52 protein-coding genes and 1 pseudogene (1 of these 53 cut by a window edge) are annotated in these 57671 nt (G+C 58.7%); 21 read left to right on the top strand and 32 right to left on the bottom strand.

Annotation, left to right across the window (positions count from 1 at the left end; all coding sequences use genetic code 11):
• The first annotated feature begins 95 nt into the window (after positions 1-95).
• Positions 96-1577 carry a M20 family metallopeptidase gene (locus AMM33_RS06970; protein ID WP_090139857.1) on the top strand — a complete coding sequence of 494 codons (1482 nt, stop codon included), beginning with the start codon at positions 96-98 and terminating at the stop codon, positions 1575-1577.
• Positions 1574-2431, top strand: a complete 858-nt coding sequence (locus tag AMM33_RS06965) for an alpha/beta hydrolase (protein WP_090139855.1) — start codon at positions 1574-1576, stop codon at positions 2429-2431. Before AMM33_RS06970 ends, AMM33_RS06965 begins: the two co-directional genes overlap by 4 nt.
• Here AMM33_RS06965 and AMM33_RS06960 read toward each other — a convergent pair.
• From AMM33_RS06960 to AMM33_RS06950, 3 genes are all read right to left on the bottom strand, one after another.
• Positions 2397-3575, bottom strand: coding sequence for an MFS transporter (locus tag AMM33_RS06960; RefSeq protein WP_090139904.1), 1179 nt, complete (start codon positions 3573-3575; stop codon positions 2397-2399). The genes AMM33_RS06965 and AMM33_RS06960 overlap by 35 nt on opposite strands.
• Before the next feature lie 228 nt (positions 3576-3803).
• Positions 3804-4505 carry a 16S rRNA (uracil(1498)-N(3))-methyltransferase gene (locus AMM33_RS06955; protein ID WP_090139854.1) on the bottom strand — a complete coding sequence of 234 codons (702 nt, stop codon included), beginning with the start codon at positions 4503-4505 and terminating at the stop codon, positions 3804-3806.
• A gap of 2 nt (positions 4506-4507) precedes the next feature.
• Positions 4508-5602, bottom strand: a complete 1095-nt coding sequence (locus AMM33_RS06950; protein WP_090139852.1) for an aminoglycoside phosphotransferase family protein — start codon at positions 5600-5602, stop codon at positions 4508-4510.
• A 100-nt stretch (positions 5603-5702) separates the two neighbouring features.
• Here AMM33_RS06950 and AMM33_RS06945 point away from each other — a divergent pair, with 100 nt between their 5' ends.
• Genes AMM33_RS06945 through rsmA form a run of 3 tightly spaced genes read left to right on the top strand, consistent with a single transcriptional unit; the run spans position 5703 to position 10211 of the window.
• Positions 5703-8102: an LPS-assembly protein LptD gene (locus tag AMM33_RS06945; RefSeq protein WP_228767990.1), complete on the top strand. Its 2400-nt coding sequence runs from the start codon at positions 5703-5705 to the stop codon at positions 8100-8102.
• Positions 8095-9441: a peptidylprolyl isomerase gene (locus AMM33_RS06940; RefSeq protein ID WP_090139847.1), complete on the top strand. Its 1347-nt coding sequence runs from the start codon at positions 8095-8097 to the stop codon at positions 9439-9441. Before AMM33_RS06945 ends, AMM33_RS06940 begins: the two co-directional genes overlap by 8 nt.
• A complete protein-coding gene (gene rsmA / locus AMM33_RS06935) occupies positions 9438-10211 on the top strand; it encodes a 16S rRNA (adenine(1518)-N(6)/adenine(1519)-N(6))-dimethyltransferase RsmA (protein WP_090139845.1) in 774 nt (257 codons plus the stop codon). The genes AMM33_RS06940 and rsmA overlap by 4 nt, the downstream gene beginning before the upstream one ends.
• Before the next feature lie 57 nt (positions 10212-10268).
• Here the strand turns inward: rsmA and AMM33_RS06930 are convergent, their stop codons facing one another.
• Entirely contained in the window at positions 10269-10826 is a 558-nt protein-coding gene (locus tag AMM33_RS06930) for a TMEM165/GDT1 family protein (protein ID WP_090139843.1), read from the bottom strand.
• 179 nt (positions 10827-11005) lie between these two features.
• Between AMM33_RS06930 and AMM33_RS06925 the strand changes: the two genes are divergently transcribed.
• Both AMM33_RS06925 and AMM33_RS06920 read left to right on the top strand, forming a co-directional pair.
• A complete protein-coding gene (locus tag AMM33_RS06925; protein ID WP_090139842.1) occupies positions 11006-12208 on the top strand; it encodes an ammonium transporter in 1203 nt (400 codons plus the stop codon).
• 228 nt (positions 12209-12436) lie between these two features.
• Complete coding sequence (locus AMM33_RS06920) at positions 12437-12940, top strand: RNA recognition motif domain-containing protein (RefSeq protein WP_090139840.1); 504 nt, start codon at positions 12437-12439, stop codon at positions 12938-12940.
• A gap of 205 nt (positions 12941-13145) precedes the next feature.
• On the opposite strand, the gene lptC is transcribed toward AMM33_RS06920, so the two are convergent.
• The 3 genes from lptC to AMM33_RS06905 are packed head-to-tail and all read right to left on the bottom strand — an operon-like array spanning position 13146 to position 15302.
• Positions 13146-13748, bottom strand: coding sequence for an LPS export ABC transporter periplasmic protein LptC (gene lptC / locus AMM33_RS06915; protein WP_090139838.1), 603 nt, complete (start codon positions 13746-13748; stop codon positions 13146-13148).
• Entirely contained in the window at positions 13745-14323 is a 579-nt protein-coding gene (locus AMM33_RS06910; protein WP_090139836.1) for a KdsC family phosphatase, read from the bottom strand. Before AMM33_RS06910 ends, lptC begins: the two co-directional genes overlap by 4 nt.
• 1 nt (position 14324) lies before the next feature.
• On the bottom strand, positions 14325-15302 hold the full coding sequence (locus tag AMM33_RS06905; protein ID WP_090139835.1) for a KpsF/GutQ family sugar-phosphate isomerase: 978 nt from the start codon (positions 15300-15302) through the stop codon (positions 14325-14327).
• A 120-nt stretch (positions 15303-15422) separates the two neighbouring features.
• On the opposite strand from AMM33_RS06905, the gene AMM33_RS06900 reads away from it, so the two are divergent.
• A complete protein-coding gene (locus tag AMM33_RS06900) occupies positions 15423-17408 on the top strand; it encodes a monovalent cation:proton antiporter family protein (RefSeq protein WP_090139833.1) in 1986 nt (661 codons plus the stop codon).
• Positions 17409-17775: 367 nt separating this feature from the next.
• Complete coding sequence (locus tag AMM33_RS06895; RefSeq protein ID WP_090139831.1) at positions 17776-18297, top strand: 2,4'-dihydroxyacetophenone dioxygenase family protein; 522 nt, start codon at positions 17776-17778, stop codon at positions 18295-18297.
• Positions 18298-18375: 78 nt separating this feature from the next.
• Here AMM33_RS06895 and AMM33_RS06890 read toward each other — a convergent pair whose 3' ends face one another.
• From AMM33_RS06890 to AMM33_RS06850, 9 genes are all read right to left on the bottom strand, one after another.
• Entirely contained in the window at positions 18376-19335 is a 960-nt protein-coding gene (locus tag AMM33_RS06890) for a branched-chain amino acid ABC transporter permease (protein ID WP_090139830.1), read from the bottom strand.
• A gap of 4 nt (positions 19336-19339) precedes the next feature.
• On the bottom strand, positions 19340-20224 hold the full coding sequence (locus AMM33_RS06885; RefSeq protein ID WP_090139828.1) for a branched-chain amino acid ABC transporter permease: 885 nt from the start codon (positions 20222-20224) through the stop codon (positions 19340-19342).
• Between the two features lie 36 nt (positions 20225-20260).
• Positions 20261-21475 (bottom strand): ABC transporter substrate-binding protein, encoded by a 1215-nt coding sequence (locus AMM33_RS06880; RefSeq protein WP_090139826.1) that lies wholly within the window; start codon positions 21473-21475, stop codon positions 20261-20263.
• Positions 21476-21500: 25 nt separating this feature from the next.
• The gene (locus tag AMM33_RS06875; RefSeq protein ID WP_090139825.1) at positions 21501-22211 is read right to left on the bottom strand and encodes an ABC transporter ATP-binding protein; all 711 of its coding nucleotides are present in this window, start codon (positions 22209-22211) and stop codon (positions 21501-21503) included.
• Complete coding sequence (locus AMM33_RS06870) at positions 22204-22980, bottom strand: ABC transporter ATP-binding protein (RefSeq protein WP_062406585.1); 777 nt, start codon at positions 22978-22980, stop codon at positions 22204-22206. The genes AMM33_RS06875 and AMM33_RS06870 overlap by 8 nt, the downstream gene beginning before the upstream one ends.
• A gap of 325 nt (positions 22981-23305) precedes the next feature.
• Positions 23306-25504, bottom strand: a complete 2199-nt coding sequence (locus tag AMM33_RS06865; protein ID WP_090139823.1) for a 3-hydroxybutyrate oligomer hydrolase family protein — start codon at positions 25502-25504, stop codon at positions 23306-23308.
• Positions 25505-25566: 62 nt separating this feature from the next.
• Positions 25567-26349: a 3-hydroxybutyrate dehydrogenase gene (locus tag AMM33_RS06860; protein ID WP_090139821.1), complete on the bottom strand. Its 783-nt coding sequence runs from the start codon at positions 26347-26349 to the stop codon at positions 25567-25569.
• The gene (locus AMM33_RS06855; RefSeq protein ID WP_090139819.1) at positions 26349-27878 is read right to left on the bottom strand and encodes an AMP-binding protein; all 1530 of its coding nucleotides are present in this window, start codon (positions 27876-27878) and stop codon (positions 26349-26351) included. The genes AMM33_RS06860 and AMM33_RS06855 overlap by 1 nt, the downstream gene beginning before the upstream one ends.
• Entirely contained in the window at positions 27875-29041 is a 1167-nt protein-coding gene (locus AMM33_RS06850; protein ID WP_090139818.1) for a thiolase domain-containing protein, read from the bottom strand. The genes AMM33_RS06855 and AMM33_RS06850 overlap by 4 nt, the downstream gene beginning before the upstream one ends.
• Before the next feature lie 152 nt (positions 29042-29193).
• On the opposite strand from AMM33_RS06850, the gene AMM33_RS06845 reads away from it, so the two are divergent.
• Entirely contained in the window at positions 29194-29739 is a 546-nt protein-coding gene (locus AMM33_RS06845) for a helix-turn-helix domain-containing protein (RefSeq protein WP_194945285.1), read from the top strand.
• A 44-nt stretch (positions 29740-29783) separates the two neighbouring features.
• On the opposite strand, the gene AMM33_RS06840 is transcribed toward AMM33_RS06845, so the two are convergent.
• The 6 genes from AMM33_RS06840 to rpmH form a co-directional block, all read right to left on the bottom strand.
• Entirely contained in the window at positions 29784-30746 is a 963-nt protein-coding gene (locus AMM33_RS06840; RefSeq protein ID WP_090139903.1) for a fatty acid desaturase family protein, read from the bottom strand.
• Between the two features lie 263 nt (positions 30747-31009).
• Entirely contained in the window at positions 31010-32422 is a 1413-nt protein-coding gene (gene mnmE / locus AMM33_RS06835) for a tRNA uridine-5-carboxymethylaminomethyl(34) synthesis GTPase MnmE (RefSeq protein WP_090139813.1), read from the bottom strand.
• An 88-nt stretch (positions 32423-32510) separates the two neighbouring features.
• Entirely contained in the window at positions 32511-34199 is a 1689-nt protein-coding gene (gene yidC, locus AMM33_RS06830) for a membrane protein insertase YidC (protein ID WP_090139811.1), read from the bottom strand.
• Complete coding sequence (gene yidD, locus AMM33_RS06825; protein WP_194945291.1) at positions 34196-34468, bottom strand: membrane protein insertion efficiency factor YidD; 273 nt, start codon at positions 34466-34468, stop codon at positions 34196-34198. Before yidD ends, yidC begins: the two co-directional genes overlap by 4 nt.
• On the bottom strand, positions 34468-34914 hold the full coding sequence (locus AMM33_RS06820) for a ribonuclease P protein component (RefSeq protein ID WP_090139806.1): 447 nt from the start codon (positions 34912-34914) through the stop codon (positions 34468-34470). The genes yidD and AMM33_RS06820 overlap by 1 nt, the downstream gene beginning before the upstream one ends.
• Positions 34915-34981: 67 nt before the next feature.
• Positions 34982-35116 carry a 50S ribosomal protein L34 gene (gene rpmH, locus AMM33_RS06815; RefSeq protein ID WP_005798102.1) on the bottom strand — a complete coding sequence of 45 codons (135 nt, stop codon included), beginning with the start codon at positions 35114-35116 and terminating at the stop codon, positions 34982-34984.
• 238 nt (positions 35117-35354) lie between these two features.
• Between rpmH and dnaA the strand changes: the two genes are divergently transcribed.
• The 3 genes from dnaA (at position 35355) to gyrB (AMM33_RS06800) (ending at position 40719) form a co-directional block, all read left to right on the top strand.
• The gene (dnaA, locus tag AMM33_RS06810) at positions 35355-36755 is read left to right on the top strand and encodes a chromosomal replication initiator protein DnaA (protein ID WP_090139804.1); all 1401 of its coding nucleotides are present in this window, start codon (positions 35355-35357) and stop codon (positions 36753-36755) included.
• A gap of 167 nt (positions 36756-36922) precedes the next feature.
• Positions 36923-38032, top strand: a complete 1110-nt coding sequence (gene dnaN, locus AMM33_RS06805) for a DNA polymerase III subunit beta (RefSeq protein ID WP_090139803.1) — start codon at positions 36923-36925, stop codon at positions 38030-38032.
• An 83-nt stretch (positions 38033-38115) separates the two neighbouring features.
• The gene (gene gyrB / locus AMM33_RS06800) at positions 38116-40719 is read left to right on the top strand and encodes a DNA topoisomerase (ATP-hydrolyzing) subunit B (RefSeq protein WP_090139800.1); all 2604 of its coding nucleotides are present in this window, start codon (positions 38116-38118) and stop codon (positions 40717-40719) included.
• 180 nt (positions 40720-40899) lie between these two features.
• Here gyrB (AMM33_RS06800) and AMM33_RS06795 read toward each other — a convergent pair whose 3' ends face one another.
• Positions 40900-42090 carry an acyl-CoA thioesterase/bile acid-CoA:amino acid N-acyltransferase family protein gene (locus tag AMM33_RS06795; RefSeq protein WP_194945284.1) on the bottom strand — a complete coding sequence of 397 codons (1191 nt, stop codon included), beginning with the start codon at positions 42088-42090 and terminating at the stop codon, positions 40900-40902.
• A gap of 46 nt (positions 42091-42136) precedes the next feature.
• On the bottom strand, positions 42137-42532 hold the full coding sequence (locus AMM33_RS06790) for a helix-turn-helix domain-containing protein (protein WP_090139797.1): 396 nt from the start codon (positions 42530-42532) through the stop codon (positions 42137-42139).
• An 82-nt stretch (positions 42533-42614) separates the two neighbouring features.
• Between AMM33_RS06790 and gyrB (AMM33_RS06785) the strand changes: the two are divergent.
• The 4 genes and pseudogenes from gyrB (AMM33_RS06785) to AMM33_RS06770 form a co-directional block, all read left to right on the top strand.
• Positions 42615-43148 (top strand): annotated as a pseudogene (gene gyrB, locus AMM33_RS06785) (DNA gyrase subunit B); the annotation flags it as partial.
• Between the two features lie 406 nt (positions 43149-43554).
• Positions 43555-44676, top strand: coding sequence for an S-(hydroxymethyl)glutathione dehydrogenase/class III alcohol dehydrogenase (locus AMM33_RS06780; RefSeq protein WP_090139795.1), 1122 nt, complete (start codon positions 43555-43557; stop codon positions 44674-44676).
• Positions 44673-45500, top strand: coding sequence for an S-formylglutathione hydrolase (fghA, locus tag AMM33_RS06775; protein WP_090139792.1), 828 nt, complete (start codon positions 44673-44675; stop codon positions 45498-45500). Before AMM33_RS06780 ends, fghA begins: the two co-directional genes overlap by 4 nt.
• Positions 45501-45735: 235 nt before the next feature.
• Positions 45736-46149 carry a helix-turn-helix domain-containing protein gene (locus AMM33_RS06770; RefSeq protein ID WP_228767988.1) on the top strand — a complete coding sequence of 138 codons (414 nt, stop codon included), beginning with the start codon at positions 45736-45738 and terminating at the stop codon, positions 46147-46149.
• Positions 46150-46478: 329 nt separating this feature from the next.
• Here the strand turns inward: AMM33_RS06770 and AMM33_RS06765 are convergent, their stop codons facing one another.
• The 4 genes from AMM33_RS06765 to AMM33_RS06750 all read right to left on the bottom strand — a co-directional run bounded on the left by AMM33_RS06765 (position 46479) and on the right by AMM33_RS06750 (position 48616).
• Positions 46479-47099: a Fic/DOC family protein gene (locus AMM33_RS06765; protein WP_090139790.1), complete on the bottom strand. Its 621-nt coding sequence runs from the start codon at positions 47097-47099 to the stop codon at positions 46479-46481.
• A gap of 5 nt (positions 47100-47104) precedes the next feature.
• Complete coding sequence (locus tag AMM33_RS06760; protein ID WP_090139789.1) at positions 47105-47317, bottom strand: antitoxin VbhA family protein; 213 nt, start codon at positions 47315-47317, stop codon at positions 47105-47107.
• A gap of 516 nt (positions 47318-47833) precedes the next feature.
• Entirely contained in the window at positions 47834-48091 is a 258-nt protein-coding gene (locus tag AMM33_RS06755) for a putative DNA binding domain-containing protein (protein WP_228767987.1), read from the bottom strand.
• A gap of 231 nt (positions 48092-48322) precedes the next feature.
• Positions 48323-48616, bottom strand: a complete 294-nt coding sequence (locus AMM33_RS06750; RefSeq protein ID WP_255350677.1) for a DUF3427 domain-containing protein — start codon at positions 48614-48616, stop codon at positions 48323-48325.
• Positions 48617-48669: 53 nt separating this feature from the next.
• Between AMM33_RS06750 and AMM33_RS06745 the strand changes: the two genes are divergently transcribed.
• Positions 48670-49011 (top strand): helix-turn-helix domain-containing protein, encoded by a 342-nt coding sequence (locus AMM33_RS06745; RefSeq protein ID WP_090139787.1) that lies wholly within the window; start codon positions 48670-48672, stop codon positions 49009-49011.
• Between the two features lie 12 nt (positions 49012-49023).
• Positions 49024-50370, top strand: a complete 1347-nt coding sequence (locus tag AMM33_RS06740; RefSeq protein ID WP_090139785.1) for a type II toxin-antitoxin system HipA family toxin — start codon at positions 49024-49026, stop codon at positions 50368-50370.
• Positions 50371-50448: 78 nt separating this feature from the next.
• On the opposite strand, the gene AMM33_RS06735 is transcribed toward AMM33_RS06740, so the two are convergent.
• Positions 50449-51255 (bottom strand): DUF3427 domain-containing protein, encoded by an 807-nt coding sequence (locus AMM33_RS06735; protein WP_255350678.1) that lies wholly within the window; start codon positions 51253-51255, stop codon positions 50449-50451.
• A gap of 277 nt (positions 51256-51532) precedes the next feature.
• Here AMM33_RS06735 and AMM33_RS06730 point away from each other — a divergent pair, with 277 nt between their 5' ends.
• Together AMM33_RS06730 and AMM33_RS21825 are read left to right on the top strand one after the other, a co-directional pair.
• Complete coding sequence (locus AMM33_RS06730; RefSeq protein ID WP_090139781.1) at positions 51533-52114, top strand: hypothetical protein; 582 nt, start codon at positions 51533-51535, stop codon at positions 52112-52114.
• Between the two features lie 76 nt (positions 52115-52190).
• A complete protein-coding gene (locus AMM33_RS21825) occupies positions 52191-52796 on the top strand; it encodes a hypothetical protein (RefSeq protein ID WP_194945283.1) in 606 nt (201 codons plus the stop codon).
• An 82-nt stretch (positions 52797-52878) separates the two neighbouring features.
• Here the strand turns inward: AMM33_RS21825 and AMM33_RS06725 are convergent, their stop codons facing one another.
• The 3 genes in view from AMM33_RS06725 to AMM33_RS06715 are tightly spaced (at most 17 nt apart) and all read right to left on the bottom strand, a layout consistent with a single transcriptional unit that may run on beyond the window.
• Positions 52879-55239, bottom strand: a complete 2361-nt coding sequence (locus AMM33_RS06725) for a DUF2357 domain-containing protein (RefSeq protein ID WP_090139779.1) — start codon at positions 55237-55239, stop codon at positions 52879-52881.
• Between the two features lie 17 nt (positions 55240-55256).
• Complete coding sequence (locus tag AMM33_RS21820; RefSeq protein WP_194945282.1) at positions 55257-57023, bottom strand: McrB family protein; 1767 nt, start codon at positions 57021-57023, stop codon at positions 55257-55259.
• On the bottom strand, positions 57016-57671 hold the 3' portion of the coding sequence (locus tag AMM33_RS06715; protein WP_090139774.1) for a DNA cytosine methyltransferase. The gene runs 481 nt beyond the window's last position; only the last 656 of its 1137 coding nucleotides appear in the window; its start codon lies off the right edge, out of view; it ends in the stop codon at positions 57016-57018. The genes AMM33_RS21820 and AMM33_RS06715 overlap by 8 nt, the downstream gene beginning before the upstream one ends.

The raw sequence follows: 57671 nt of genomic DNA, 5'->3' as shown, positions 1-57671 counted from the left end.
CCATGGCTGTCTCTGGTGTGCATGCCCACCGTGGTCAGCCGATCCCAAACACGCTACAGTGTTTTTCTTTTGTGCCGCCCCGAGGAGCCCCCACCATGAACGCCCCCCTGCACCGCGAAATGCCCGGCAACCTGATCGACAGCGCCCGCGCCCTGAACGACGTCACCCAAGCCTGGGACGGCACCATCTTGCCCGAGCTGAAAAATTACATCGAGATCCCCGCCAAGTCGCCCGCTTTTGACGCTGACTGGGCCGCGCATGGCCACATCGAAACCGTGCTGCGCAATGCCGCGCAGTGGGTCGAGGCGCAAAAGGTGGAGGGCCTGACACTGGAGGTCATTCGCCTGCCGGGCCGCACACCGGTCATGTTTTTTGAAGTAGCCGCCACCCGCGCCGCCAGCGAGGGCTCGGGCCAGACCGTGCTGATGTACGGCCACCTAGACAAGCAACCCGAGTTCAATGGCTGGCGCAATGACCTCGGCCCCTGGACCCCGGTGTACGAAGACGGCAAGCTTTATGGACGAGGCGGCGCAGACGATGGTTACGCGGTCTACGCCAGCATCGCGGCCGTGCAGGCGCTCAAAAGCCAAAAGACACCGCACCCGCGCATCGTCGGCCTGATTGAGACCTGCGAAGAGTCTGGCTCGTACGACCTGCTGCCCTACGTGGACGCGCTGCGCACCCGCTTGGGCGATGTGGGCCTGGTGATTTGCCTGGACAGCGGCGCGGGCAACTATGACCAGCTGTGGCTCACCACCAGCCTGCGCGGCATGGCCAGCGGCACGCTCAAGGTGCAAGTGCTGACCGAGGGCATCCACTCGGGCGACGCCTCGGGCCTGGTGCCGTCGAGTTTTCGCATCATGCGCCAGGTGCTCGACCGCCTCGAAGACAGCGCCACGGGCCGCCTGCTGCCCGCGAGCTTCCATTGCGAAGTGCCTGCCGAGCGCCTCGCGCAAGCGCAGGCCACAGCCGCCATTTTGGGCGACGAGGTGTACAAGCGCTTCCCTTGGGCGCACTACGACTGCGGCGGCTCGACCAGCTTTGCCCTGCCCACGACCACCGACCCGACCCAAGCTCTGCTCAACCGCACCTGGACGCCCACGCTGAGCGTGACCGGGGCGGAAGGCTTTCCGGCCTTGAAAGACGCGGGCAATGTGCTGCGGCCCTACACCGCCTTCAAACTGAGCCTGCGCCTGCCGCCGCTGGTGGATGCCGCGCAAGCTGTGGCCGAAATGAAAGCCTTGCTGGAAGACAACGCACCCTACCAGGCCAAAGTCACCTTTGAAAGCGGCGGCGGCGCGACGGGCTGGAACGCACCTGACACCTTGCCGTGGTTCGAGCAGGCTCTGAACAGCTCCAGCCAGGCACACTTTGGTGCAGGCGTGGGCTATATCGGCCAAGGCGGCACCATCCCGCTCATGAACATGCTCAGCGCCGGTTTCCCCAAAGCACAAATGATGGTCTGCGGCGTGCTCGGACCCAAGAGCAACGCGCACGGGCCCAACGAGTTTTTGCATGTGCCCTATGCCAAAAAACTCACGGCGGCGGTGGCCGAAGTGATGGCGCGCATGCCATGAGCGCCGCGCCCCTGCAGCCCACGCGGTCTGAATTACAAGGCGAAGCGGGCACGCTGGCGGTCTATGACTGGCCGGTGCCGAGCGACACCCCAGCGTTGGGCACCGTGGTGCTGGTGCACGGCCTGGGTGAACACGCCGGGCGCTATGGTGAACTGGCTGCCCAATTGCGCAGCTGGGGTTTCATCGTTCGCGCTTACGACCAGCAAGGCCATGGCCAATCTGCGGGCTCACGCGGCGACATGCTGCGCCCCGGCAGCCTGCAAGCTGATCTGGGTCGCGTGATCGACGCCACGCGCCAGCGCCCACACAGCGCCGACTTGCCGCTGGTGCTGCTGGGCCACAGCATGGGCGGCCTGGTGGTGGCCCGCGCCTCGGCCGAGCAGCTGCGCCCTGTGGACGCGGCGGTGCTGTCGTCCCCCGCACTCGGGGCGTCACCCAACGCGGTGCAAAAACTCTTGCTGGCCACCTTGCCCAAGCTGGCCCCGCACCTGTGTGTGAACAACGGGCTGGATGCCAACTTTGTCGCGCGGGATGCGGCCGAGGTGAAGGCCTACAAGGCCGACCCGTTGGTGCACCGGCGCATTTCGACTGGGCTGGCCGCGTGGGTTTTGTCGCAAGGCACGCGCACCGTCGAAGAAGCTGCGCACTGGTCGGTGCCCACCTTGCTGCTGTATGCGGGCGATGATCACCTGGTGCAAGCTGGCGCCAGTGCGGCCTTTGCCCACTCAGCGCCCGCAGAGGTGGTGCAGGCGCATTGCTTTGAGGCCATGTACCACGAAATCTTCAACGACCCCGAGCGCGAGCAGGTCTACAGCCTGCTCAAGCCGTGGTTGCTTGCACGTTTTTCTGCTTGAGCACCATCCAGGCCAGCGCCATACCAGTCAAGGCCACCGGGAACAGCGAGCCGATGTTCAGCCACATCCAGCCCTGTGTGGTGACCAGTGCGCCTGAGGCGAAGGAAGTCACGGCCATGGTGGCGAACACGAAGAAGTTGATGGCCGCCTGACCCCGGTCTTTTTCGGCGGGGGTCCAGGCCTTCATGGCCAGCGTGGTGCTGCCCGTGAACAGGAAGTTCCAGCCCAGCCCCAGCAAGAACAGCGAGATCAGGAATTGGTGCAACTCCACGCCCGACAAGGCAATCGCGATGCACACAAAGTTGATCACCACGCCCACCGCCATGATCTGCAGCGTACCGAATTTCTTGATCAAGTGCCCCGTGAAAAAGCCCGGCGCGAACATGCCGATCACATGCCACTCCAGCACCAAGGCGGCATCGTCAAAACTGAAGCCGCACACCTGCATGGCCAGCGGCGTGGCCGCCATCAGCAGGTTCATCACGCCGTAGCTGAGCGCCGCAGCGACCGCCGCCACGACGAACACCGGCTGGCGCATGATCTCGGACAGAGGTCTGCCCACGCTGTCGCCCGGCTTTTTGGCAGGCACTGCCGGAAAGCGGATGAAGGCCATGCACACAATGGCCAAAATCGCCACGATGCCCAGCGCCATGTAAGCGCCCAAAAAAGGCGTTTCATACAAAGTGCGGGTGCGCGAGGCCAGGTTGGGGCCGACGATGGCGCCGATCAAACCACCGGCCAAAACGAGTGAAACCGCTTTTTCCTTGAAACCGTCTGCCGCCAATTCGGCCGCCGCAAAACGGTACAACTGGCCGTTGGCACTGTAGTAACCGGCGATCACCGTGGCCGACACCAGCAGCCAGAAGTTGTGGCTCCAGGCGGCATAAGCGGCCAGCAACGCCGAAAACAAAGCCACCACCAGCCCCAGCTGAAAAGACACCTTGCGCCCCCAGCGCGACTGGCTCTTGGCCACCAGCCCGGTCGACAGCGCACCGCCCACCACATAGCCCATGACCGGCAAAGTGGCCATCCAGCCCAGCGGTGCCATGGACAAACCAACCAGGCCGTTGATGGCGATGAAGGTGACGTTGTTGGTGAAGAACAGGCCCTGGCAGAGCGTGAGGAGGATCAAATTGGGGTTCATGTTGGCCAGTGTATCGCCAGCCACTTATGAAGGCGTGTCGCCTTGGCTCAAATAAAAACCTGTTGCCTTGGCTGAAGCCCCCCGTCTCAACTTACTCTGTGTGAGCTGGTTACGAATCTGTGGCTGCTGGTCTTTGTAGGAGATTGCCTGCAAGCGATGCCCTGCGGACCACAACCCATCGCCCACGGGGTGGGCTCCTACGAAGACGGGAACCCATCGCTGGCAAGGTCAGGCGCAAATGGCCAGCACCGCCAAGGGGGCGGTTTCGGCCCGCAGCACGCGCGGGCCCAATGTGATGGGAGCAAATCCGGCGGCCATGGCGCTGGCTTCTTCGCTCGGGCTGAGGCCCCCTTCGGGGCCGCTGAGCACCGTGACGGGGCCGCTGCCGGTCATGGCCGACAGGGCTTGGGTGCCTTCGGACAAGGACAAAATCCAGCGCTCCCCGGCTTCGGCCCGCGCCAACCACTCTTTGAGGGTGACAGCCGCGTGCACTGTGGGCACCCGGTTGCGGCCGCACTGCTCGGCTGCGGCCACGGCCACGCCCTGCCAGTGCGCCAATTTTTTCTCGGCGCGTTCGCCTTTGAGCTTGAGCACGCTGCGCTCAGCCACCAAGGGCGTGATGCTGGCCACACCCAGCTCGGTGGCTTTTTCGACCAGCCAGTCCATGCGCTCGTTGGCGGTGATGCCCGCCAGCAGGTGCACGGCGCGGGCTGCTTCGCGCTCTACGGCGCGGTGTGCGCCCACCTCCACCTCCACCTCGCTGCGCCCCATGCGGGTGACGGTGGCGTCAAACTCACCGCCCTCACCGTTGAACAAGGTAATCACACCGCCCGGCTGCAGGCGCAGCACTTGCACATGGCGGGCAGCGCCTGCAGGCAGGCTCAAGGGCAGGCCTGTGGCCAATGGGGTGGGGCAGTAAAAGCGCGGCATGCTCACATGCGCCCGTAGGCAAAACCGACCTGGGGCGTGGTGCCTTCGATCTCGTCGATCAATTTCAGCAGCGGGCCCAGCTCGCGGTAACGGTCGCAGGTGCTGCGGATGTAATGCAGAAAACGTGGCGCGTCGGCCAGGTATTTGGGCTTGCCGTCGCGCAAGGTCAGCCGGGCAAAGATGCCGGCCACTTTCAGGTGGCGCTGCAGGCCCATCCATTCCACGGCGCGGTAAAACGCACCAAAGTCGCTGTGCCAGTCTTCAAAATCCATCAAGCCCGCCTTGCGGGCTTTTTCCCAATAGCGGATGGTGATGTCGAGCACAAAGTCTTCGTCCCAGGTGAGGAAGGCGTCGCGCATCAGGCTGGCGATGTCGTAGCTGATGGGGCCGTAGACCGCGTCCTGGAAGTCCAAAACGCCGAGCTGAGAGTTTGCGCCAAACGGCATCATCAAATTGCGCGGCATGAAGTCGCGGTGCACATACACACTGGGCGCGGCCAGGTTGCGCTGCACGATCAGGGTGAAAGCCTTGTCAAACACCTCGCGCTGCGCGCCTTGCAGCTGCACGCCCCGGTGCTGGGCCAAATACCAATCGGGGAAGAGGCTCAGCTCTCGGTTAAGGAGTGCGGCGTCATAGGGTGGCAGCACGCCGGGGCGCGAGGCCAGTTGCCACTGCACCAGCGTGTCCACCGCCTGCATGTACAGGCCGTGGTTGGCCTGGGGGCGCTCAGGGTCGATGGCCGACATCATGGTGGCATCGCCCAGGTCGGTTAACAGCATGAAGCCGTCGGCCTCATGCCAGTCCAGCACTTCGGGGGCATTCAGACCAGCGGCCTTCATCAAGGCGGCAATGCGCACAAAGGGCTCGGAGTTTTCCTTGTCGGGTGGTGCGTCCATGACGATGCGGCTGTCGCCCTGCACGGTGTCGACCCGCAGGTAGCGGCGAAAGCTGGCATCGGCCGAGGCGATGCGCAGTGAAGTGGGCACGAGCCCTTGGGTGTGGGCGATGTGGGAGATCCAGCGGTCAAACAAGGCTTGACGGGCCGGGTCGGTCCAAGTGACTGGGTCGGTGGGGAAGGAGGAGGGGTGTGGGCTCATGGATAATCGCATTTTACAAAGCCTGTTTGCACGCTCTCTTGAGTCTCCTGACGCGCCAACCTCCGAACTCCTCCCCCCATTTGTGACCCAACGTTTGGCCTTGAATTCTTTGACGCTTGCTCCTCATTACCCCTGCGCCTTGCGTGCCGTGGTGGTGGCTGTGTTGTTGGCGCTGGATGCAGGGGCCGTTCATGCGCAGGCTCAGGGCTTGATTTTGCGCACCAGCCCGATGCTGGAGGAAAAGATTTCCAATCGCCAACAAAGCGAGGGGGCGGTGTTTCTGGGTGGCGAGCAGGTGACTGCCCGTCCCGACATGGACATGCAGATTCTTGGCCAGGCGATGATCCGACGCCCTGGCTTGAGTGTGCGAGCGAACAAACTGGATTACGACCAAACGCAGGATGTGGTGCAGGCCACAGGTCAGGTGCGCGTGAGCCGCGACGGCAGCTTGTTTGTCGGGCCACGCTTGACACTGCAAATGGACAGTTTCAAGGGCAAGTTTGAAAAGCCCGATTTCGAGCTTTATGGCACAGGCGGCTATGGCACGGCTTCAGAGGTGGAGTTCGTCGATGACAAACGGGCCATCGTTCGCCAAGCCACTTACACCACCTGCCGCCGCATTCCTGGCCCGGAGTGGTTGCCCGATTGGGTGCTCAAGTCCACGCAGATGACGATTGACGAAGAGGAACAGCGCGCCCGCGCCGAAAACGTGCAGCTGCGTTTTCAGGATGTGCCGATTCTGGCCTCACCCGTGGTCAGTTTTCCCCTGACATCGGGGCGGCAGTCCGGTTTGCTGCCGCCCTTGGTGGGCGTAGACACCATCAATGGCGTGCTGATTTCACAACCTTATTACTTGGACCTGGCGCCCAACCGCGATCTGACGGTCACCACCGAGATCATGAGCAATCGGGGGGTGGCTGCTGACAGTGAGTTCCGCTATCTGGAGTCCAATTACCGAGGGCAGGTCAGGCTGAATCTGATGCCGACGGACAAATTGCGGCAAACCAATCGCTGGGGCCTGAGCAGTCAGCACAGCGGCTCCATTGAGACAGGTATTGACGCGGTGGGGCGTGTTGGCCTGGGTTTGACCCTCAATCGCGTGAGCGATGACAACTATTGGCGGGATTTTTCCCGTGCCGGGCTGTTGCTTAAGCAGCGCTTGCTGCCCTCGACCGGGGTTTTGTCCTGGGGGCGGGGCAATTTCAGCATGACCGCGCTGGTGCAGCGCTGGCAAACCCTGCAGGATGTCAGCTCGACCATCACGCCGCCGTATGACCGGGCGCCGCAAATCACCATGCGCTATGGCCAGTGGAATCCTGAGGGTTTGGACTGGTCCGTGGTGGGCGACACCACCCGGTTTGAGGCCGACTACTCGCGCGTGCCCAACAGCATCAGCTTGCTGCGCAATGGCGAGCGCAGTTATGTGCAGGCCCAGGTCAGCCGCCCCTGGATCAGGCCTTGGGGGTTTGTTACGCCCAAAATGCAGTTGCATGCCACACGCTACCAAATGGACCGTGCGCTGGACGATGGCTCGACCTCCGTCAACCGGGTATTGCCCACTTTCAGTGTGGATTCGGGCCTGGTTTTCGAGCGCGAAACCCAATGGTTTGGCCGCGATGTTTTGCAGACTTTGGAGCCTCGGGCCTTTTATGCCCGCACCCCCTACCGCCAGCAAAGCCAGCTGCCGGTCTATGACAGCGGTCCTGCGGACTTCAATTTGTCCACCATCTACAGCGAAAACCCCTATGTGGGTCAGGATCGTTTGGTAGACACCAATGCGGTCACCTTGGGTGTGAACAGCCGATTCTTTGATGCCAGCACGGGCGCAGAGATGCTGCGTTTGGGCATGGCCCAACGTATCCGATTTGAAGACCAGCAAGTGGTGTTGCCGGGCCAGGCTGCTGCTGCCAGCGGTCTGAGTGATCTTTTGCTGGGGGCGGGTATTCGCTGGGATGACCGCTGGGCATTTGATTCGACCATTCAGATCAACAGCCAGACTGACCAGATCAGCCGCACCACGGTGCAAGCGCGTTACACCCCCAGCCCTTACCGCGTGTTCAATGCGGCCTATCGCCTGAACAATCAGTTGTCGCCATCTACCGAGATGCTCGACGTGGGCTGGCAGTGGCCCCTGAGTGATTTGCTCGGACGCTCTGACCGGCAAGCCGAAACGGCTTGGACGCGCACTGCCGGCCAGGGCTTGGGGCCTGATCGCTGGTACTCAGTCGGGCGCCTCAATTTCAGTATGAAAGAAAACCGTGTCGTGGACTCGCTTTTGGGTCTGGAATACGATGCGGGCTGCTGGCTGGGCCGCATCGCCTTGGAGCGGCTGCAAAGCACCGTGACCACGGCCACCAGCCGCTTGTTGTTTCAGATCGAGTTTGTGGGGCTGGCCAGTGTGGGCTCCAGTCCATTGCAGGCACTCAAAACCAATATTCCACGTTACCAATTTTTGCGTGACAACACCGTTCAACCCAGTCGGTTTCAGCACTATGAATGATCGTTTTTTCTTTGCCCGTTCGGCCTGCCTGGTGGGCGCATTCGGCCTGGCCAGTTTGTGGGGGTTCTCCGGCGCCTGGGCTCAAGGGGCCGCAGCCGGTGCCGCCATTCGGCAAGCCGACTTCATTGTGGCGGTGGTCAATTCAGAACCCATCACCAATCAAGAGGTGCAGACATTGCGCCAGCGCATGCTCAAAGATGCCGCAGCCCAGGGGCAAAAAATCAGTGTCGAGGACATCGCCCGCTTGGCGCTGGAGCAATTGATCAACCAAAAAGCGCAAGTCCAGCAGGCCCGCGAAAGCGGCATCAGCATCGAAGACAACGCGCTGGACCAGGCCGAAATGAACGTGGCCAGCAGCAATCAGCTCACGCGCGATGAATTTCGCAAGCGGCTGGTGCAAGACGGCATGAGTGTGGCCAGCTACCGTGAGCAATTGCGTCAACAGTTGATGATTTCCCGGGTTCGGGAACGTGAGGTCGAAGGCCGCATCCGTGTGAGCGATCTGGAGGTGGAGCAGCACCTGCGAGAGCTTCTGAGAGATCAGGGCGCTCAAGGGCCGGTGGACCTGAATCTGGCCATGATCCTGATTGCAGTGCCTGAAAACGCCAGCGAGGCACAGATCAAGGTCTTGTCCGAGAAGGCGACCGTGGTGGCCCGGCGTGCCCGAAGTGGGGACAACTTTGCCGAGCTGGCCAAAAACTTTTCACAAGCCAGCGACCGAGGCGCCAATGGCGGCGAGATGGGCTTGCGTCCCGCAGAGCGCTATCCGGAACTGTTTGTGGAGGCCACGCGCAAGCTTCAGGTCGGCATGACATCGGATGTGGTGCGCTCCGGTGCCGGCTTTCACATTCTCAAAGTGATTGAGCGGCGGCAAGGCCCGACCACCCTGATGGCCACACAGACCCGTGCGCGCCACATTTTGCTGCGGCCTTCTGCCCAGATGTCGCAGGCACAGGCCGTGGCCCGCTTGAGTGAGGTTCGACAGAGCATTGTGTCGGGCAAAGCCGATTTTGCAGTGCTGGCCCGCCAGTTGTCGCAAGACGGCAGTGCCCAACAGGGCGGCGATCTGGGTTGGGCGAACGCAGGCATGTTTGTGCCGGAGTTCGAGCAAGTCATGAATAACTTGCGTCCCGGGCAAGTGGGTGAACCTCTGGTGTCGCGTTTCGGGGTTCATTTGATTGAGGTGACGGATCGCCGCAAAGCGCCCATGAGCGAGCAGGATCAGCGCAGCTTGGCGCGCAATGCCCTGCGCGAGAAAAAGCTGGAAGAGGCCTACGCAGCTTGGGTGGAAGATGTGCGAGGACGAGCCTACGTCGAGATGCGTGAGCCCCCTCAATGAAGCACGTTGCGCGCAAACGCTTCGGTCAACATTTTTTGACCGATGGCGGCATCATTGATGCGATTGTGGATGCCATTGGCCCGCAAGCCGGACAGCCCATGGTCGAGATCGGCCCGGGTCTGGCCGCCTTGACCCAGCCCCTGGTCGAGCGGCTGGGCCATCTCACGGTGGTTGAACTCGACCGCGATTTGGCAGTGCGATTGCGCGAACACCCGCACCTTACGGTGGTGGAGTCAGACGTGTTGAAGGTCGATTTCACGGCTTTGGCCGCCCAGATGCAACCAAGCGGCGACTTGCCGCAGCGCATTCGGGTGGTGGGCAATCTGCCCTACAACATCTCCACACCCATCCTGTTTCATTTGTTGGCGCATGTGGACGTGATTGAAGACCAGCATTTCATGCTGCAAAAAGAAGTCATTGACCGCATGGTCGCCAAGCCCTGCACGTCTGATTACAGCCGCTTGTCGGTCATGCTGCAGTGGCGCTACGACATGGCCAATGTGCTGTTTGTGCCTCCCGAAAGCTTTGATCCCCCGCCGCGGGTAGACAGTGCCGTGGTGCGCATGTTGCCCCTGGCCAAGCCTCCTGAGGTCGATGTCAAAAAGCTGGAAACCCTGGTGCAAGTCGCTTTCAGTCAGCGGCGCAAGATTTTGCGCAACACACTGGGCAAATGGCTCGATGAAAAGGGATTTGCAGGCCGGTTCGACCTGCAGCGTCGTGCCGAAGAAGTGCCTGTCGCGGAGTTTGTGGCGCTGGCCCAGTCAGTGTGAAAACGGGGCGCACAGCGTGCCCGCAGACCCATGGTGGATCAGTGAGCCCGCAGTCGCTCAGCTGAGCAGCGCGATGAGGCCCAGCACGGTAAAGATGCCCGCCGAGATCAGGTGCACCAGGCGCAGAGGCACCCGCCGGGTGATGGCATCGCCCAGCCACACCACAGGGGCATTGGCCAGCATCATGCCCAGCGTGGTGCCTACCACCACCATGAACCATGCTTGGTATTGGGCGGCCAGCATCACGGTGGCAATTTGAGTTTTGTCACCCATTTCGGCCAAAAAGAAAGCGACCACGGTGGTCAGGAAAACGCCCATGCGGGGTGCATCTTTGCTGTCATCTTCGTCAAGTTTGTCGGGAATCAGCATCCACACCGCCATGGCAATGAAGGACACACCCAGCACCCAGCGCAGCACATCGGGACCCATGACGGTGGTGACCCAGCTGCCCACTGCCCCGGCCAAACCATGGTTGGCCAGTGTGGCCACCAAAATGCCCAGCACGATGGGCCAAGGCTTGCGAAAACGCGCCGCCAGCACCAATGACAGCAGTTGGGTCTTGTCGCCCATCTCGGCCAGGGCCACGATGCCGGTAGAAATCAGAAAGGCTTCCATTTCGGGATGTGGTGCAAACCACATATTATTTTTTCAACGATCGAATCTTACTTGACAGTTTTTGCAGGTATTTGGTGGATTGCATCAATTTGGGCGTACTTCTTGCTTGTGTTTGGTGCGCGCTGGGATTTTTTACCTGATACGCACCAAATCGGATCCAAAAATCACAAGGTATAGACATGGAAGCACTGAAACAAGGCGCGGATGCGCTTTTTATATTGTTGGGCGGCATCATGGTGTTGGCCATGCATGCAGGTTTTGCTTTTTTGGAGTTGGGCACTGTTCGTAAAAAGAACCAAGTCAACGCACTCGTCAAAATTTTGGTGGATTTTTCTGTCTCCACTGTGATGTATTTCGTGGTGGGTTACAGCGTGGCCTACGGCACAGGCTTTTTTGTTAGCGCAGAGCAACTCGCCGCCAAAAATGGCTATGACCTCGTCAAGTTTTTCTTCTTGCTGACCTTTGCAGCGGCCATTCCGGCCATCATTTCCGGAGGCATCGCTGAAAGAGCCAAGTTTTGGCCTCAATTGATCGCCACAGCTGTCATTGTGGGTTTTGTGTATCCCTTTTTTGAAGGCATCGCCTGGAACCAGCACTTTGGCGTGCAAGCCTGGATCAAGGCCGTCACGGGAGACGAGTTCCATGATTTTGCGGGCTCTGTTGTCGTGCACGCCATGGGCGGGTGGATTGCATTGCCTGCGGTGATCATGCTGGGCGCACGTTACAACCGGTACCGCAAGGATGGTCAAGTCTCTGCACATCCGCCTTCGAGCATCCCTTTCCTGGCACTGGGAGCCTGGATCTTGATCGTGGGATGGTTTGGCTTCAATGTGATGAGTGCTCAGACCCTGGACAAGATTTCCGGCTTGGTTGCGGTCAATTCACTCATGGCCATGGTGGGGGGCACGCTGACAGCCCTTTTGTTGGGAAAAAACGATCCCGGTTTCGTTCACAACGGTCCTTTGGCCGGTTTGGTGGCCGTATGTGCTGGCTCTGACTTGATGCACCCATTTGGTGCGCTGGCGGTCGGGGCTGTGGCAGGTGCATTGTTTGTGCTCATGTTCACCTGGACGCAAAACAAATGGAAGATAGACGATGTCCTGGGTGTCTGGCCTTTGCACGGTCTGTGCGGCGCCTGGGGGGGCATTGCCGCTGGCATCTTTGGCGTGCAAGCCATGGGTGGTTTGGGTGGTGTCAATTTGACCGCTCAACTGATCGGTACTTTCATGGGTGTCTTCTGGGCCTTGTTGGGGGGCGTACTTGTTTATGGCGTGCTCAAACTGGCATTGGGTTTGAAACTCAGCCCTGAAGAAGAATATGACGGCGCCGATTTGACCGTGCATAAAATCAGTGCAGCACCTGACCGTGAAGTCAGCTGGTGAATTCACGAACTTGTGTGCTCGGGACAACCCTTTGTGCCATGCAGGGATAGTCCTTGCACTTTTTTTATATTTATGGCGCATAATGATCCCGCGCTGTTGTAGAAAAATAGCAGCGCATTGTTTGCGGTGACCAGGTCAGTTTCGCTTCCCTTCCGATGTTTTCAGGTTTGTTGAATGCGCTTTCGGAGCTACATCGCTTTTATCTCTGTGTTTTGAGGAGTCCCTTTCATGGGCAACAAACTTTACGTCGGCAACCTGCCTTACTCGGTTCGCGACGGCGATCTGGAACAAGCTTTCGGTGAATTCGGTGCTGTCACCAGCGCCAAGGTCATGATGGAGCGTGACACTGGCCGCTCCAAAGGCTTTGGTTTTGTCGAAATGGCCAGCGATGACGAAGCACAAGCCGCGATCAACGGCATGAACGGTCAGCCTTTGGGCGGCCGCAACGTCGTTGTGAACGAAGCCCGTCCCATGGAGGCACGTCCACCACGCACCGGCGGTGGTGGTTTCGGTGGCGGCGGCGGCGGTTATGGCGGTGGTCGACGTGAGGGCGGTGGCGGTGGCTACGGCGGCGGCGGTCGTGAAGGCGGCGGCGGCGGTGGTGGTTATGGCGGCGGTGGCCGCGAAGGTGGTGGCGGTGGTTTCCGCAGCCCCTACGGTGCCGGCCCACGCGGCGGTAGCGGTGGCGGTCGTCGCGAAGGCGGCGGTGGCGGCTACGGCGGCGGTTATTGATTGGCGTTTTCGGCTGATCTGATCATCAGCCATGACCTCTGATACAAAGCCCTGCATTGCAGGGCTTTGTCGTTTGTGGGGTATTTTCACGCCCCCTTTCTGGTCAGCGGATGTTCTCTGTTTACAAAATCAACACCTATCGAAAAAATCCCATTGTGTTTGAAAGTCAGGTGTGACTGGTTCGTACAAATTTGCAGTGGCTTGATCAGGGTTGTGGTGCCAGCAACCCGCGAACACGACCTTGCAGGATGTATTCGCCGCTGTCGCTGTTGAAGTTCATGCTGTTTCCCGTGAAGACATCCTGGTCGCGAATGATTCTGACCGGCTCGGATGACAGCAGTCGGTGCTCCTCGATCAAAGCTAGCAAGCGCTCACCATGTAGTTCAAGGCGAGGCGATGCGCCAAATGCCGGGCGTATGGCTTGAGCCTCTCCAATGAGCGTGACTTGCTTTCCATCGCCAGTGGCGATGCCTTGCATGGCTTGGGCATTGATCCTGGAGCCGGTCTCGCTGATGGAGACAAGCCGTACTTTTTGGATATCCAACTCGTCGGTGGCCGGGTAGTGCTTGGCTTGTTCACCGTACAACTCATTGGTCATGCGACCCGTTGCATCAAATGTTCTGAAGGAAAAGTTCTCCAGCCTGTAGTCGGGTTCTTGGCGAACAGTTCTGGCTGTCGGGGCGCTCAGCAGTTCGGGCATGCTGCGCACCAGCCACCAACTGCCCATGGCCAGCAAGCCCAGGACGATCAGTGGCAGTGACAGGGTTACTTTGTCGATGACCACACGAGAAAGACCTGAGCGATTCATGCGGAAGGACCTTTTTGTGCGCTCACGCCCACCTGGGCGAGTAGCTGGGCGTAATGCCCACTGGCCACCAGCAGGATGTCGCAAAAGGCACGAGCAGCGCCTTCACCACCGCGCTCAGCAGTGACGTGGTGTGCCATGGCCTTGGCCTGTGCATGCGCATTGGCCGGGGCGCAGGCAAAAGCCACGCGCTGCATGACAGGCAGGTCCGGCCAGTCATCGCCCATGGCTGCTGCTTGCCCCCAGCTCAGGCCCAGCATTTGCAAAAATTCTTCGGCAGCCGGGTGCTTGTCCTCGGTGCCAAAGCGCACATGCGTAACGCCCAGGGCCTTCAGACGCAGGCGCAAAGCGGCTGAGTCACGTCCGGTGATGACCACGGGGGTGATGCCTGCTTGTTGCAAGAGCTTGATGCCTTGCCCGTCCAGCGTGTTGAAGCGTTTGAGGCTTTCGCCACTTTCAGAAAAGTACAGTCCGGCATCGGTCAGCACTCCGTCCACATCGAAAAAGGCCACGCGAATGCCCTGCGCTTGAAGAAGCAACTCGGGGGGGTAATGCAAAGCGGGGATCAGTGGGCGCATGTCAGATGACCTTGGCACGCATCAGGTCGTTGGAGTTGATGGCGCCACACAACAGTCCGGCCTCGTCGACTACCAGGATGCTGGTGATGCGGTGCAACTCCATCAACTCGGCCGCTTCCACCGCCAGGGCTTCAGCGCGGATGGTGCGGGGCCGGGGGTGCATCACATCGCGGGCTTTCAGTTCGCGCAGGTCGGCGCCTTTTTCAATCAGACGGCGCAAGTCACCATCGGTGAACACGCCCAGCACGTGGCCATCGGTATCGACCACGGATGAGGCGCCCAGGCCTTTGCTGCTCATCTCGCGCATCAAATCGGTGAAGCTGACCTCAGGTCCCACACGGGGCACTTCAGCGCCTTGACGCATCACGTCGCTCACATGGGTGAGCAGCTTGCGGCCCAGCGATCCGCCGGGGTGCGAGCGTGCAAAGTCTTCAGGCTTGAAGCCGCGCGCATCCAGCAAGGCCACCGCCAGCGCATCGCCCATGGCCAACTGCGCGGTGGTGCTGGCTGTGGGCGCCAGGTTCAGGGGGCAGGCTTCCTTGTCCACCGAGGTGTCCAGCACCACATTTGCATGCCTGGCCAGTGAAGATTTCAAGCCGCCGGTCATGGCAATCAGGGGCACACCCTGGCGCTTGAGCACCGGCAGGATCGCCACCAGCTCGTCGCTCTCGCCGCTGTTGGAAATGCCCAGCACCACGTCCACGGTCTTGATCATGCCCAAATCACCGTGACTGGCCTCACCAGGGTGCACAAACATGGCCGGTGTGCCCGTGGAGGCCAGCGTGGCGGCGATCTTGCGGCCGATGTGCCCGCTTTTGCCCATGCCGGTGACCACCACGCGGCCTTGCACGTCCAGCATCATGTCGACGGCTTGGACAAAACGCTCGTCCAGCCGTGCTTTGAGTTGAAGCAGTGCGGCGGCCTCGATGTCGAGGGTGTCGCGGGCGAGTTGCAGGGTGTGGGATTGATGTGCAGGCATAGAGGCATTTTATCGGGCGCCCTTGTTTCCGCCTGTTTCGTTTTTAGCAGCACACACAATGGCCGTGCCGTGACGGTCAAAACTCAAGGATTCGTGACGAGGGCTTGTTACCATCCAAGCATGAGCACCCTGGAACTGACCCTGATGTATTTGCTGGCCGCAGTGCTCGGTGTGGTGGGTTGCCGCATGCTCAAACTGCCTCCCATGCTGGGCTACCTGGCGGTGGGCGTAGTCATCGGCCCCAATGCGCTGGCCTTTGCGCAAAACTCTGAAGCCGTGAAGCACTTGGCCGAATTCGGGGTGGTGTTCCTCATGTTCGTGATCGGGCTGGAATTCAACTTGCCCAAGCTGCGATCCATGCGCAAACATGTGTTTGGCTTGGGCTTGTTGCAGGTGATGCTCACCTTGGTGCTTGTCACGCTGGCATCGCTTTTTTTGGCCACGCTGGCGCCGACCCTGTGGAAGATGGAATGGCAGACTGCGCTGGCTCTGTCGGGGGCCATGGCCATGAGCAGCACGGCCATTGTGGTCAAGTTGATGGCCGACCGCCTCGAACTCGAGAGTGAGCACGGCAAACGCGTGATTGGCGTGCTGCTGTTTCAGGATCTGGCTGTGGTGCCTTTGCTGGTGTTGATCCCCGCTTTGGGTTCAGCGCCCGAGCAATTGCTTGGCGCCTTGTTGCTGGCCGGGGTCAAAGCCGTGGTGCTGATCACGCTGCTGTTGACGGGCGGGCAGCGCGTGATGCGTTGGTGGCTCACGCTGGTGGCGCGGCGCAAAAGTGAAGAGCTGTTTGTCCTCAACCTGCTGCTGGTCACCTTGGGTCTGGCCTGGATCACCGAGCTGGCCGGTTTGAGTCTGGCGTTAGGCGCCTTCATCGCGGGCATGTTGATTTCAGAGACGGAATACAAGCACCAAGTCGAGCTGGACATTCGCCCGTTTCATGACATCTTGTTGGGCCTGTTTTTCATCACCATCGGCATGATGCTGGACTGGCACATCGTGTTTGAACGCTGGCACCTGATGCTGGTGCTGACCACTTTGCCCGTCGTGTTCAAACTGGTGTTGGTGGCAGCACTGGCCAAGCTGACCGGTGCTGCCAACGGGGTGGCCCTGCGCACTGGCTTGTATCTGGCACAAGCCGGTGAGTTCGGCTTTGTGCTGCTCACGCTGGGTTCGCAAAACGGTGTGATTCCGCCCGCCTTGCTCAACCCGGTGATGGCCAGCATGGTGCTGTCGATGCTGGCCACGCCCTTCATCATCATGCACGCCAACACCATCGTCATGAAGGTGGTGGCCAGCGAATGGCTGCAGCAATCCCTGCAAATGACCACCATCGCCCGCAAGTCGATCAACACCAGCAAACACGTCATCATTTGTGGTTATGGCCGCTGCGGCCAGAACCTGGCGCGCATGCTGGAAAAAGAAAACATCCCCTACATGGCGCTCGATCTCGACCCGGACCGCGTGCGCCAGGCCGCTGCAGCCGGGGACTCGGTGGTGTTTGGCGATGCGGGGCGCTTGCAGTCGCTCATGGCGGCTGGCCTTGCCCGCGCCAGCGCCGTGGTCATCACCTATCTGGATGTCCCTGCGGCCATGAAAGTGCTGGACCACGCCCACAGCCATGCACCGCAAGTGCCGGTGATTGTGCGCACGCAAGACGACCTGGACCTGGAGAAACTCCAGCAAGCTGGCGCCACCGAGGTGGTGCCCGAAGCACTGGAAGGCTCGCTCATGCTGGCCAGCCACGCGCTGGCGCTGGTGGGTGTGCCCATGCGACGTGTGATTCGTTTGGTGCAAGACCAGCGGGATGCACGCTACAACCTGCTCAAGGGCTATTTCCATGGGGCCGACGACGACACGCTGGATGAAATTGACCATGAGCGCCTGACACCCGTGAGCTTGCCATTTGCATCACCTTGGCTGGGCAAGCAAGTGCAGGACCTGGCCTTGCACGCGATGGGTGTGCGTGTGGTCAGCCTGCGCCGCGCCAACGGTCAGACCCTGCGCGTGAACGAGGAGACCGAACTGCAGACGGGTGACACGCTGGTGTTGTCCGGGAAATTGCAGACCTTGGCTGTGGCTGAGGAAAAGCTGTTGCGAGGCTGATTTATTGATCCGGGCCTTTGAAGTATTCAAGGGTTAAAGATCTTGTAGGTCGGTGGCTTTAGCCCCGACATTGCATGCCTCGGCGAAGGCGGCATGTCGGCTCTGTTGCCACCGACTTTCGGGTTGACTGCATGGTGACGGTGCACAAATTTAAAAATTTCAACCTGCCGGATCCATAAGTGCTGATGGACTAAAAGATTGAAGGCTGGCCTTCAGCTGACTGGGGGAAGTAGCGATTTTTATTGCAAGCCACAAATCTCGCCACAGAAGAAAAATGGACGACGCACTGTCACCCACAATGCAGACAGTCAGAGCGGCAGCTTTTATGCTGTGTCGCTCTGATTGACAGAAAGTCCTCATGACTCAAATGACAGCTCCCCCCAACGACGACCGCGTGCCCTATGCCAAGCCCCAGCCCTGGGGCATGGCACCTGACATGGTGGTGCACGACGTGCAGACCGAAGACGAGCGCCTGTGGGCGCCTGTCGCCCCCGGCATCTGGTCGCGCCCCTTGCACCTGAACGTGACGGGTGGCTTTTATGTGCACCTGCTCAAAGTCAAGCGCTCGGGCCTGCTGCAGCGCCACCGGCATTCCGGCATGGTGCACGCGCATGTGCTGCGCGGCAAATGGCTGTATCTGGAACACGACTGGGTGGCCGAAGAAGGCAGCTATGTGTTCGAGCCCCCGGGCGAGACCCACACCCTGGTGGTGCCCGACGACTGCCAGGACATGGTGACGATGTTCACCGTGCACGGGGCCCTGATGTACGTGGACACCCAAGGCAATGCCACCGGATACGACGACGTGTTCACCCGCATCGAGAAGTACCGCGCCCACTTTGAAGCCGTGGGGCTGGGGGCGGATTACGTGAAGACCTTCATGCGCTGAGACACCGATTTCGCACAAGAAAAAACCGCCTCTGTGGGCGGTTTTTTTATGGAGGCCTCACCGCAGTGCGGCGCTGTCTCAAAGTGGCTTCTTCAGCCAGTGGGCGATTTCGCCAATGATGCCCCGGCGGAAAGCGAGCACGCAGATCACGAAGATCGCACCCTGGATGATGGTGACCCATGCGCCAAACTGGGCCAGGTAGTTTTGCATGCTCACGATCACGGCCGCACCCACCACTGGCCCGAACAAAGTGCCCAAGCCACCCAGCAGCGTCATCAGCACCACCTCGCCCGACATGGACCAATGCACGTCGGTGAGCGAGGCCAACTGGAACACCAGCGACTTGGTAGCACCCGCTGTGCCTGCCAATGCGCCAGAGATGACGAAGGCAATCAGCTTGAACATGTCGGTGTCGTAACCCAGCGAAATGGCGCGGTCCTGGTTTTCGCGGATGGCTTTGAGGATCTGGCCAAAGGGCGAATAAATGATGCGCCAAATCAGGGCAAAACCGGCCAGGAAGATCGCCAGCACAAACATGTACATGGCCGTGTTTTCAGACAAATCGAACACGCCAAACAGCTTGCCGCGTGGCACCGACTGAATGCCGTCTTCGCCACCCGTGAAAGGTGCTTGCAGGTAGAAGAAGAACACCATCTGGGAAAACGCCAAGGTGATCATCGCAAAATAAATGCCTTGCCGGCGAATGGCCAGCATGCCCGTCACCAGCGCAAGCAACCCAGAGCAAGCGGTGGCAAACAACACGGCCAGCTCCGGGTTCCAGCCCCAGACTTTGGCCGCATGGGCAGCGGCATAACCGGCGGTGCCCAAAAACATGGCGTGGCCAAAAGACAGCAGGCCACCAAAACCGATCAGCAAGTTGAAGGCGCATGCAAACAAGGCAAAGCACATGACCTTCATCAGGAAAATGGGGTACACCCAGATGGGCGCGATGACCAGAACCAGCACCATGATGGCAAAGGCCACCCACTGGTGGGTGAACGACTGGGTCTTGAGTGTGGGGGTCGAGACAGTGGTCATGGTCTTATTTCTGGGTGCCGAACAACCCGGCAGGCTTGATCAGGAGAACAATGGTCATGATGATGAAAATCACCGTGCTGGAGGCTTCGGGGTAGAACACCTTGGTCAGGCCTTCGATCAGGCCCAAGCCAAAACCGGTGAGGATCGCACCCATGATGGAGCCCATGCCGCCGATCACAACCACCGCAAACACCACAATGATGATGTCAGCGCCCATGGTGGGGTTGACCTGGTAAATGGGCGCGGCCATCACACCCGCAAAAGCAGCCAAGCCCACGCCGAAGCCATAGGTCAATGTGATCATGCGCGGGACGTTGATGCCAAACGCCTGCACCAGGCTGGGGTTTTCAGTGGCGGCGCGCAGATAAGCGCCCAGCTTGGTCCGTTCGATCACGTACCAGGTGGTGAAGCACACCACCAGCGAAGCCACGATGACCCAGGCGCGGTACTTGGGCAGGAACATGAAGCCGGTGTTGTAAGCACCCTTGAAGACTTCGGGCACCGGATAAGGCATGCCCGAAGAGCCGAATTCGTGTCGGAACAAACCCTGAATGATCAAGGCCAGACCGAAGGTGAGCAGCAGGCCATACAGGTGGTCCAGCTTGTACAGCTGCTTGAGCATGGTGCGCTCAATGAGCATGCCGGTGGCACCCACCAAAATGGGCGTCACGATGAGCGACACCCAGTAGTTGATGCCTAACTTGGTGAGCGACAGGTAGGCCACGAAGGCGCCCAGCATGTACTGGGCGCCGTGGGTGAAGTTGATGATGTTCAGCAAGCCGAAAATCACGGCCAGGCCCAGCGAGAGCAATGCGTAAAAAGAGCCGTTGATCAGCCCGATCAGCAATTGCCCAAACAGGGCTTGTGAGGGTATGCCAAAGATTTCCATGGTGATGTTTCGACTTGCTTGAACTAAGGGGAGGGATTACTTCTTGACCAACGGGCACTCGCTCTCGGCCAGGGGGCGGAAGGCCTCGTTGGCAGGGATCGTGGCAACCAGCTTGTAGTAGTCGTAAGGGCCCTTGGACTCGGCGGGCTTCTTGACCTGGAACAGGTAAGCGGGGTGAATCTTGCGACCATCGGGACGCACGCTGCCTTTGCCGAACAAAGGGTCATCTGTGGGCAGCTCTTTCATCTTGGCGGCCACTTTGGTGCCGTCGTCGGTTTTGGCCGCATCCACGGACTTAAGGTAGTGAATCACGCTGGAGTACACGCCAGCTTGGACCATCGAAGGCATCTTGCCGCCTTGCGCTGCTGCAAAACGCTTGGAGAAGGCTCGGGTGTTGTCATTCAGATCCCAGTAGAAGGTTTCGGTCAACATCAGGCCCTGCGCGGTGTTCAAACCCAGCGCGTGGACGTCGGGCAGGAACACCAGCAGACCCGCTAGATTCTGGCCACCTTTGGTGATGCCGAATTCAGCCGCTTGCTTGATCGAGTTGGTGGTGTCGCCTCCGGCGTTGGCCAAACCAATGATCTTGGCTTTGGAAGCTTGAGCCTGCAGCAGGAACGAAGAGAAGTCCTGCGATGGGAAAGGTGTGCGCACTTTGCCCACCACCTTGCCGCCGTTTTTGGTCACCACCGCTTCTGTGTCACGCTCCAGGGCGTGGCCGAAAGCATAGTCAGCGGTCAGGAAGAACCAGGTGTCACCACCGCTTTTGACAATCGCTTTGCCGGTGCCGTTGGCCAGCATCCAGGTGTCATAAGCCCAATGGATGGTGTTGGCGTTGCAGGCCTTGCCGCTCAGGTCGGCCGTGGCCGAGCCGGAATTGACGTGCAGTTTGCCCTTGTCGGCCGAGAGTTTGGCAATGGCCAGTCCGACCGATGAGGTGGGCACATCGGCGATCATGTCCACCTTGTCGGTGTCATACCACTGGCGTGCAATGTTGGAGCCCACATCGGGCTTGTTCTGGTGGTCAGCGCTCACGATTTCCACTTTGAGTGTGCTCTTGGTGGCCTTGATGTAGTCCTCCACAGCCATGCGGGCTGCGGTGACCGAGCCGGGGCCAGCAATGTCAGAGTAAAGACCCGACATGTCGTTGAGCACACCGATCTTGACGATGCCGTCAGAGATCTGAGCTTGGGCCGAGCCTACAAAGGCACAGACTGCCACGGCAGCGAGGGAAAGAAGTTTGCGTTTCATCGTGTTATCTCCAGTTAGAAAAAAATCACACACCCAGGTACTCGTTCAACATGCCCATCTTGGAGGACAGCTCTTGTGAGGTAAAGCTCTCCACCATCTGACCATGTTCCATCACGTAAAACCGGTCAGCCAAGGGCGCGGCAAACCGGAAGTTCTGCTCCACCATGATGATGGTGAAGCCCTTGGCCTTGAGGGCCCTGATCATTCGGGCCAGGGCCTGCACGATCACAGGGGCAAGGCCTTCAGAAATTTCGTCAAGCAACAAAAAGCGCGCGCCAGTGCGCAGAATGCGGCCCACAGCCAGCATTTGCTGCTCACCGCCCGACAGGCGCGTTCCGGGGCTGTTGCGCCGCTCCTGCAGGTTGGGGAACATGTCGTAAATTTCTTCGATCGACATGCCATTGGGGGCAATCACGGGCGGCAGCAGCAGGTTTTCTTCGCAAGTCAGGGCTGAAAAAATACCCCGCTCTTCCGGGCAATACCCGATGCCCAGCTTGGCAATCTGGTGCGGTGCCCAGTTCACCGTTTCCTGCCCTTTGATGGTGATCGAGCCGGTGCGACGGCCCACCAGGCCAAGTATGGATTTGACTGTGGTGGTGCGGCCTGCACCGTTGCGACCCAGCAAAGTAACCACCTCGCCTTCGTTCACGGTCATGTCGACCCCGTGCAGGATGTGCGACTCGCCATACCAAGACTGGAGGTTGCTGATGCGCAAGAATTCTTCGGACTCAGCCATGGGCCCCCTCCAGTTGGTTATCGGTCGTGCCCATGTAGGCTTCGAGCACTTGAGGGTTTTGCGACACCACGGCGTAAGGTCCTTCTGCAATCACTTGCCCACGCTGCAAGACACTGATGGTGTCTGCGATTTTGGACACCACATTCATGTTGTGCTCCACCATCAAGATGGTGCGGTTGGCACCGACTTTCTTGATCAGCTGCGTCACGCGGTCCACGTCTTCGTGGCCCATGCCCTGTGTGGGTTCGTCCAGCAGCATCAGCTCGGGGTCCATCGCCAGTGTGGTGGCGATTTCCAAGGCGCGCTTGCGGCCATAAGGCAGCTCGACCGCCGTCAGGTCGGCCATGTTGCCCAAATCGACCTGGTCGAGCAAAGCCATGGCCTTGTCGTTGAGCTGGTTCAGGCTGCGCTCAGATCGCCAAAAGTGCATCGAGGTGCCCGTGGCGCGTTGCAAGCCAATGCGAACGTTCTCCATCACTGTGAGGTTAGGGAAGGTGGCCGAAATCTGGAACGAGCGCACGATGCCGCGGCGCGCCACCTGAGAAGGTTTCTCGGGCGTGATGTCGTGCCCATTGAACAGGATCTGTCCACGGGTAGGAATCAGGAACTTGGTCAGCAGGTTGAAGACGGTGGTCTTGCCTGCGCCGTTGGGGCCGATCAGCGCGTGGATGTGACCACGCTGCACATTCAGGCTCACGCCGTTGACGGCAACGAAGCCCTTGAACTCTTTGACAAGCTCTCGGGTTTCAAGAATGAAATTGCTGGACATCTGGACTGCTCTGGTTCATTGTTCGGCGGTTAAAAATTCTTAGCTTTGTGATTGTGCGGGGGCTCATGTCAGTTTGGCGTCATGGTTATCCCGGGGGCTTGTCTCGCAAGTGTCTGGATTGCAGAGTGCCAAGGTTTCGAAAATGGATTCTGACGACAAATTGCTCTCCGGATATTGGATGTTTTTGCTCGTTGGCTTGCGCCAACGTGCTTGCCTATGCATGCAGTTTGGCCCTGAATGCTTAAGCGGGTTTTCACCAGCGTATTGCTACGCACAAGGCGCGGCGTCGGGCTGCAGCACGGAAGCCGTAACCCGACGGTTTGCCTCAGTTCGGCACTTCGATCACGTGTGACGCGCTGATGCCGATGACATCGGTGGACACAGGTGCCGAAGCAAACGGCGGAAGGTGCGAAGCGGTGATCGCTGGCGCAGCACCAGGTGTGCCCCCGCGCGGCGTAGTGCGCACCACTTGGCTGGGAGGCAGCGCGGTGCCATTCTTGAGCTTGGCGTACATCGCGTCCATGGCAAGATTGAAGTAGCCGTGCAGGGGGACGAAGCGGGTATCAAAGCCTGAGAATGGCAAGAAGGTGTCAAAGTGCTGCGCGTTAGTCACCTCGATGTAACGGAGCTGGCTACCAGTTCCCTCGACGCTTCGGTTGAACGCGGCATAGGCTCGGGCAGCGTGATTAACTGGCACCAACGCGTCGTTGCGTCCGGCGACGATCAGTGTCGGTTTGTTCTGAAGGTTGCCGCTGAGCAAAACCTCGCGCATACCTGAGCGGACTGCCTGGCTTTGAGCCAAGGTCGGGCTGCTGGTCGTCGTGAGGTCGGTGTTGCCTACAGGATCCTTGCCGGTCACCAAGGCACGCTGGCAAAGCGCCGCATCCAATGAGAAATCGGCCATTCCGCTCGACGGAGAAACTCCGAACGCCCAAGACTTAGCCCCGCCCACCGATGTGTTGTAGACCACGCTTGCAGGCGCACCGTTAACCGTGCCATTGCCACCTGCAAAGCTCTGCGCCTTGACGGTCGGGTTCACAGGCACAACGGAGCCTGTCCCGTCCACCTGAGCTGCGCTCATGCCGCACAGGTTGTCGATGACCGAGAATCGTCCAAAGGCGTTTGTGTACATCATGCTGATGATGGCCGCGTTGCCCAGTCCATAGTGGGCGTTGTGCATGGTGTCGTGGTCCGCCGAAAACCCGCTGTCTCGAAGCTTCCGTAACGCGTCCGCCGCCTGCTCCGAAGTTGTAGTGCCACTGACCAGGCCTTTGGCTGCAAGCGCTGCGCAGCGGTTGCTCGCGCGCGCGTTCATGCCGGTCAAGGTCATATAGTTGTAGATCGTCGATTCGGCCATAGCGGCAGTGGGTGCCAGTGCCGCACAGGGCTGGTAAAGGTTGGCAATAGTGAAGATGTCGATCAGCGGAAGACCCTTGATAGGAATGTCCGCACCGCCGAACTGCACGCCGTACCCGGTGGTTCGAGATGGCTGTGCACTCGGCTCGGAGGCCACCACCCCATCGATCAAACCTTCAGAGTCGAGTTCGGCGGCCCGCAATACGGCTGCGCCACCGTTGGAAACGGAGCCTGCGATCACCAGTGTGTTGCCAGCGTCAAACCGCACTGCCTTGCCTGTGCCACCCGGGACGGTGGACGCATATTGCTCATTCAGTACGTATAAGGCGTAGCGTATGGAAGTCAGCGTGTCGCTGCCCCAGTCCTTTTCGGGGTTCATCTGCGAGTGCGCGTGCTTGAGGGCAAGTCGGTTCGGAAACGCTGTGTTGAACAATGTCCGAACGCTGTCGCTCAAACTGGCAGCGAAGAGGGACAAGGCACCAGCTGCTGATCGGGTCGCACGAGTACCGTCTATCTTGTTGACAGTGTCATCGCTGGGGTCATACAGTCCTACGCCCTTGCCGGCGTCGGTCAGTGCCACAGCGCAGCCACGCTTGAGTCCCCACTCGCCCGCGCTGCCAACCGAGCCATATACACCACGCGAACCTGAGGATGGACCGGCCACAATGCAAGGGTTCTTGACATCAAAACTGTCAGGGATTTGGACAGCGATCACGACCTGTTTGTTGCCACTTCCGTCGTCCAGCGATGCAATGAACTCCTTGCCAGGAATCATGCCTTCACCGAGTCTGTCTGCGCCGTTCTGGTCGATGTTGGGCCCGTACAAACGGCCATAACCGCCATTGGCGCTTGGATCAAGAATGGCGCGGTAGTTGGCGTGTATGGCGTTGCGTCGCAGCTCCAGAGCAGTTGGTTTCAGAGGATCGGCATAACTTGGCGCAGTAGCAGTACCAAGGCCTGTTTTGCCAAGGCCAGCGGTCAGCAAGTCCTGCGAATCTGTGCTGTTGCCAGCACCAGGCGTCGTTGCCGTGTAGGCCATGACACTGTGTTGAGTCAGGTGCTTCGGCAGCGTATTGACAGTCACGCCGCTCCCACCGTCTCCACCGCCGCAGGCGGCCAACAGCAGGGGCACAGCCCCCGCCATCATCGTTTTGTGTTGTTTTTTCATTTCACTTGTCTCCTCTGTTGTATGCCCATCTGGGCGGGTAGAAAGGTCGTAAAAAAAGGGGATTACTGCGCCGTCCAACCACCATCAACCGGCAGGGACACACCCGTGATGCCTGCTGCCGCATCGCTGCACAAAAACACCGCCACATCTCCAATGCGCCCGGGCGGCAGCAGTGTTTGGTTAGGCTGCTTTTCACGCAACAAATCACGGATGGCAGCATCGCGGTTGCCACCCAGAGCCTGGGCCCGTGCCTCAATTTGGGGCGCGATGATGGGCGTGTCGGTCCAGCCCGGGCAGATGCAGTTGACGGTGATGCCATCGGTGGCGGTCTCCAGTGCCACGCCTTTGGACAGACCCACCAGACCGTGCTTGGCCGCCAGATAAGCCGTTTTGTTGACCGAGGCCACCAGTCCATGCACCGAGGCGATGTTGACGATGCGGCCCCAGCCTTGCGCACGCATGGCGGGAACAGCCGAGCGCACGGTCATGAACGCCGCGCTCAAGTTGATGGCCAAAATCGCGTCCCAACGGTCGGTCGGAAAGTCTTGTACCGGGCAGGTGTGCTGAATGCCCGCGTTGTTGACCAGGATATCCGGCGTGCGCAGGGCCTTGGCCGCTTGCGCCCACAGCGCACTGGCCGCTTGCGGGTCGCGCAGGTCGGCTGGCACATAGGCGGTTTTTTGTCCGGTGCGTTGCGCCAGAGCTTGTGCCACCGCCAGACCTTCGGACAAGGGTTCGATGCCATGCAGCACTACATCGTGTCCGGCCTCGGCCAGGCGAGTGGCGATGGCCAAGCCAATGCCCTGCGTGGCACCGGTGACCAGCGCGCAGTGTGTGGTGCTCATCACGTGTTTCCTTTCAGACTTTGCGCGTCGATGCTGCGCAGTTCGGTTTTCAATACCTTGCCGTAGTTGTTTTTGGGCAAGGCCCTGACAAAGTGGTAATGCTTGGGCCGCTTGAAGCGAGCCACTTGATCCAGGCAGTGCGCGTCCAGCTCGGCCACACTCAAAGCTTCGCGGCACACCACAAAGGCCACCACCACCTCGCCCCACTCGGGGTCGGGCCGGCCGATCACCGAGACCTCGGCCACCTGCGGATGCGTGAGCAGCGCTTCTTCGACTTCACGCGGGTAGATGTTGGTGCCGCCGCTGATCACCATGTCCTTGGAGCGGTCGAGCAGGCTGAGGTAACCGTCGGCGTCCAGGCGGCCCACATCGCCGGTTTGCAGCCAGCCATGGCGAATGGTTTTGGCCGTGGCCTCGGGGTCGCGCCAATACCCGGCCATGACCAACTCGCTGCGCACACAAATCTCACCCACCTCGCCCACGGGTAGCTCAGTGCCCGACTCATCACAAATCCTCACTTCGACCATGGCTTGTGCATGGCCCACAGAGGCCAGGCGTTCACGCCAGCGCGGGTGGCCGGTGTCCAGCACATCGCCCTTAGGCAAGACGCTGATGGTCATAGGGCATTCGCCTTGGCCGTAGATCTGCGCAAAGTGCGGCCCAATGACTTGCAGGGCTTCTTCGATGTCGGCCAGATACATAGGGCCACCACCATAGACGATGGTGGCCAGGCCCTGTGGGCGCTCGGGCAAGGTGCGCGCCGCATCCACCAGCCGCCGCACCATGGTGGGCGCTGCAAAAAACGAGGCCTGCTGCCAGTGCGCGGCCAGCGCCAGGGCTTCGTGCGGGTCAAATCCGTCGGATCTGGGCACCACGTTCAAGCCCGCGTTCAGCACATAGGGCAGGTGGTACATGCCGCCACCGTGCGACAGCGGCGCGGGGTGCAGCATGGTGTCGCCACGCTGCACCGATTGCACCGAGCCGAAATACGCCTGCGTACAGCCGCGCAACTGGCGTGCGCACAGCACCACGCCCTTGGGCCTACCTGTGGTGCCGCTGGTGTAAAACAGCCAAGCCGGGTCATCGTCTTCACGGGGCTGTAAAGACAGCTGCGGGCTATCGCCTTGCAGCATGAAGGCGTGGTCAGCCTGTACCTGCGTGGTGCTATTCAATGCGCTCAAGGCTTGCTGCAAGCCACTGGCGCGTTCCTCATCCACCAGCGCCAGACGCGCCTCGCTGTGCCCGGCAATCCAGGCCGCTTCGCGTTCATGCAACTTGGCGTTCACCGGCACAGCCACAGCACCACACCACCAGATGCCCCACATCAAAGGCAAATATTCGGGTGCGTTGTGCATGAAGAGCACCACCCGATCGCCCGGCTGCACGCCTTGTGCACGCAGCCACTGCGCCGTGCGTGCGGTACGGCGGGCAAATTCGGCGTAGTCGCACCAGACCTCGGTGCCGTGGGCGATGGCTGCTTGCTGCGGATAACGTTCGGCGCTGCGCGCCAACCAAAGGGCAATGTTCATGACAACCTTTCCAGCACCGAGCCACAGGTCACCACGCCAGCACCGCCCATATTGAGTACAGCGGCCAGCCGGGCATTTGGCAAGGGGGCGCTGCGCCAGCGCCCCAGCAACTGCCAGGCCGCCATGACATGCATCGACACACCGGTGGCCCCCACCGGGTGGCCTTTGGATTTGAGGCCGCCCGACAGGTTGACCGGCAAACGACCACCGGGCATGACCCAGCCTTCTTCGAGCGCACGCGCCCCTTGGCCAGGTGCGCACAAGCCAATGGCTTCGTACTGCATCAACTCGGCAATCGTGAAGCAGTCATGGGTTTCCAGCAAATCCAGATCGTCCAGCGTGATGCCAGCCTTTGCCAATAAGCGCTGCCACGCCATGCGCGTGCCAGCCAACTTGCTCATGTCACGCCGTGACAAGGGCATCAAGTCGGTCGCCTGTGCGGTCGCTCGCAGACGAACAGCGTTGTCTTGGCGCTGGTGTGCATCGGCGGCGCTGAGCACCACAGCCGCTGCTCCATCGGAAACCGGCGAGCAATCGCTGCGCAACAGACGCCCCACCACGCGGGGGTTCTTGTCGGATTCGGTGGCGCAAAACGCCGCATCCACATTCAGATGCAGCTGCGCCAGTGGATTGTGCAGGCCGTTGGCGTGGTTTTTGGCGGCAATGCGGGCCATGGCCGGGTGCGGGTCGCCGTAGCGGTCGGCATAGGCATCGGCCAAGCGTGCAAACATGCCCGCAAATCCGGCGGGCGTGTCAATTTCTTCGGGCACATAACAGGCTTGCAGCAAAGCCTGACCCACTTCGCGTGTGGGCAAAGCCGACATGACCTCCACGCCGATGGACAGCACATGGCGGGCTTGACCCGAAGCGATGAGTGCCTGGGCATGGTGAATGGCCGCGCTGCCGGTAGCGCAGGCGTTTTCCACGCGCACAGCGGGCACCATGTGCAGGCCAGGCAGCAAACCCGCGCTCAGGCCAGCGGTGAATCCTTGCCGAACAAATCCGGGGTTGAAGTGGCCCACCACAACGGCATCGATGTCGCTGGCGTCAAGGTGCGCATCGCCAATGGCGGTGGTGCTCACCTCGCGCATCAAAGCCTCGACATCCGCGCCTGGCAACTTGCCAAACGGGGTGTGCGCGTAACCGATCAGGTCAACCAACATCAGGGAGCATCCAATGTACAAAGGGTTTTCAGGTGCGTAAAAGGGATCACGCTTGCAGCTATATTAGGTGGCTCATCATGCTTTGTGCAGTCGTCAAAACACGCCCGGACTTACCCTTGCGTAAAAATACCCCTCCTTCTGATTCATCCAACATGAGCACCGATTGGGGCGATTTGGTCTCGCTCAGTCCCTTGGGTTTGATGATGTCTTCTCGTCGCCAGATCGTGCTGTGCAACACCGCATTTGCCCATATTTTTGGCCACGAAATTCACGAAATGCAAGGCGCCAGCCTGGCCATGCTTTACCCCAGCCAGGACGAGTTCGAGCGCATTGGGCAACGCGGCTGGCAAGTCATGGCCACTCTAGGGCAATACCAGGACGAACGCCTCATGCGCCGCCGCGATGGCTCCTTGATCTGGGTGCGTGTGCATGGGCGTGCGGCAAACCTGACCGATCCGTTTGAGACGGCTTCGTGGGTGTTTGAGCCCTTGTCGGCTGTCGCAGATGCCGAACGTCTGACCCCGCGTGAGCGCGAAGTTCTGGCTGGCATGGCCAAGGGGCAAACCTCCAAGGACTCGGCCAAAGAGCTGGGCCTGAGTCCGCGCACAGTGGAAAAACTGCGGGCCAGTTTGCGTGCGCATTTCGGGGCCCGCAACGCGGCCGAACTCATGGCACGCATTGGCGGTTTGCCGGGCTGATGTACGCCGTGTTTTTGCAGTCCACTAAACAGTGAACGCTGCACTCAAATCATTGCCGCCTGGCGCGATCGGCCACCTGGGCCATCTTGATTTTTGGCCGTCGCTTTTCTCAGTACCGCCAGATAACCGGGTGCCAGTTCCATGCGCGGGCCAAAGCCTTGCGCCATCAGCATGCGGTGCGCCGCACGCAGCTTCCAGCAAGGGGTGAACACAAACAGGTGGTGCTCCAGGTGGTAGTTGACCCAGTACGGCGCCAGCACCATGCGCATGCCCCAGTTCGCTATGGTGGTGCGGGTGTTGCGCAGGCGGTCGTTGTTATCGCCCACCACCGCGTGCTCGGCGATGTTGCGAACGCGGCTGATGACTTGGTACCACGTCAACAAAGGCAGCAGCCACAGCGCAAAGTAAGCCCACCACACGCCCGCTGCGGCCGTGACGGCGAAGATGGCCAGGTTGCTCAAGAAAAAGTATTTTTCTGCGGCAAACAGGTTCTTCATGCACTGCCAGCGGCTGGGGCTGTCGCCCATTTCCATGCGGAAAAACTCCATGCGCCGCTGGTATCCGGTGATGCCCAAAATGTCGCGCCGCATCTTGCGCCAAAAGCTTTGTTTGGAGATGGGAAAGGGTGCCGACAAAATCAGGTCGGGGTCTTCGGCTTGCTGCGTATGGCGGTGGTGGCTCAGGTGATAAGGCCGGTACAGCGTGAGGCTGGCCCCCACAGGCCAGCCGCACAAAAACGCGCCCAGCGAGTCATTGAGCCGGGCGTTTTTGAACAAGGCCCGGTGCGCCGCGTCGTGCATCAAGATCGCCAAGCCAAGCTGCCGCCCGCCAATGACGACCACGGCCACGACGAAGCTCAAGGGGTTGGGCCAGGCGATGAAAAACGCCATGGCCAAGGCGATCACGCTCCAAGCGTGCAACACCAAATACGCGCCCATCCAGTCCGAGCGTTCCCGCAAATACGCGTCTTGTTCGGGGTTCAGGCTGGGCTGGGTGTCGGTGGTCATGGCAAGGGCGGTTTGCAAAAGGGCTATCTTGTGCCCGATGGTCGCTCAAAACAGTCGCTGATGCGACCTTTTGAGGCCGATCTGTATAGGCTGCACGTCGGGGTATTCGACCGCCGACCTACGGGACTGCCAACGCTTTGATTTGTAGGTCAGTAGCCTCAGCTGCGACATGGATGATCGGGCGCGGGCGCGTGTTGGGGTGGTAGCCGCCAACTGGCAACGACAAGAAAACGCAAGGTTTCTTGTCGTTGCGATACACCTGCTCACTTGCCGATGCAAAAACTCGAAAAGATCACGCCGAGCAAATCATCGGCACTGAACTCGCCGGTGATTTCATTCAAGGCTTTCTGGCCCAGGCGCAGCTCTTCGGCCAGCAGGTCCAGGTTTTGCGCTTGCGCGGCCAGGTGGGCGTCGGCCATTTCCAAATGCTCGCGCACGCGGTGCAATGCCTGCACATGACGTTCGCGGGCAATGAACAGGCCTTCGCTGGCCTGCTGCCAACCGGCTTGCTGCAACAGTTGCTGGCGCAGGGCTTGCAGGCCCTCGCCTGTGCGGGCCGAAAGCGTCAAGCCGGAGCGCTCTCCCGAGACCTGCGCCGCATCGGCCTTGTTCCATACATCGATCACCGCCACGCTGGCAGGCAAGCGGCTTTGCAGGGCGGCGGCAATGTCGGCATCGGCGCTGTCGTAATCGGCTTGGCCCACGCGCGTGAGATCGTGCAAAAACAGCACCGCATCGGCGTTTTCTATTTGGCCCCAGGCGCGCGCAATCCCAATTTGCTCCACCTCGTCCACGCCCTCGCCTTCGCGCAGCCCGGCGGTGTCGATCACATGCAGCGGCACGCCTTCGATCTGGATGGTCTGCTGCACTACATCGCGGGTGGTGCCCGCAATGGGCGTGACGATGGCCAGCTCTGCCCCGGCCAAAGCATTGAGCAAAGAACTCTTGCCTGCATTGGGCTGGCCCGCAATCACCACCTTGATGCCTTCGCGCAGCAAAGCGCCTTGCCTAGCTTTGCCCAACACGGTTTGCAGCGCGGCTTGCAAGCGCGTCAATTGTCCTTGTGCATCGGCTTTTTGCAGGAAGTCGATTTCTTCTTCCGGAAAATCCAGCGTGGCCTCGACCAGCATGCGCAGGTGAATCAGTGCATCGCGCAGCCCATGGATTTCTTTGGAGAAATCTCCCGCCAAAGACCGGCTGGCGCTGCGTGCGGCGGCTTCAGTGCTGGCGTCGATCAGGTCGGCAATCGCCTCGGCTTGTGCCAGGTCGATCTTGTCGTTCAAAAAAGCGCGTTCAGAAAACTCGCCCGGCTGCGCTACGCGCAAACCGGCCAAACGCGGCTGGTCTGAGGTCGGGTCCATCTCGGCCGCCGCTTGCAGGCAACGCGCCACCAGCAGCTGCAAGACCACCGGCCCACCGTGGGCTTGCAACTCCAGCACGTCTTCACCCGTGAACGAGTGCGGCGCCACAAAGCTCAGCGCCAGGCCGTGGTCGATCGGGCTGCCATCGGCATCGGCAAACGGCAAATACGTCGCTTCACGCGGCTTGAGTGTCCGCCCGCACAGCGCCTGAATCAGCGACGACAGATTGCGCCCCGACACCCGCACGATGCCCACCGCGCCGCGTCCCGGTGCAGTGGCGATGGCGACGATGGGTTCCTGGTGTCTGGCGAGCATGGGCAGTGGTAGATGATGAGAGGGGGGTGAGTGGACATTGGCAAAGCGCCAAGGCCAAAAAAAGGCCGCTTGCGCGGCCCTTCGGGGTTTACTTGAACTTTGGCAAGTTGAATTGTGGCGGCACGCCCATGCGTACGTTGATGATCCACTGCTGGGCAATCGACAAGATGTTGTTCGTGATCCAGTACAGCACCAGTCCGGCCGGGAAGAAGAAGAACATCACCGAGAACACCAGCGGCATGATCCACATCAGCTTGGCTTGCATCGGGTCTGGCGGCGCGGGGTTGAGCGCGGTCTGCAGCAAGGTGGTCAAAGTCATGACCAAAGGCAAGATGAAGAACGGATCGGGTGCCGACAGGTCATGAATCCAGAGAACCCAAGGTGCATTGCGCATTTCGACGCTGGACAGCAACACCCAGTACAGGGCAATGAACACCGGGATCTGAACCATGATCGGGAAGCAGCCGCCCATGGGGTTGACCTTTTCTTCGCGGTAAATACGCATCATCTCCTGCTGCATTTTTTGCGGATCGTTTTTCAGGCGCTCACGCATGTCCATGATTTTGGGGTTGATGGCTTTCATCTTGGCCATGCTGGCATAAGCCTTGGCGTTGAGCCAATAGAACGCAATTTTGAGCAAGAGCACCAGCGCCACGATGGACCAGCCCCAGTTCTGGATGAAGCTGAAGAGTTTGTCGAGCAACCAGTACAAAGGCTTGGACAGCATGGCCAACCAGCCATAGTCTTTCACCAAGTCCAGTCCGGGGGCCAAGGCTTCGAGCACTTTTTCTTCTTGGGGGCCGCTGAACAATTGGGTGCTCACACTCTTGGATTGGCCAGGTGCCACATCGGCCAGTGGTGTGATCATGCCCACGGCGTACAAATTGCTGTCGACCTTGCGCACGAAGTTTTCGCGCTGAATGCCATCCGCCAGCAGCCAGGCGGTTGCGAAGTAGTGTTGCACCATGGCCACGTAGCCATTGGGTGATGTCTTGTCGATTTCGGCCTTGTTCTTTTCGATGTCGCTGAACTCGACCTTGTGGTACTTCTTGGCCTCGGTGTAAACAGCCGGGCCAGTAAAGGTGGAGTAGAACGACGACTCGCCCGCAGGCTTGTTGCCATCACGCACGAGTTGCAAGTACAGCTGCGGCGACACGTTGGCTGTGCCGGTGTTGATCACTTCGTGCTTGACGCCAATGGCGTAGCTGCCGCGTTGCAGGGTGTAGGTCTTGACCAGTTTCACGCCGTTTTGCACATCGGACTCGAAGCGCAAGGTCAGCTCGTTTTGGCCTTCTTTGAGGCTGCGATCGCCGCTGAACTTCATGGGCGATTTGTGCGTGGGAAAGTCGCCGCCGATCAGGCCTGTTTGCGCCACATAAACGCGACTGCTGCTCTGGTCGAGCAAGACAAATGGTTTGCTGCTGTCGACAAAGTCAGCGTGCTTTGTGAATTCGGTGCGCACCAAAGAGCCGCCTTCGGTGTCAAAGCTGAGCTTGAGCACGTCGGTGGCCACTTCGATTTTTTCGCGGGGGGCGGCCGCAGCGGCAGGCATAGACGAAGGCACTTGGCCAGGTGTTGCCGCAACCACTGTGGTGCTGGCTGTGGGCACGCCGTTGGCACTGGCAGCCGGTGTGGCGGCATTTTGCGCGGGGGCGGCAACTTCTGGTTTTGGAAAGAAAGTGGCCTTGTTGCCGTTGTACAGCTGCCATTGATCCCACAGCAGGACCATGGAAAAACCAAAAATCACCCAAAGGATGGTGCGACGGATATCGTTCATGGGGTCTTCTTTGACGAAGTGGGAGAAAACAAAGCAGAAAACAAGCGAGGCGCTTCGGCGGGAACAGGGTCGTGACCACCGGTGCACCAGGGTCCGCAACGCACCAAGCGGTGAACCGTCAGATAAGTCCCTTGGGCAGCGCCATGCTGTTCCAGCGCTTGCAAGGCATAAGCCGAACATGTGGGCTCAAAACGGCAAGACGAACCCAACCAAGGACTCAACAACAAGCGGTAGCCGCGCACCACACCCATCAATAAACGCTGAATGATCATGTGCGAGACTCTGATGTCAGGGGGCGAACGGCACGCTCGAACAATTGCACAAGCTCTTGACGGACGGCCTGCTTCAAGGGCTCAGACGTGGCACTGATGAATTGCTTGCGGTCAAACGTGGTGCGCAAACGCACCACATGGGCGGCCACAGGCAGTCGATCACCAAAGTGTTCGCTCACGTTGTAAATCTGGCGTTTGATGGCATTGCGTGTGACGGCACGGCGTGCCCAGCGTTTGGGCACCATGGCACCCAGCCAGACATCGGCCAATTCAAAAAGGGCCTGCTCCTGTGAGGGTGCAGGCCCGACTTGATCGGCTTGAGCCAAAGTGGTGTCTGTCGTTGCAGCCAAGCTCAGGCGATGCAGCGCAAAATGCGCCGTACGCGAGACAGTGCCGCCGGCCAGGGTGGCCTGAAATTGTGGGCGTGTTTTTAGACGCTGCACGGTGGCCTTGCCCCAGCATCAACCGTCCACAGCGACATGGGGTCACTGCCTGACGGTTGCGCGGACATTAGACAGCCAGACGTTTGCGGCCCTTGGCGCGGCGTGCGTTGATCACGGCACGGCCACCACGGGTTTTCATGCGAACCAGGAAGCCGTGGGTACGGGCGCGACGTGTCTTGGATGGTTGGTAGGTGCGTTTCATAACTCTTCCTTAGAGCCCAAAGCCATAAGCTGCGTTGGGCGAAACCCAAGATTATCGCAAACTTTCTGACCAAGGGCAAATTTCCTTCCAAATGCCTTCATCGCGTCATGCCCAAAATGACTTCGATGTGGTTTATGATGCGCCTCCTGCTGAAAAAATGGCATGTGGATAAGCTCTTGATAAATCAGTTTTTCCGGCCATTCCAGACCACCACTGTCCACAATAAAACAAATACAACATGCCCGAGGGACTTACACCACAATTACAGACCGATGCCAGCGCCTCTTTGTGGCGGGCTTGCATGGATGAGCTGTCCCGCGAGATGCCCGAGCAGCAGTTCAATACCTGGATCAAACCCCTGAGCGCACAGGTGTCCGAAGACCGATCACGCTTGACGGTTTTTGTCGCCAATCGCTTCAAACTCGATTGGGTGCGTGCCCAATATGCGAGTCGCTTGACCGCCATGTTGGAGCGTCTGCAAGGTCACCCCGTTCAGCTTGAGTTGGTCATCACTCCGCGCGAAGGCCCTGCCAAAGCTCAACGTCTTTCCACGCCATCGTCGATGGAAAGCGCACCGGAAGTGCTCGATGTGCCTGAGGAACCGGTGACCAACACCTTCCGCAGCCGGCTCAATACAGCGCTGACATTTGACACCCTGGTAGAAGGCACGGCCAACCGCATGGCGCGCGCCGCTGCCATGCATGTGGCGGGCTCTCCGGGGCACCTTTACAACCCATTGTTCATCTACGGCGGCGTCGGCCTGGGCAAGACCCATTTGATGCACGCCATCGGCAACAAGCTGCTGGCCGACCGCCCCGAGGCCAAAGTTCTCTACATCCATGCGGAACAATTTGTGTCGGATGTGGTTAAAGCCTATCAACGCAAGACTTTTGATGAATTCAAGCAGCATTACCACTCGCTCGATTTGCTGCTGATTGACGATGTGCAGTTCTTTGCCAACAAGGACCGCACGCAAGAAGAATTCTTCAACGCCTTTGAGGCCCTGCTGGCTAAAAAGTCGCACATCGTGATGACCAGCGACACCTACCCCAAGGGTCTGGCCGATATCCATGAGCGTCTGGTATCCCGTTTTGATTCTGGTTTGACGGTGGCCATGGAGCCACCCGAGCTGGAAATGCGTGTGGCCATTCTGATCAACAAAGCCATCAGCGAAGGCAGCGAAATGCCTGAAGAAGTGGCGTTTTTCGTGGCCAAAAACGTGCGCTCCAACGTGCGCGAACTCGAAGGCGCCCTGCGCAAAATCCTGGCCTATTCGCGTTTCAACCAGAAGGAAATCTCCATCCAGCTGGCCCGAGATGCACTGCGTGATCTGCTGTCGATTCAAAACCGCCAAATCAGTGTGGAAAACATCCAGAAGACCGTGGCCGATTACTACAAGATCAAAGTCGCCGACATGTACAGCAAGAAGCGCCCAGCCAGCATTGCCCGCCCGCGCCAGATTGCCATGTACTTGGCCAAGGAAATGACGCAAAAAAGCCTGCCCGAAATTGGCGAGCTGTTTGGCGGCCGTGACCACACCACCGTGCTGCATGCCGTTCGCAAGATTGGCGCCGAGCGCCAGCAATTGACCGAATTGAACCAGCAGCTGCACGTGCTGGAGCAGACCCTCAAGGGCTGACAGGACCAGATGAGCGCACGCTTTGGGGTCATGGCGAGGAGCCTGCGACGCGGCATTCCAGCCGATTCTCCTCAAAAGCACCCAAAAACAGGCGAAAATGTCGTCTGTTGACCACCTCACCCCAGCCCACAAGGCTGAAGCTTGAAAAAAACATCAAAGGTAGACAAATGATCGTCCTGAAGGCCACCCAAGACAAATTGCTGTCGGTCCTGCAATCCGTGTCCGGCATTGTCGAGCGCCGCCACACCCTGCCCGTGCTGGCCAACGTGCTGATCCGCAAAACGGGCCACGCCGTTCAGCTGACCACCAGCGACTTGGAAATCCAGATCCGGACCACGGCCGAGATGGAAGGCGACCCAGGCGACTTCACCACCACCGTGGGCGCCCGCAAACTCATCGACATCCTGCGCACCATGCCCGCTGACCAAACCGTCAGCCTCGAGTCGTCGCAAGGCAAGCTGATCTTGAAGGGCGGCAAGTCCAAGTTCACCTTGCAGACGCTGCCCGCCGAAGACTTCCCGCTGGTGCAAGAAGCCGCCAGCTTCGGCCCCGTGTTCAGCGTGCCGCAAAAAACCCTCAAGCAATTGCTCGGTCAGGTCTCGTTTGCCATGGCCGTGCACGACATCCGTTACTACCTCAACGGCATCTTGTTTGTGGCCGAAGGCAACCGCCTGAGCCTGGTCGCCACCGACGGCCACCGCCTGGCCTTCACCGCCGCCACGCTCGACGTCGAAGTGCCCACCAAACAAGAAGTCATCTTGCCGCGCAAAACCGTGCTCGAGCTGCAGCGCTTGCTGTCGGACGCCGACGGCGCGATCGAGATGCAATTCGCCAACAACCAGGCCAAGTTCAGCTTTGACGGCATGGAGTTCGTGACCAAGCTGGTCGAGGGCAAGTTCCCCGACTACAACCGCGTCATCCCCAAAGGCCACAGCAACAACCTGACCCTGGGCCGCCAAGCCCTGCTGTCTTGCTTGCAGCGCACCGCCATCCTGACCAGCGACAAGTTCAAGGGCGTGCGCCTGAACCTGGACCCCGGCAGCTTGCGCGTGGCCTCGACCAACGCCGAACAAGAAGAAGCCGTGGACGAACTCGACATCGACTACGGTGGCGACAGCATCGAAATCGGCTTCAACGTGACCTACATCATCGACGTGCTCAGCAACATGGGCCAGGATATGGTCCGCATTGATCTGGCAGACGGCAACAGCTCGGCGCTGATCACGATCCCCGAGAACGACAACTTCAAATATGTGGTGATGCCCATGCGCATTTAAGGCGAAAGCCCACAAGGCCCACCTTATCGAAACCCGCGACCCCTCGCGGGTTTCGGCCATTCAAGCGACAGAGAAAATTGAACATGACCGACGACATCAAGCCCAGCGAAGACGCCTTCACCACCGCGCAACCCAAGATTGACGCCCACCAGGCGGGCGCATCCGAAGGCTACGGCGAAGGCTCCATCCAGATCCTGGAAGGCCTGGAAGCGGTGCGCAAGCGCCCCGGCATGTACATCGGTGACACCTCTGACGGCACCGGTCTGCACCACCTCGTGTTCGAGGTCGTGGACAACTCGATTGACGAAGCGCTGGCGGGCCACTGCGACGACATCGTCGTCACCATCCACAGTGACAACTCGATCAGCGTGACCGACAACGGCCGCGGCATCCCCACGGGCGTGAAGATGGACGACAAGCACGAGCCCAAGCGCAGTGCTTCCGAGATCGCTTTGACAGAACTGCACGCCGGCGGCAAGTTCAACCAAAACAGCTACAAGGTCTCGGGCGGTTTGCACGGCGTGGGCGTGTCTTGCGTCAACGCGTTGAGCAAGTGGCTGCGCCTGACGGTGCGCCGCGAAGGCAAAGTGCACCAGATCGACTTTGCCAAAGGCTTTGTGCAAAACCGTTTGCTCGAAACCGTGGACGGCGTCGAAGTCTCGCCCATGCGCGTGACGGGTGCCACCGACAAGCGCGGCACCGAAGTGCACTTCTTGCCCGACGTGGAAATCTTCACGCAGAACACCGATTTCCATTACGAAATTCTGGCCAAGCGTTTGCGTGAACTGTCCTTCCTGAACAACGGCGTGCGCATTCGCCTCAAAGACGAGCGCAGCGGCAAAGAAGACGACTTCTCGGGTGCCGGTGGCGTCAAAGGCTTTGTGGACTTCATCAACGCCAACAAAAAGGTGTTGCACCCCAACGCCTTCCACGCCAACGGCGAGCGCCCGGCCGACAGCTACGGCGGCATCCCCGGCACCAGCATCGGTGTCGAAGTGGCCATGCAGTGGAACGACGGCTACAACGAGAGCGTGCTGTGCTTCACCAACAACATCCCGCAGCGTGACGGCGGCACCCACCTCACCGGCCTGCGTGCCGCGATGACCCGCGTCATCAGCAAGTACATCGAGAAAAACGAGATCGCCAAAAAGCAAAAAGTCGAAGTCAGTGGCGACGACATGCGCGAAGGCCTGTGCTGTGTGCTGAGCGTCAAAGTGCCCGAGCCCAAGTTCAGCAGCCAGACCAAAGACAAGCTGGTGTCGAGTGAAGTGCGCGCCCCGGTGGAAGACATCGTGGCCAAAGCCCTGACCGACTTTTTGGAAGAGCGCCCGAACGACGCCAAGATCATCTGCGGCAAGATTGTCGAAGCCGCCCGCGCCCGCGAAGCCGCCCGCAAAGCCCGCGAAATGACACGCCGCAAAGGCGTGCTCGACGGCATGGGCCTGCCCGGCAAACTGGCCGACTGCCAGGAAAAAGACCCGGCCCTGTGCGAAATCTACATCGTCGAGGGCGACTCCGCCGGTGGCTCGGCCAAACAAGGCCGCGACCGTAAGTTTCAGGCCATCCTGCCCCTGCGCGGCAAGATCCTGAACGTCGAAAAAGCCCGCTACGAAAAGCTGCTGACCAGCAACGAAATCGTCACGCTCATCACCGCCTTGGGCACCGGCATTGGCAAGGCCAGCGCCGAATCCGGCAAGAGCGGCACCGACGACTTCAACGTCGACAAACTGCGCTACCACCGCATCATCATCATGACCGACGCCGACGTGGACGGCGCGCACATCCGCACCTTGCTGCTGACCTTCTTCTACCGCCAGATGCCCGACCTGGTCGAGCGCGGTCACATCTACATCGCTCAGCCACCACTCTACAAAGTCAAAGCGGGCAAAGAAGAGCTGTACCTCAAAGACGGTCCGGCGCTCGACGGCTTTTTGCTGCGCATCGCGCTCAAAGATGCCAGCATCAGCACCGGCGGCACTGCGCCGCAAGTGCTGACGGGCGAGACGCTGGAAGCCCTGGCCCGCAAGCACCAAGTGGCTGAACACGTCATTGCCCGCTTGTCCAACTTCATGGATGCCGAAGCCCTGCGGGCCATGGCCGACGGCGTGTCACTGAACCTGGACAACATGGAGCAAGCCGCTGCATGCGCCCCTGCGCTGCAAGCCAAATTGCGCGAACTCAACACCACCGGCATCCCGGCCGAAGTGACCGCCGAGTTCGATGTGCGCACCGACAAACCCATTCTGCGCATCAGCCGCCGCCACCACGGCAACATCAAGAGCAGCATCATCACGCAAGACTTTGTGCACGGCGCCGACTACGGCGCTCTGGCCGAAGCGGCCGACACCTTCCGTGGTTTGCTGGGCGAAGGCGCCAAGGCCACCCGCGGTGAAGGCGAGCGCCAGAAAGAAGAAAAAGTGGGCGACTTCCGCCAAGCCATGCATTGGCTCATCAGCGAAGCCGAACGCACCACCAGCCGCCAACGCTACAAAGGCTTGGGCGAGATGAACCCCGCCCAGCTGTGGGAAACCACCATGGACCCCACCGTGCGCCGCCTGCTGCGCGTGCAGATCGACGACGCCATCGAAGCCGACCGCGTGTTCACCATGCTCATGGGCGACGAAGTCGAGCCACGCCGCCACTTCATCGAAAGCAACGCGCTGCGGGCGGGGAATATTGATATTTGATTTGGCAGGCTTCATAGAAGCTCCGCAAATTTTCAAATCAGAAAGGCCCGGGATACCGGGCCTTTTTTTTCCATTAACGGCACAAAGAACCAAAGCACATTGAATCGCCGCGGATTTGAATTACCACCAACAGTAGGCGATCCTCTCGAAATCGGTCGGACTCGGGCTCTCTCGCGCCAACTAAGTGACCAGGGCCGAGCGTAAGAATTCAAGCATACGCGACCACGAATCGCGACTGGCATAGGCGGTGCCTTCCGCAGTACCGCCTGCGTCCAGTTCCTCGCCGCTGATCGGGTGCTGGAAGCGGTTCATGGTAGTTGGTGCATTGGGCCATGCAATGTCGTGCCCGGCGTCTTCGTAGCTCAAGTGCTCAAGCTGGTGAGGAAATCCGGCGGACCGCATCCGCTTCACCGCAAGGTCGGCCAGTTCCGCCGAAGGCCTGACACCATCGGCCCTGCCTGAGATCAGCATCACTGGACCCGCGATCCGCTCAACTTCGATGCAGAGATCTCCCACGGAGCCTCTCTGCAACAGCTGACTGTAAAAGCTGTGCGTAGTGAGTGCGCTGGTCCCCGAATTTTCGCGAGCGAATGGCACTTCCCGGTCTTGCCACGTCCAAGCTGGAGATTGACCATCGGGATAGCCACTCCCTACTATTACGCTTGGCACATAGGCCACCACCGCTCGCACCGCGGGATAATGGGCACCGACCAGCAAAGCCAGTTCACCGCCGCGCGAGCATCCCAGCATACCGATCTGTCCGCTCTGCACTTCTGCTTGTTTTCGCAGCCAGTCAATTGCACCGCCGAAATACTCCAAGGGAATGTGCTTGAGTTCGGAAGACTGGCCCTCCCCTCCGAAGTACGATAGTGCCAACGAGGAGAAACCGTGGCAAGCAAGCAGCGCGGCAACCTGTGCGGACCAGGTGAGTCCTCCAACGGATCCCCCCACGACCAGCACCGTGGGCCTTGGCTCGGCGGCGTGGGCCGGCGTACAGAACCTACCCACCAAGCCGTCCTCCTGGACGATCCGCGAGGTAACGTCTTCGCGGTAAACGCGGCGGATCGTATGCGCTAACTCCCGTCCAGCCGCCGAAACAGTCAGAATCGCGGTCAATGGATCCTCCGGAACATTTGCCGGAGGCGGCCCCGCATGCTGCACACGTGACCAGAACAGGCCCATAGGGTGGACGTTCCGATAGGACCCCTCGACGGGCGCATGGGAAGTGAGATCGACAGTGCCATCCCGATCAGCGACAAACGTTGCACTGGCGGCGAAGAAACTGCCGTTGGCCCCTAAGTTGCGCAGACTGAGCTCGACCCTTTCGCCCGGTCGCACGCCAAGTACGCGCACGGCTAGTTCGCGGTCCACCAGGCATTGAGAGGGAAGCGGCTCGAGTCGCATGCTGCCGGGTCGCTTACGCGCCCAATTCGTACTCAAAGTTACATGGCAGCCCCTCAGAAGTGCTGTCGGCAGCGTCTGTGGACTGCACGCTGGCACGGCGCTGGCGTCGCGCTGCGGGCGATGGGGCCAAATCCAAATCCTGCAGCTTGCGCCCCACTTTGTCGTCGGCTGCTAAGGCGTTGAAATCTGCCTGCAGCCCAAGCACCGCCAGCACGCGCAGATAAGTGCCCAAAGTGGCACCCGCATCGCCGGCTTCGACCTTGTAAACCGAAGTGCGCGACATGCCTGGCCGCTGCGCCACCACGGCCGTGCTCAGTTTGCGGCGCAAACGCGCCAGCCGCAGGCGCTCGCCCAAGGCGGTGAGCAGCGTTTGCTCTTGGGGAAAAACAACGGGTGGCTTGCTTGGCATTTGGCCATTATGGATAAAAACTATAACTTTTTGTCCATTTTGGACAAGAATTAAACCCAACCGCGACTTCATCGAGAGCAACGCACTGCAAGCCAAGCTGCGCGAACTCAACACCACCGGCATCCCGGCCGAAGTGGCCGCCGAATTTGACGTGCGCACCGACAAACCCATCTTGCGCATCAGCCGCCGCCACCACGGCAACATCAAGAGCAGCGTCATCACGCAAGACTTCGTGCGCGGCGCCGACTACGCCGCACTGTCCGAAGCTGCCGAAACCTTCCGTGGCCTGCTCAGTGAAGGTGCCAAAGCCCTGCGCGGCGAAGGCGAACGCCAGAAAGAAGAAAAAGTGGGTGACTTCCGCCAGGCCATGCACTGGCTCATCAGCGAAGCCGAACGCACCACCAGCCGCCAGCGCTACAAAGGCTTGGGCGAGATGAACCCCGCCCAGCTGTGGGAAACCACCATGGACCCCACCGTGCGCCGCCTGCTGCGCGTGCAGATCGACGACGCCATCGAAGCCGACCGCGTGTTCACCATGCTCATGGGCGACGAAGTCGAGCCACGCCGCAACTTCATCGAGACCAACGCGCTGCGGGCGGGGAATATTGATATTTGAGTGGGCAGGGTCGTAGATTGACCGTGTTCAGAAAGCGAAAAGCCCCGGTGAACCCACCAAGGCTGTAGCGCCGACCGGGAACCCCCAATCCACTTGATTCGTAGTCAAAAGCAAAAAATGACTGGCCTATAACGCCATCGAAGTCGAGCCACGCCGCCACTTCATTGACAGCAACGCCTTGCGGGCTTGGAGTATTGCGCAACAGGGTGGGGATAGATATTTTGTAGGAGCCCACCCTGTGGGCGATGGTTTGCAGGGCGATGTTGTTTGAGGGCGTGTTCCACGCCCATCGCCCACGGGGTGGGCTCCTACAGCAATTCGCAGCATGCCCAGCCACGGCATGCGGCCACCATGATGGCCAAGTCGTGCGATCACAATACCTTCAATTCACCCCCCAGGAGCCTTTATGAAATCCCGTGCAGCCGTCGCCTTCGAAGCAGGTCAGCCTTTGCAAATTGTCGAGATTGACGTCGCGCCACCGCGCAAAGGCGAGGTGCTGGTCAAAATCACGCACACCGGCATCTGCCACACCGACGCCTTCACGCTCTCGGGCGAAGACCCCGAAGGGCTGTTTCCGGTCGTGTTGGGCCATGAGGGCGCGGGCATTGTGGTCGAGGTGGGCGAGGGCGTTACCAGCGTTCAGCCCGGCGACCACGTCATTCCGCTCTACACCGCCGAGTGCGGTGAATGCCTGTTTTGCAAGTCGGGCAAAACCAATCTGTGCGTGGCCGTGCGTGCCACGCAGGGCAAGGGCGTCATGCCCGACGGCACCACGCGCTTTTCTTACCAAGGCCAGCCGCTTTACCACTACATGGGCTGCTCCACCTTCAGCGAATACACCGTCGTGGCCGAGGTCTCGCTGGCCAAAATCCGCCCCGACGCCAACCCCGAGCAGGTGTGCCTGCTGGGCTGCGGCGTGACCACCGGGCTGGGCGCGGTCAAAAACACGGCCAAGGTGCAAGAAGGTGACACGGTGGCCGTGTTTGGCCTGGGCGGCATTGGCCTGGCCGTGGTGCAAGGCGCCAAGCTGGCCAAAGCCGGGCGCATCATCGCCATTGACACCAACCCCAGCAAGTTCGATCTGGCACGCACCTTTGGCGCGACCGACTGCGTCAACCCCAAAGACCACGACAAGCCCATTCAACAAGTCATCGTCGAGTCGACCGGCTGGGGCGTGGACCACAGCTTTGAATGCATCGGCAACACCCAGGTCATGCGGGCCGCGCTCGAGTGCGCGCACCGCGGCTGGGGCCAGTCGGTCATCATCGGCGTGGCCGGTGCTGGCCAGGAAATCTCCACCCGTCCGTTCCAATTGGTCACCGGCCGCCGCTGGATGGGCACTGCCTTTGGCGGCGTCAAAGGCCGCAGCGAACTGCCCGGTATGGTGGACGACGCCATGGCCGGGCGCATCGCTCTGGCCCCGTTTGTCACGCACACCATGGGGCTGAGCGGCATCAACCACGCGTTTGACTTGATGCACAAAGGCGAGTCCATCCGCTCGGTGGTGCACTTTGAAGGCGACGCATGAAACGCATCGAACAACACGCCAGCTTTGGCGGTCGGCAAGAAGTCTGGGCGCACACCTCCAGCACCCTGGGCTGCGAGATGCGCGTGGCGGTGTACCTGCCCGAGGCAGCGCTGCGCGGCGAGAAATGCCCTGTGCTGTATTGGTTGTCGGGCCTGACCTGCACCGAACAAAACTTCATCACCAAAGCCGGTGCACAAGCGCATGCGGCGCGGCATGGCGTGATCGTGGTGGCGCCCGACACCAGCCCACGCGGCGAAGCCGTGGCCAACGACGATGCCTACGACCTGGGCCAGGGCGCAGGCTTTTACGTCAACGCCACACAAGCCCCTTGGGCCGCGCACTACCGCATGCAGGACTATGTGGCCGTTGAGTTGCCCAACTGGATCGAGCAACACTTTGCCGCCAGCGATTCACGCGGCATCTTTGGCCATTCGATGGGCGGGCACGGCGCGTTGGTCACGGCGCTGCGCCACCCGGGCCGCTACCGCAGTGTGTCGGCGTTTGCGCCTATCGCCGCGCCATCGCAAGTGCCCTGGGGCCAAAAGGCCTTGGGCGCCTACCTGGGCGCAGACCCGCAGGCTTGGTGTGCATGGGATGCCACAGAACTGGTGGCCACTGCGCGCCAGGAAAAGCTGCACCTGTTGGTGGACCAAGGCGACGCCGACGAGTTTTTGGCGCAACTTTGCCCGGAACTGTTGCAAGCCGCCTGCGAGGCAGCGGGCCACCCGCTGACGCTGCGCATGCAGCCGGGGTATGACCACAGCTACTACTTCATCGCCACGTTCTTGGGCGATCACTTTGATCACCACGCGAAATATTGGTAGGCCCGCAGGGCGGCCATGGCGGCAGCGTGTGATTTAACTGGCGCGGCGTGAGTGGAATATCAATATTTGATCGATTTGAATCCTCATGTCATCAAAACCCTGTTTTGGCGACATGACAGGGGTGACGTGTACTCGCCAAGAACATGAAGGCCTCCTCATGGTTTTCAGCGGCACGGCATGCCACCAAGGGGCTGGCCGTTTTGGGCGGGGTTGCCAAGCCTTTACGATCAACGTCATGAATGCAGCCATCGACGTGAAGCACATTCTTCCAGTCTGGGAGCAGTTCCGTGCCGCAACTGACATCACCCCCATCCGGGATGAAGCGCACTGCGCGCGCATGACCGAGATGCTCCAAGCCCTGCTGGATGAAACCCAAGGCGAAGAAAAGCATCCCGCGATGGGCTTGGTCGACATCGTGGGCGATCTGATCGAGGACTATGAAGCCAAGCATCACCCTCTGCCCGAAGTCACGGGTGTGGAAGCTCTGAAATTCCTGATGGAACAACACGGCCTGAAGCAAAGCGATCTGAGCGAGATCGGCAGTCAGGGTGTCGTGTCCGAAATCCTGACGGGCAAACGCGAACTCAACATTCGTCAAGTGCGCGCGCTCAGCGAACGGTTTGGCGTTTCTGCCGCGACCTTTGTGTAAGGGCGTGGAACTCGGGCAATGCCGCGCCATGAAGGCCAAAGGAAACCTTCGGACGCTGTAGGCACCGCCCATATGGCAGGGCCAGCGATGCACCCGTCAACCCGCCCCGCTTTGCAGCCCAAACACAATGCTCATGGGCCTGCTGCCCTGGTGCGACTGGTAGCGCACCCGGCCGTGGTACGTGAAGGGTCCCGCTTTGCCTGCAAGCTCAGGCCCTGAATGCTGACGCCCACCTTTTAGGCCATCGGCTGCCTTTTTGTAGGAGCCCACCCTGTGGGCGATGTGCGAGGAACGCGCCCTCAATAAGGTTCAACAGGCTCGGGGCGACTTTAGACTGGAAACTGTTTGATGTTGAGCCAGATGAGACGCGCCATTGGGCGTGACTCGCCTTGAATACCGGCGATGCAAGCCTGTTTCATGGCCTCATTCCCAATGGGTTGCCAGTCTAATGACAAGCCTGCATTTGTTGCGATTTGCGTCACAAGAAGCCTTTGAACTCGCCCGTTTCCCTCTCGAAAAGGATGGACAAAATTCAATTGCACCAAAAATTCCCCCATGAACTCGCCGAACGCTTGAGGGTTGGCACCTTTCAAATAATCTTCCTTGGCAAGGCCTGAAAAAAGTGTGTCCAACTTGGCAGCAATCTCCTGGTGCCTGAGGAAATGTGTATCGCCTTTGGCGATGTCTACTTGGCGATACTGACCGGCCCACGGATACACCTCTGAAAACACTTGTTCATGCAAGGCGCAAAGATGTAAGGCGGTGAAGCTTTTTGGAGCAGGCTCTTTGAGTATTTTTTGAATCTGAACCCCTGCAATATCCGCCTCCACCTCATTCAAAGAGGCTGAATCGGTGATGCCAAAATTATTCTTGAGTACCCCGTTCTCAAGGGCATACGGGTCCAGTTCAGCGTTGTAACCCTCAACGTAATAGTGATCATCGTCCTGCATGATGTTCAGTCTTTGGCGTACTGACGTGCTCTTTCAATGATGGACTGAATCGCTTGAGCATGGGTCATGGTGCCACTGTCAATCGACTGCATGAGGGCCAACCCCTTGTTGCTGGGGCGAATGCCATCCACAGCCAAAATAGCCAAGGCTTGGCTAGATGCCCACGATCCCGGTTGGGATGGCGTGGTGTTTTTGGGGTGGTGATTGGGCGTGTTCATGGCTGGAATAGATCATGGCAGTGTATCTTTACCCGAGTCGAAGTCAAAGTCAGATGAATGACATCAAAAAGTTGCCGAAACGCGCGCCCAAAGGACAGGCACCATGCAGTCTTGAGCAACAGGCAAGAGATAGCTTTTGTGCAGGAGCCCACCCCGTGGGCGATGAGCTGTCCTTGTGGGAGCCCACCCTGTGGGCGATGGGCGTGGGACACGTCCTCAACTTCGCCCTGCAAACCATCGCCCACAGGGGTGGGCTCCCACACCAACAAAAATCGCCGCCCACACGCAGGGCCAGCGATGCAGCCGTCAATCCGCCCCGCTTTACAGCCCAAACACAATGCTCATGGGCCTGCTGCCCTGGTGCGACTGGTAGCGCACGCGGCCGTGGTACGTGAAGGGTGCGGCCTTGCCGACAGCCAGCTTGGTGTCGCGCACAAAGAGATGGATGTTGATGCCCAAAGCAGCGTGAATTCCGTCGCTGACTCAGGTGTTGATGTTTGCCACCAGCCCCATCACTCATTTCAAGCCGTACCACACACCGCGTCCGCTACCGTGCTGCTCCAGATGGTTGCGCTCGGCCAGGTCGCGGAAATGCAGCTTGAGGGTGTTGCGATTGGCACCCGTCAATTGGATGGCATCCATCATCGTGACGCGCCCGTGCTCTCTGGCAAATTCCACGATCTGCAGTGACAGCTCGGGCAGGGTGGCCAGCACGATCTTTTCGCGCTCAACCTTCTTCTCCAGGCGCCGCACCTGCTCTGCCAGCGAGCGCAAGAAGAACACCAGCCATGGCTGCCAGTTGGGCGCATCCGTGCGGATGGTTCCTTGTGTCCGGTGTCTGAACGCAACATGAAACCAATATTGCACCCATTAACACCCATTTAGAAAGCGCATCCTGTGAATGGATGAAAGTCGATACCCAGTGTGGCATGCCGAGTGATCACATCAACGCAACCCATTCGCCCAGGAAACCATCGCCCACACGCAGGGCCAGCGATATACCCGTCAATCCGCCCCGCTTTGCAGCCCAAACACAATGCTCATGGGCCTGCTGCCCTGGTGCGACTGGTAGCGCACCCGGCCGTGGTACGTGAAGGGTGCGGCTTTGCCCACAGCCAGCTTGGGGTCGCGCACAAAGAGATGGATGTCGATGCCTAAAGCGGCGTGGCGGATGATTTCGTCGCCGCGTTTGCTGGTCGGGTCGGTGGCGTTTTGGCTTTGCCAGTGAAAGTGCGTGTCATCGATCCAGTGGTCCATGTACTTGTGCTCGTCAGCCCTGGCTTGCAGACAGAATTTCAAGTAACATGTTCGTTTAATCGATCATTCAATCAATAAATATCGATTTAACGAACATGAAAATCAATCAATCTGCCATGCTCATGCCGTCGCAGCAAGAAGAATGCGCCCGCTTGGGGCAACTTCTGGCGCGCCTGCGGTTGGCGCGTCAAGTCAAACAGGCTGACGCTGCACTGCGTGCAGGGCTGTCTCGCAACACGGCCTATCGCCTTGAAAAGGGAGAGCCCGGCATCGCGCTTGGCCAAGTTTTGCGCTATCTGCAGGCCATCTCGCCAGGCAGCACCCTTTTGGACTTGTTGACTGAAAAAGACCCGGCGTTGCTGGCGCTCAGTGCGCGTGAGAAAACCCAGCGGGTCCGTGACCTGAGCGCGGCAGAGCGTGAAGAACTGGACTTTTAAGGCAAGAAGCAGATGACCGCCAAAACCTTGAAACTGATGGTCTTTGCTCACCTTGGGCAGGACTGGAAGCCCTGTGGGCAGCTGCTCATGACGGAAGAAAACACCGAGGTACTTGCTTCGAGTTTTGCTTACGGCATGAACTACGCACGTCGGCCAGATGCGCTGGAAATTGATCCAATCAGCCTCAGTCTGCAAAAGCTCGATGACGTGTTGGGCAAGCGGCTCTTGCCTGCCAAGCAATTGCCCATGTTCGGCGGAATACGCGATGCGGCACCTGACTCGTGGGGTCGTCGTGTCATTGAAACCAAGCTCAAAGTGCCAACCAACAGCCTGCCAGAGTCTCAATATTTGTTGCATGCAGGCAGCGACCGCGTGGGGGCGCTCGACATCAGAACCAGCATTCACGATGGTCCACGCCACGGCCCTCATGTTTCACACGACCTAACGCACCTCATGGAGGCTGCAGACCGCATTGAAGAAGGGCTGCCCGTACCTGCGCACCTCGAAGCCATTTTTGTCGATGGCACGGGACTCGGTGGTGCACGGCCCAAAGCCTCGGTGCGTGATGCCCATGGCGTGCTGTGGATCGCCAAGTTTTCGAGTCAGAAAGACAGTTTCGATGTGCCCGGCGTAGAAAGTGCCGCACTTCGGCTGGCCGCAGAGGCTGGTTTGAATGTGCCCGCACTCGACATGCGCACCATCGGTGACCGCAAGATCATGCTCATTCGGCGCTTCGACCGCTACTGGCTTGCACCCGATGGTGTTGTTGGAGAGTCTGACCACTTGTATCAAACGCAACCGGGAGAAGGCCGAACAGAGCACCGCCTGGGGTTTGTCAGCGGCTTGACCATGGTCGCTTGCGACGAAACCGAGTCGCGCACCAAGGCTTACACCGACCTCGCCCAGGCCGTGCGTGAGCACTGCCACCCCAGCGTCATCCGTGCAGACAACGCAGAACTTTTCAAGCGCATGGTCTTCAACATCCTGGTGAGCAACGACGACGACCACCTGCGTAACCACGGCTTTTTGTGGGACCCCAGGCTGCCCGGCTGGCGCTTGAGCCCGCTGTACGACGTCTTGCCCCGAGCAAGCCACGACACCGAGCGCTTCTTGCATCTGGGCGTGGGCCCTCAAGGGCGACTGGCCACCTTGGACAACGCACTGGCCTCGCATGCACGGTTCACCCTCTCCAAGGCCGAAGCCGCGCAAATGATGGCGCAGGTCTGGCAGACCGTCAGGGCGTGGAAAGTCTATTTTGAGCAATTCGGCGTCACGGACACGGAAATCGGCAAGATCGCACCAGCGTTCCGGCATTTGGACGACGTGTCGACGCCCGAACTGCGCAAGTTGCTGCCGTAGTTCAGGCGCGGCGCAGCCAGCAAGCCAGCCGCAGGTGCAAAGGCTGTGAACCGGGGCCTGCAAATTGAGCCCTGCAAATTACCCCACCGCCGCATCCAACCCAAACACAATGCTCATGGGCCTGCTGCCCTGGTGCGACTGGTAGCGCACCCGGCCGTGGTACGTGAACGGTGCGGCCTTGCCGACAGCCAGCTTGGTGTCGCGCACAAAGAGATGGATGTCGATGCCTAAAGCGGCGTGGCGGATGATCTCGTCGCCGCGTTTGCTGGTCGGGTCGGTGGCGTTCTGGCTTTGCCAGTGAAAGTGCGTGTCATCGATCCAGTGGTCGATGTACTTGTGCTCGTCAGCCCGGCCTTGTTTGTTGAGCGTGACCAGCAGGATGTGCGCCTTTTTCTGGGCCAGCACCACATGGCCGACATTCCAATTGCCGGGGTTGTAGGCCTCGCCAAACAGCGCCGGAATGTCTTCGCGCATGAAAGACTCACCGAGCGCCAGATCCAGTGGGTCGATGATGTTGCGCAGGCGAGCGAGCGTGCGCATGTCGTCGGTGGCCGTCAGGTCTTCGTAGTCCGGGTTGTTGGCTTTCAGAATGTATTGGCCATCGCGGCCCTTGGTGACCACCCGCAGCAGGTATTGGTTGTCGCCGCTGTCGTCTTGCCGCTCGATGGCCACCACATTGCCCGTGATCGAGCCTGCCCGACTGGGCGTGATCAACTCCAGCAGCAAATAGTCACCGTCCAGCACCGGGTTTTTGCCGCCGTTCATCGAGTTACCCGATGCGCGGGCAATGAAGTGGCGACTGGGGTCCAGCGTGCCATAGGCCAGCGGCAAAGCCCGGTGCTCTTCGGCGTCTGCACGGCCGGTTTTGAAATGGCCGCACGCGATTGCTTCCCCGATAGCCCCAATTCTTTGTCAGCATTGAAAAATTTCTTGCATCTAGTCGTTGATGATTTTTGTTTTCGTGCGTCAAAAATAACTAATTTAAATTACATTTGAGTGGATCAATGTGGTCTTTTAAGAACTAACGAGCTCATTCATGGTTTGGCGCGATAAATGCAGACGGTCAAGTTAGAGCGAACAGAGTTCATTTTTTATCTTGACGGTCATGCTTTCCCAACGATTGCATGACGTGTAGTTTTTTAGTTGCAGGTAACCCCCGATCATGAAACGTCGCACTAGAGATTTCGTAGCCTTGTTCAATGCATTCTGGTACAGAGACTTCCCGATAACACCTGACCGAAACGATATCAGTCGGCGTGCTCTTTGGACGACCCATATCGCTTCCACGGTAAAGATGGCGGCGGATCACCTCGGTTTGTATACCTGCTTCGAAACGGGTGGAAAAACTGACGCTGTAATCCAGGACTCAAACCGTAAAGTTTGGGCGAAAGCAGAATGGGAATGGGCACAGGCGAAATCTGAAACGGTTAACGAAATTAAAAAGTTGGCAGATGCTGCAAGCGAAGCGGATACTTTTTTCTTTGTTGGTTACAGCCGTACTGATGATGAGTCTCATCAATCAAATCTTGAAGCTATCGGACAGCAGTGGGTTGGTACCAATAAGCCGCTAGTTGTATTCCTCGTGACTTTTTCACTATCAAAGAAGAGGCGACACTTTCAGGAACTGCAAACGCACGTATTTGTTGACGGCGACCATAAGCGGGTGCGTGTACAAGAAGCACTTCCATGGCAAGTACCTGGAACCAAATGGCAGGCCACAGTTAATTCAAATGTGAATGAATAGCACCTCGCCATTGCGTTGACGACTTCGTGACTGGGCCTTTCGGTATCTTCTAATTTCCAACGTCGAAAAATAAATCATGCCACTTTTCATTACACAAGAAACAGCTGTTTTTGGAACATCGATTCCGTTATCGGACTTTGCCCCTCTACTTGCAGCGCATCGGGCAAGATACCAGAGCACCCTCGATATTGAGAAGAAGGGTGTTGAGTTGCAGCAAGCTAATTTCCCTACCCAAGCAGTTCAAGATTTCGTTACTGCAGTGTGTACGTGGGGGGGCTACGCTGGAATTAGCGGCCGAATTCTCAAAAGAAACAGCCTTGAAGCGATTGCAAATGCTTTAAGGAGTGCAGTGAACCAACTCAATGCAGAAAAACCAAACGTAGCAGGGGCACTTGCTTGCATCAATGCACTGGATAGTCTGGGTACACCATCATTTGCTTCGAAGCACTTGCGGTTTCTGAGACCAGACATTTGCCCTGTTTTCGATTCCCTGCTTCAAGAAGCGCTCCCGTATTCTTTTGATGCAACAGGCTATGCACAGTTTTCAAAAGACTGCTGCAGCCTTGCAAAGACACTGACGCAGCAAAAAAACAGTGCCGCACCGGATCGTGAAATGGGTGAGTGGTGTGCCGCTGATGTTGAGGGAGCCATCTTTGCCTACGTCACAGAGTTAAAAAATTGAAACCTTGTCGAAGGGTCCAAGACCAACCACGGCATCAGATCCCTGTAGGTGGTTTTCAGGTGCAGCCACTTAATCGGTTGCACTAGAAAGAAACAACTTTTGCCACCGTCATCAAAGTCGCCAAGTCCGTTGCAAACGGATATCCCTTGTGGACATTGGCTGGTAGGTTCGGAAGATTTTGAAATGCCCACTCAAAACCCTCAAACTCAACGGCTGGTTCAACATTGAAAAGCACGTAAGCTTTTCGTGTTGGCGGTGTGGGGTAGCCCAATCCAACCAACTCTGTATCGCTGACCAGACTGGGGCCTTGCTCCAACTGGGTCATGCGGAACAGGCCCGGCAATGCATTGCCATCGGGGCCATGCAGCAATAAATACTGGGCACCAACAATCTGAGGCGTCAAACGTAAAGCACCATCCGTGTTGCCCAAGCGGAAGTTGTAAAGCTTCTCATCCCTGATCCATTTCAGATGATGTTCATCTTTGTACCAACCCAACAGTACCGCAGTGTCCGCTGGTGGTGTGTGGCGTTTTAAGCCGGTTCTCTCGGGGACCACTTGGTACAAAGCACGTTGATCTTCGGCTAATTGAGGGCCGTGTGATTGATAGCTTTTAAAGTTCTCGTAGGTTTGGCGTTCGCGGGCAGTGGTGCGATCGCACACATGGGCCACCACATCGCGCAGAAATTTTTGCAGGGCATCTGTGCCATTGCCGGGCCGTAACGCAAAAGCTCCCAGCCCCGGCAGAACTTCATGAAAACCTTTGAACGGTTCGCCGTCTTGCTTATCGCCGGGGTACACCACATAAGCGCCATGAGAACGCCGAATGGCATCGCGGTAGGCATGCATTTTCAGCAAGTCAGCGCGCTTGTAGGTCCCCGATGATTCGGCTTGTTTGATTTCATCTTGTTCGGGAAAACTTTCGTCATCGCCTGAGCCATCTGAAACGGTTGGGGACGACAAAAGATCTGCCGCTTGCTCAAGTCGGTACTTGGCATCGAAATGCACATGCACCATCAACTCTTGCGCTTCAGCTTGCGCCTCGGTAAATCCAACTGGCCACAAGCTCAGTGTGTAGTCGGGGCGCATGTTTTTTGTCCATGAACCTGTTTGACTTGTGGACTTGTTGCTGCTGAAAGTGCGGTTGTAGCTAAACCGCACTTCAAGTGTGCGCCCAGGTTGTTTGGATGTGCCGCTTAGAGCTAAGTGCCTGCCTGAACGCAGTTTCAAACCAAAGCCGTCACCTGTTGGTTCAATCAGCTGTTTGATATCGGGCATGTCCAGATTGAACACATCCTTTACCGTGCGCAGCAATTCAAAGTACACCCAGTACTCGTACAGCGTGGCCACATCACGCTGGCCCATACCGTAGACACGCTCCCCGCCCGCCCAGACCAGCTTGGCTGCCATGGCAAATTGCGACCAGGCTTGCAGCACCTGGCGGTAGCCTTCGCGGCGTTGAAGCGTAGGGCTTCCCAGCGGCAAAAAGGTGGGTTCGCCTGCATGGCGCAATGCATCACAACCCAGGGCTTGATCAAGCTTGTTGCTGAGCGCGTCAAGCTCGCTACGCAATCGGTCATGCTTGGCTGACTGCAAGGCATCCTTGACTCGCATCTCGGCCAAGAACTGGCGAAAGCTGCGCAACGCAAATTTCACAAAACGGTTTTCAGGTGTATCGGTGGTTCGGCTGTTTTGCCGAACGGTGATGCGTTCGGGCAAGGTGGGCAAAATTGGATGCAAGCTATGGCCATGCGGCACAGCCATCCGGCGGCTGCCAGAAGCAAGTTGCCGCACCAGCTTGCCAGATGGCTTAAAGCCGCGCACCACTGGCTGTTGTGTTTCTTCTTGCGTCCATGTTTCGTGCGGGTGGCTGGCTATGCGCTGCAAAGCGTGTTCAAAACTGGGCGTGTTGAGCAGCGCACGCACAAAAGCGAATTGCTGACCTAAGGTGGTCTCGTGACCAGTGACATCTGGTGTTGCCTTGAACTGACTGGCTGCTTGCCAGTCTTGCAGCAAACCCACGCAATGCGCGGTGATGTCGTTGAGCATCAGTTGGTAGTCGGTGCGATAACCCAATTTGCGCGAGCGCACCTCTACACGCGTGGTGCCCACGGGTTGCCCTGACGCATCTTGCACCGTTAGGTTGAGTGTTCCAGTGGCTAGGCCGGGGTTGAGCACACCGCAATGCTGCCGTGAGTGCAGCTTACTTTGCAGCACCACATCCGTGCTGGCCCCCCAGTTGGTGGGCGACAGTCTCCAAGATTTGTTATCGGTGAGCTCGTATTCGTACCGAGCCCCCTCTAGGACTTGCACCTCTGCCTCGCCCAGGGCGGCGGCCTCGCTGGCGATCAATACCACCAAGGCATCTGGGCTAGACCCTTGCGGCACCAGTTCCAATTGGCCTATGGTCTTGCCCAGGGGATCAACAATCGTGGCGTATGCCATGTGTGTTGGCCTGTCGATCAGTTTTCAGCAAAGCTGGTAAAGCCTTCGTCTTTCAGGCGCTTTTGCATGCGGTCCACTTTGTTTTTGGTCAAAGGCAAATCGTGATCCTCGGCAAACTTTTTTAAGGTATCCAATACACCAGACAGTTTGCGTGCGGAGCCATGCAGTTTAGGCATGAGTTTTTGCATTACCTGTGCGTCCAGTGCGTCTTTGTATTGCCAGCCTTCGCCGCTCAGCTCACGGTGGATTGCAACGAATCGCGCAATCTCTTTGGCGCTGCGGTAACCAAACTCAGCACCGACATCAGAGAGTGGCGTGAACAAAGCCAGCAAGTCCTGCTGCAACTTAGTGGCATCAGCTGGGTCAAGGCTGGCGTCTGCTTTGGCACGCGACACAAATGCCGCGGCATAGTGAGCACCTTGACCCGCCAATACCTTCATATTGACCGAAGCAGCAGGTGCGGCCAGGAATGCTTCCATTTGCTCGGGTGCAACGCGAAACTCAATCACGTTGGCTCTGTCAAGCACCTTCGGGCTAAACATATAGGTGGTTTCGTCCACGTTGACCGTGCCGATGATGAACACATTGGGCGGTAGAGCTTGTCGTGCCGGTATATCCAGGCCCCCGTCAGCTTTGAGTGTGCCTTGGCCATGCAAGGCCAGCTCGGGGCTGGAAGACTCCATGGCTGACAAAAAGTCGGCGAAATACCGTTCCACATGAGAGAGGTTCATCTCATCCAGGATCAGAAAGTGGGGTGCTTCGGGTTTTTTGTAGGCTTGGTCGAGCAACTGCAATATGCCACTCGCTGGGGCGCAATACCGCTTGTCATTGATTGCATCAGGATAACCCAGCAGTGGCTCGTTGTTTGTCCAGTCGGCACCCACGGCAACAATACAAATTTGGTTTGCTGGCTCATTGGCTAACCAGTAGGCCAGGGCTTCTGCAAGCTTCGTTTTGCCAGATCCCGAGAGACCCGTGAGGAGGACAAATTGCTTGGTAATTTGCGCTGAGACAAATCGTGTGACTTGATCCTCTGAGAATGTTAGGCCGATTGCATTTACATTTTTCAGAAGAAGATCAATCATGCCCCCCGTGTTTGGCTGGCTAGTTCTTTCTAGTGTGCCTGCCCCGTCGGAACATGAAAGTTCGGTCAATAATTTAGAGTCCCAAATACACCAGGCGGCATCTTTAGAAGAATCTTCTTTTGCAATGGCTCCGATAGCCTCCATTATTCCAAGTAATCGATGGAGTCTGCGTTCGGGCGTTGCTAAGAAATTGCTTGTGTTATTTTCAGCACCTAGTAGTGCGGCATTGATGTCATCGCCTTTTCTATAGCCAAGCATTACTCCAAAGTAAATTTCTCTAAAAGATAGTGATTTTCCTGCTGCCAAAAAAGCAGATGCAAGATGCGCGAAGGGCTTTTCATTGTTCTCAGTCCAGTTTTTAGAAAAATATTTCAAAAACTCTCTTGGGCTAATACGGCCTTCAACAACATCTTTACCTAATTTCGTTAATTTGAATTGTTGTGATCTAAGATCTACCAGGCCAGTTGCAGTCCATGGCTTTGAGTAGTCACGAAACAATGAGCGGCGCTCATTATTTCCTTCAACTTTAAGCCAGCCGCGTTTCGGGAGTTTTTCCTCTAGTTCTGCGTATATTGGCGAATCGGGATTGTGAACATCTTCACCTTCGTGTCTTGAGATAATTTTTAATGTTTCAAAAAGAACTTTGTTTTCCCACAAACCTTCGCGGCCATTGTCAATGGTTGTCCATGCCTCATACATCGCTTATGTCTTCCTTGAAAAGATGATTTTGACTTAATAGGTCAACTATTTCCTTAAGGGGTTTTTTGGGGTGATTAAAGAAATTGCTTGCAATTTCCCTTCCGATAACAGCAGCTAATATCGGAGGGACTGCGTTTCCTATTTGACGAATAGGATGGCGTGATGTACCGGAAAAATCCCACCAGTCAGGAAAAGTTTGAATGCGAGCTGACTCACGGGGTGACACTTCCCTTGGCTCATGTGGGTGAACATGTCCTTTGCCACCGCCCTTGTCAGATCCAACAATAATCGTATAACTTGGTCGATTAGGATCAAGTCTGTTAATTCTTGTTTTATGATCACGTTCGCCAAAGATAAGTGATTCATATCGATCAATTATGCGTTGACTATGTTCCCGTCCATAATGATTGGCTAGTTTTTCACCTAAAGGTGGTAGCCCCTTGAACGCATCGCCTACTGTGCGTTTTCGCAAATGCGTTTTATCTTTATCTTCTTTCTTCTCGTCAAAGCATAATGGTGGTATGTTGCTTAGTGACTTGCCGATTCGAGTGCCAATGATAAATACTCGATCTCTAGATTGTGGTACGCCATAATCAGATGCATTTAGTCTGTGAACTGAAATTTCATATGATAAATCATTTGACGGAT

The sequence above is a fragment of the Limnohabitans sp. DM1 genome, from assembly GCF_001269385.1.
Taxonomy (GTDB): Bacteria; Pseudomonadota; Gammaproteobacteria; order Burkholderiales; family Burkholderiaceae_C; genus Limnohabitans_A.
Note: the sequence above shows the minus strand (reverse complement) of the source record. Positions and strands in the feature narration are given on the sequence as shown.

Coding starts and splice junctions, on each gene's coding strand:
- fghA (WP_090139792.1), top strand. CDS start 44,673: ATGAAACGCATCGAACAACACGCCAGCTTTGGCGGTCGGCAAGAAGTC.
- AMM33_RS21820 (WP_194945282.1), bottom strand. CDS start 57,023: ATGTATGAGGCATGGACAACCATTGACAATGGCCGCGAAGGTTTGTGG.
- AMM33_RS06840 (WP_090139903.1), bottom strand. CDS start 30,746: ATGACCACCGACACCCAGCCCAGCCTGAACCCCGAACAAGACGCGTAT.
- rsmA (WP_090139845.1), top strand. CDS start 9,438: ATGAAGCACGTTGCGCGCAAACGCTTCGGTCAACATTTTTTGACCGAT.
- lptC (WP_090139838.1), bottom strand. CDS start 13,748: ATGAATCGCTCAGGTCTTTCTCGTGTGGTCATCGACAAAGTAACCCTG.
- AMM33_RS06865 (WP_090139823.1), bottom strand. CDS start 25,504: ATGAAAAAACAACACAAAACGATGATGGCGGGGGCTGTGCCCCTGCTG.
- AMM33_RS06870 (WP_062406585.1), bottom strand. CDS start 22,980: ATGTCCAGCAATTTCATTCTTGAAACCCGAGAGCTTGTCAAAGAGTTC.
- AMM33_RS06920 (WP_090139840.1), top strand. CDS start 12,437: ATGGGCAACAAACTTTACGTCGGCAACCTGCCTTACTCGGTTCGCGAC.
- AMM33_RS06875 (WP_090139825.1), bottom strand. CDS start 22,211: ATGGCTGAGTCCGAAGAATTCTTGCGCATCAGCAACCTCCAGTCTTGG.
- AMM33_RS06845 (WP_194945285.1), top strand. CDS start 29,194: ATGAGCACCGATTGGGGCGATTTGGTCTCGCTCAGTCCCTTGGGTTTG.
- AMM33_RS06745 (WP_090139787.1), top strand. CDS start 48,670: ATGAAAATCAATCAATCTGCCATGCTCATGCCGTCGCAGCAAGAAGAA.
- AMM33_RS06930 (WP_090139843.1), bottom strand. CDS start 10,826: ATGGAAGCCTTTCTGATTTCTACCGGCATCGTGGCCCTGGCCGAGATG.
- AMM33_RS06780 (WP_090139795.1), top strand. CDS start 43,555: ATGAAATCCCGTGCAGCCGTCGCCTTCGAAGCAGGTCAGCCTTTGCAA.
- yidC (WP_090139811.1), bottom strand. CDS start 34,199: ATGAACGATATCCGTCGCACCATCCTTTGGGTGATTTTTGGTTTTTCC.
- dnaA (WP_090139804.1), top strand. CDS start 35,355: ATGCCCGAGGGACTTACACCACAATTACAGACCGATGCCAGCGCCTCT.
- AMM33_RS06965 (WP_090139855.1), top strand. CDS start 1,574: ATGAGCGCCGCGCCCCTGCAGCCCACGCGGTCTGAATTACAAGGCGAA.
- AMM33_RS06955 (WP_090139854.1), bottom strand. CDS start 4,505: ATGCCGCGCTTTTACTGCCCCACCCCATTGGCCACAGGCCTGCCCTTG.
- AMM33_RS06765 (WP_090139790.1), bottom strand. CDS start 47,099: ATGCAGGACGATGATCACTATTACGTTGAGGGTTACAACGCTGAACTG.
- AMM33_RS06950 (WP_090139852.1), bottom strand. CDS start 5,602: ATGAGCCCACACCCCTCCTCCTTCCCCACCGACCCAGTCACTTGGACC.
- AMM33_RS06760 (WP_090139789.1), bottom strand. CDS start 47,317: ATGAACACGCCCAATCACCACCCCAAAAACACCACGCCATCCCAACCG.
- AMM33_RS21825 (WP_194945283.1), top strand. CDS start 52,191: ATGCCACTTTTCATTACACAAGAAACAGCTGTTTTTGGAACATCGATT.
- AMM33_RS06905 (WP_090139835.1), bottom strand. CDS start 15,302: ATGCCTGCACATCAATCCCACACCCTGCAACTCGCCCGCGACACCCTC.
- AMM33_RS06730 (WP_090139781.1), top strand. CDS start 51,533: ATGAAACGTCGCACTAGAGATTTCGTAGCCTTGTTCAATGCATTCTGG.
- AMM33_RS06725 (WP_090139779.1), bottom strand. CDS start 55,239: ATGGCATACGCCACGATTGTTGATCCCCTGGGCAAGACCATAGGCCAA.
- AMM33_RS06895 (WP_090139831.1), top strand. CDS start 17,776: ATGACAGCTCCCCCCAACGACGACCGCGTGCCCTATGCCAAGCCCCAG.
- AMM33_RS06925 (WP_090139842.1), top strand. CDS start 11,006: ATGGAAGCACTGAAACAAGGCGCGGATGCGCTTTTTATATTGTTGGGC.
- AMM33_RS06885 (WP_090139828.1), bottom strand. CDS start 20,224: ATGGAAATCTTTGGCATACCCTCACAAGCCCTGTTTGGGCAATTGCTG.
- AMM33_RS06940 (WP_090139847.1), top strand. CDS start 8,095: ATGAATGATCGTTTTTTCTTTGCCCGTTCGGCCTGCCTGGTGGGCGCA.
- AMM33_RS06910 (WP_090139836.1), bottom strand. CDS start 14,323: ATGCGCCCACTGATCCCCGCTTTGCATTACCCCCCCGAGTTGCTTCTT.
- AMM33_RS06740 (WP_090139785.1), top strand. CDS start 49,024: ATGACCGCCAAAACCTTGAAACTGATGGTCTTTGCTCACCTTGGGCAG.
- rpmH (WP_005798102.1), bottom strand. CDS start 35,116: ATGAAACGCACCTACCAACCATCCAAGACACGTCGCGCCCGTACCCAC.
- dnaN (WP_090139803.1), top strand. CDS start 36,923: ATGATCGTCCTGAAGGCCACCCAAGACAAATTGCTGTCGGTCCTGCAA.
- AMM33_RS06890 (WP_090139830.1), bottom strand. CDS start 19,335: ATGACCACTGTCTCGACCCCCACACTCAAGACCCAGTCGTTCACCCAC.
- AMM33_RS06850 (WP_090139818.1), bottom strand. CDS start 29,041: ATGTTGGTTGACCTGATCGGTTACGCGCACACCCCGTTTGGCAAGTTG.
- AMM33_RS06770 (WP_228767988.1), top strand. CDS start 45,736: ATGAATGCAGCCATCGACGTGAAGCACATTCTTCCAGTCTGGGAGCAG.
- AMM33_RS06790 (WP_090139797.1), bottom strand. CDS start 42,532: ATGCCAAGCAAGCCACCCGTTGTTTTTCCCCAAGAGCAAACGCTGCTC.
- AMM33_RS06855 (WP_090139819.1), bottom strand. CDS start 27,878: ATGAACATTGCCCTTTGGTTGGCGCGCAGCGCCGAACGTTATCCGCAG.
- AMM33_RS06880 (WP_090139826.1), bottom strand. CDS start 21,475: ATGAAACGCAAACTTCTTTCCCTCGCTGCCGTGGCAGTCTGTGCCTTT.
- AMM33_RS06970 (WP_090139857.1), top strand. CDS start 96: ATGAACGCCCCCCTGCACCGCGAAATGCCCGGCAACCTGATCGACAGC.
- gyrB (WP_090139800.1), top strand. CDS start 38,116: ATGACCGACGACATCAAGCCCAGCGAAGACGCCTTCACCACCGCGCAA.
- AMM33_RS06860 (WP_090139821.1), bottom strand. CDS start 26,349: ATGAGCACCACACACTGCGCGCTGGTCACCGGTGCCACGCAGGGCATT.
- mnmE (WP_090139813.1), bottom strand. CDS start 32,422: ATGCTCGCCAGACACCAGGAACCCATCGTCGCCATCGCCACTGCACCG.
- AMM33_RS06900 (WP_090139833.1), top strand. CDS start 15,423: ATGAGCACCCTGGAACTGACCCTGATGTATTTGCTGGCCGCAGTGCTC.
- AMM33_RS06960 (WP_090139904.1), bottom strand. CDS start 3,575: ATGAACCCCAATTTGATCCTCCTCACGCTCTGCCAGGGCCTGTTCTTC.